This is a genomic window from Pseudomonas sp. (genome assembly GCF_030684895.1).
In the GTDB taxonomy this organism is placed as follows: Bacteria; Pseudomonadota; Gammaproteobacteria; order Pseudomonadales; family Pseudomonadaceae; genus Aquipseudomonas.
In genome coordinates this window covers 168,428-225,056 of the sequence record NZ_JAUXXP010000090.1, presented here as the reverse complement: position 1 = coordinate 225,056, position 56,629 = coordinate 168,428, and the positions used below count along the sequence as shown (strand labels likewise).

Annotated in this window: 48 protein-coding genes (1 of these 48 only partly in view); 27 read left to right on the top strand and 21 right to left on the bottom strand. The window is 57.7% G+C overall.

All coding sequences use genetic code 11. The features are described 5' to 3' along the window. Both Q8M42_RS20600 and Q8M42_RS20595 read right to left on the bottom strand, forming a co-directional pair. Positions 1 to 218 carry the beginning of a LysE/ArgO family amino acid transporter gene (locus Q8M42_RS20600; protein WP_304863217.1) on the bottom strand. It extends 394 nt beyond the left edge of the window, so the window shows 218 of its 612 coding nt (coding positions 1–218); its start codon is at positions 216 to 218; its stop codon lies beyond the left edge, outside the window. Between the two features lie 5 nt (positions 219 to 223). Next, a complete protein-coding gene (locus Q8M42_RS20595) occupies positions 224 to 625 on the bottom strand; it encodes an ACT domain-containing protein (RefSeq protein WP_304863266.1) in 402 nt (133 codons plus the stop codon). Between the two features lie 99 nt (positions 626 to 724). Here Q8M42_RS20595 and Q8M42_RS20590 point away from each other — a divergent pair, with 99 nt between their 5' ends. After that, on the top strand, positions 725 to 1,621 hold the full coding sequence (locus tag Q8M42_RS20590) for a LysR family transcriptional regulator ArgP (protein ID WP_304863215.1): 897 nt from the start codon (positions 725 to 727) through the stop codon (positions 1,619 to 1,621). On the opposite strand, the gene Q8M42_RS20585 is transcribed toward Q8M42_RS20590, so the two are convergent. Next, positions 1,611 to 2,666 (bottom strand): trans-acting enoyl reductase family protein, encoded by a 1,056-nt coding sequence (locus Q8M42_RS20585; RefSeq protein WP_304863212.1) that lies wholly within the window; start codon positions 2,664 to 2,666, stop codon positions 1,611 to 1,613. The genes Q8M42_RS20590 and Q8M42_RS20585 overlap by 11 nt on opposite strands. Before the next feature lie 162 nt (positions 2,667 to 2,828). Here Q8M42_RS20585 and Q8M42_RS20580 point away from each other — a divergent pair, with 162 nt between their 5' ends. Continuing rightward, positions 2,829 to 3,821 carry an NAD(P)-dependent oxidoreductase gene (locus Q8M42_RS20580; protein ID WP_304863209.1) on the top strand — a complete coding sequence of 331 codons (993 nt, stop codon included), beginning with the start codon at positions 2,829 to 2,831 and terminating at the stop codon, positions 3,819 to 3,821. Positions 3,822 to 3,839: 18 nt separating this feature from the next. Here the strand turns inward: Q8M42_RS20580 and Q8M42_RS20575 are convergent, their stop codons facing one another. Further along, positions 3,840 to 4,151 (bottom strand): hypothetical protein, encoded by a 312-nt coding sequence (locus Q8M42_RS20575; RefSeq protein WP_304863206.1) that lies wholly within the window; start codon positions 4,149 to 4,151, stop codon positions 3,840 to 3,842. A 379-nt stretch (positions 4,152 to 4,530) separates the two neighbouring features. Between Q8M42_RS20575 and Q8M42_RS20570 the strand changes: the two genes are divergently transcribed. Further along, on the top strand, positions 4,531 to 5,376 hold the full coding sequence (locus tag Q8M42_RS20570; RefSeq protein WP_304863204.1) for an ATPase: 846 nt from the start codon (positions 4,531 to 4,533) through the stop codon (positions 5,374 to 5,376). A gap of 178 nt (positions 5,377 to 5,554) precedes the next feature. Here the strand turns inward: Q8M42_RS20570 and Q8M42_RS20565 are convergent, their stop codons facing one another. From Q8M42_RS20565 to Q8M42_RS20555, 3 genes are read right to left on the bottom strand one after another with little or no spacing between them, the layout of a single operon-like run. Further along, complete coding sequence (locus Q8M42_RS20565; protein WP_304863201.1) at positions 5,555 to 6,604, bottom strand: alkene reductase; 1,050 nt, start codon at positions 6,602 to 6,604, stop codon at positions 5,555 to 5,557. A gap of 17 nt (positions 6,605 to 6,621) precedes the next feature. Continuing rightward, positions 6,622 to 7,788 carry an MFS transporter gene (locus tag Q8M42_RS20560; RefSeq protein ID WP_304863198.1) on the bottom strand — a complete coding sequence of 389 codons (1,167 nt, stop codon included), beginning with the start codon at positions 7,786 to 7,788 and terminating at the stop codon, positions 6,622 to 6,624. A 38-nt stretch (positions 7,789 to 7,826) separates the two neighbouring features. Continuing rightward, positions 7,827 to 8,129, bottom strand: coding sequence for a helix-turn-helix transcriptional regulator (locus tag Q8M42_RS20555; protein WP_090382593.1), 303 nt, complete (start codon positions 8,127 to 8,129; stop codon positions 7,827 to 7,829). Between the two features lie 127 nt (positions 8,130 to 8,256). Here Q8M42_RS20555 and Q8M42_RS20550 point away from each other — a divergent pair, with 127 nt between their 5' ends. Continuing rightward, the gene (locus tag Q8M42_RS20550; RefSeq protein ID WP_304863188.1) at positions 8,257 to 8,841 is read left to right on the top strand and encodes an ACP phosphodiesterase; all 585 of its coding nucleotides are present in this window, start codon (positions 8,257 to 8,259) and stop codon (positions 8,839 to 8,841) included. Here the strand turns inward: Q8M42_RS20550 and Q8M42_RS20545 are convergent. Both Q8M42_RS20545 and olsB read right to left on the bottom strand, forming a co-directional pair. Beyond that, positions 8,838 to 9,632 (bottom strand): 1-acyl-sn-glycerol-3-phosphate acyltransferase, encoded by a 795-nt coding sequence (locus Q8M42_RS20545; protein WP_304863186.1) that lies wholly within the window; start codon positions 9,630 to 9,632, stop codon positions 8,838 to 8,840. The two genes, Q8M42_RS20550 and Q8M42_RS20545, sit on opposite strands and share 4 nt — an antisense overlap. Before the next feature lie 176 nt (positions 9,633 to 9,808). Next, positions 9,809 to 10,567: an L-ornithine N(alpha)-acyltransferase gene (gene olsB / locus Q8M42_RS20540; protein WP_304863183.1), complete on the bottom strand. Its 759-nt coding sequence runs from the start codon at positions 10,565 to 10,567 to the stop codon at positions 9,809 to 9,811. Between the two features lie 148 nt (positions 10,568 to 10,715). Here olsB and Q8M42_RS20535 point away from each other — a divergent pair, with 148 nt between their 5' ends. The 6 genes from Q8M42_RS20535 to Q8M42_RS20510 all read left to right on the top strand — a co-directional run bounded on the left by Q8M42_RS20535 (position 10,716) and on the right by Q8M42_RS20510 (position 16,265). Beyond that, positions 10,716 to 11,603 carry an acyl-CoA dehydrogenase family protein gene (locus Q8M42_RS20535; protein WP_304863180.1) on the top strand — a complete coding sequence of 296 codons (888 nt, stop codon included), beginning with the start codon at positions 10,716 to 10,718 and terminating at the stop codon, positions 11,601 to 11,603. A 162-nt stretch (positions 11,604 to 11,765) separates the two neighbouring features. After that, positions 11,766 to 12,551 carry an MBL fold metallo-hydrolase gene (locus Q8M42_RS20530; protein ID WP_304863177.1) on the top strand — a complete coding sequence of 262 codons (786 nt, stop codon included), beginning with the start codon at positions 11,766 to 11,768 and terminating at the stop codon, positions 12,549 to 12,551. Positions 12,552 to 12,830: 279 nt separating this feature from the next. Then, a complete protein-coding gene (locus tag Q8M42_RS20525; RefSeq protein ID WP_304863175.1) occupies positions 12,831 to 13,955 on the top strand; it encodes a serine hydrolase in 1,125 nt (374 codons plus the stop codon). Next, the gene (locus Q8M42_RS20520; protein ID WP_304863173.1) at positions 13,952 to 14,290 is read left to right on the top strand and encodes an amidase; all 339 of its coding nucleotides are present in this window, start codon (positions 13,952 to 13,954) and stop codon (positions 14,288 to 14,290) included. Before Q8M42_RS20525 ends, Q8M42_RS20520 begins: the two co-directional genes overlap by 4 nt. Before the next feature lie 115 nt (positions 14,291 to 14,405). Then, the gene (locus Q8M42_RS20515) at positions 14,406 to 15,563 is read left to right on the top strand and encodes a phosphatidylserine/phosphatidylglycerophosphate/cardiolipin synthase family protein (RefSeq protein WP_304863171.1); all 1,158 of its coding nucleotides are present in this window, start codon (positions 14,406 to 14,408) and stop codon (positions 15,561 to 15,563) included. Between the two features lie 90 nt (positions 15,564 to 15,653). Next, positions 15,654 to 16,265, top strand: a complete 612-nt coding sequence (locus Q8M42_RS20510) for a DUF2846 domain-containing protein (RefSeq protein ID WP_304863169.1) — start codon at positions 15,654 to 15,656, stop codon at positions 16,263 to 16,265. A gap of 131 nt (positions 16,266 to 16,396) precedes the next feature. Here the strand turns inward: Q8M42_RS20510 and Q8M42_RS20505 are convergent, their stop codons facing one another. Beyond that, a complete protein-coding gene (locus Q8M42_RS20505) occupies positions 16,397 to 17,572 on the bottom strand; it encodes an acetyl-CoA C-acyltransferase (protein WP_304863167.1) in 1,176 nt (391 codons plus the stop codon). Positions 17,573 to 17,756: 184 nt separating this feature from the next. On the opposite strand from Q8M42_RS20505, the gene Q8M42_RS20500 reads away from it, so the two are divergent. From Q8M42_RS20500 to Q8M42_RS20485, 4 genes are all read left to right on the top strand, one after another. After that, complete coding sequence (locus tag Q8M42_RS20500; RefSeq protein WP_304863166.1) at positions 17,757 to 19,439, top strand: fatty acid--CoA ligase; 1,683 nt, start codon at positions 17,757 to 17,759, stop codon at positions 19,437 to 19,439. Between the two features lie 371 nt (positions 19,440 to 19,810). Beyond that, the gene (locus Q8M42_RS20495; protein WP_304863164.1) at positions 19,811 to 21,727 is read left to right on the top strand and encodes a DUF1302 domain-containing protein; all 1,917 of its coding nucleotides are present in this window, start codon (positions 19,811 to 19,813) and stop codon (positions 21,725 to 21,727) included. Positions 21,728 to 21,758: 31 nt separating this feature from the next. Next, a complete protein-coding gene (locus Q8M42_RS20490; RefSeq protein ID WP_304863162.1) occupies positions 21,759 to 23,126 on the top strand; it encodes a DUF1329 domain-containing protein in 1,368 nt (455 codons plus the stop codon). A 280-nt stretch (positions 23,127 to 23,406) separates the two neighbouring features. Continuing rightward, positions 23,407 to 26,130: a LuxR C-terminal-related transcriptional regulator gene (locus tag Q8M42_RS20485; RefSeq protein WP_304863161.1), complete on the top strand. Its 2,724-nt coding sequence runs from the start codon at positions 23,407 to 23,409 to the stop codon at positions 26,128 to 26,130. On the opposite strand, the gene Q8M42_RS20480 is transcribed toward Q8M42_RS20485, so the two are convergent. Next, entirely contained in the window at positions 26,119 to 26,985 is an 867-nt protein-coding gene (locus Q8M42_RS20480; protein ID WP_304863264.1) for a hypothetical protein, read from the bottom strand. The genes Q8M42_RS20485 and Q8M42_RS20480 overlap by 12 nt on opposite strands. A gap of 99 nt (positions 26,986 to 27,084) precedes the next feature. Between Q8M42_RS20480 and Q8M42_RS20475 the strand changes: the two genes are divergently transcribed. After that, positions 27,085 to 27,765, top strand: a complete 681-nt coding sequence (locus Q8M42_RS20475) for a TetR/AcrR family transcriptional regulator (protein WP_275960844.1) — start codon at positions 27,085 to 27,087, stop codon at positions 27,763 to 27,765. A 79-nt stretch (positions 27,766 to 27,844) separates the two neighbouring features. Beyond that, positions 27,845 to 28,786 carry an alpha/beta fold hydrolase gene (locus Q8M42_RS20470; protein ID WP_304863160.1) on the top strand — a complete coding sequence of 314 codons (942 nt, stop codon included), beginning with the start codon at positions 27,845 to 27,847 and terminating at the stop codon, positions 28,784 to 28,786. Positions 28,787 to 28,978: 192 nt separating this feature from the next. Here Q8M42_RS20470 and Q8M42_RS20465 read toward each other — a convergent pair whose 3' ends face one another. Further along, the gene (locus tag Q8M42_RS20465) at positions 28,979 to 29,818 is read right to left on the bottom strand and encodes a metal-dependent hydrolase (protein WP_304863158.1); all 840 of its coding nucleotides are present in this window, start codon (positions 29,816 to 29,818) and stop codon (positions 28,979 to 28,981) included. 399 nt (positions 29,819 to 30,217) lie between these two features. Here Q8M42_RS20465 and Q8M42_RS20460 point away from each other — a divergent pair, with 399 nt between their 5' ends. Then, complete coding sequence (locus Q8M42_RS20460) at positions 30,218 to 31,243, top strand: AraC family transcriptional regulator (RefSeq protein WP_304863156.1); 1,026 nt, start codon at positions 30,218 to 30,220, stop codon at positions 31,241 to 31,243. A gap of 895 nt (positions 31,244 to 32,138) precedes the next feature. Beyond that, positions 32,139 to 33,038: a replication protein RepA gene (locus Q8M42_RS20455; protein ID WP_304863154.1), complete on the top strand. Its 900-nt coding sequence runs from the start codon at positions 32,139 to 32,141 to the stop codon at positions 33,036 to 33,038. 305 nt (positions 33,039 to 33,343) lie between these two features. Here Q8M42_RS20455 and Q8M42_RS20450 read toward each other — a convergent pair whose 3' ends face one another. Next, positions 33,344 to 33,622 (bottom strand): helix-turn-helix domain-containing protein, encoded by a 279-nt coding sequence (locus Q8M42_RS20450; protein WP_304863152.1) that lies wholly within the window; start codon positions 33,620 to 33,622, stop codon positions 33,344 to 33,346. 124 nt (positions 33,623 to 33,746) lie between these two features. On the opposite strand from Q8M42_RS20450, the gene Q8M42_RS20445 reads away from it, so the two are divergent. The 5 genes from Q8M42_RS20445 (at position 33,747) to Q8M42_RS20425 (ending at position 37,141) form a co-directional block, all read left to right on the top strand. Next, entirely contained in the window at positions 33,747 to 34,169 is a 423-nt protein-coding gene (locus tag Q8M42_RS20445) for a hypothetical protein (protein ID WP_304863151.1), read from the top strand. A 543-nt stretch (positions 34,170 to 34,712) separates the two neighbouring features. Next, on the top strand, positions 34,713 to 35,729 hold the full coding sequence (locus tag Q8M42_RS20440) for a hypothetical protein (protein ID WP_304863148.1): 1,017 nt from the start codon (positions 34,713 to 34,715) through the stop codon (positions 35,727 to 35,729). Positions 35,730 to 35,906: 177 nt separating this feature from the next. Next, on the top strand, positions 35,907 to 36,290 hold the full coding sequence (locus Q8M42_RS20435) for a hypothetical protein (RefSeq protein WP_304863145.1): 384 nt from the start codon (positions 35,907 to 35,909) through the stop codon (positions 36,288 to 36,290). After that, positions 36,287 to 36,535 carry a hypothetical protein gene (locus Q8M42_RS20430; RefSeq protein ID WP_304863143.1) on the top strand — a complete coding sequence of 83 codons (249 nt, stop codon included), beginning with the start codon at positions 36,287 to 36,289 and terminating at the stop codon, positions 36,533 to 36,535. The genes Q8M42_RS20435 and Q8M42_RS20430 overlap by 4 nt, the downstream gene beginning before the upstream one ends. 129 nt (positions 36,536 to 36,664) lie before the next feature. Next, positions 36,665 to 37,141, top strand: coding sequence for a hypothetical protein (locus Q8M42_RS20425; RefSeq protein WP_304863141.1), 477 nt, complete (start codon positions 36,665 to 36,667; stop codon positions 37,139 to 37,141). 390 nt (positions 37,142 to 37,531) lie between these two features. Here Q8M42_RS20425 and Q8M42_RS20420 read toward each other — a convergent pair whose 3' ends face one another. The 5 genes from Q8M42_RS20420 to hsdR form a co-directional block, all read right to left on the bottom strand. Beyond that, a complete protein-coding gene (locus Q8M42_RS20420) occupies positions 37,532 to 38,359 on the bottom strand; it encodes a hypothetical protein (protein ID WP_304863138.1) in 828 nt (275 codons plus the stop codon). Further along, complete coding sequence (locus Q8M42_RS20415) at positions 38,356 to 39,807, bottom strand: AAA family ATPase (RefSeq protein WP_304863137.1); 1,452 nt, start codon at positions 39,805 to 39,807, stop codon at positions 38,356 to 38,358. Before Q8M42_RS20415 ends, Q8M42_RS20420 begins: the two co-directional genes overlap by 4 nt. A gap of 184 nt (positions 39,808 to 39,991) precedes the next feature. After that, a complete protein-coding gene (locus Q8M42_RS20410) occupies positions 39,992 to 41,662 on the bottom strand; it encodes a restriction endonuclease subunit S (protein ID WP_304863135.1) in 1,671 nt (556 codons plus the stop codon). Further along, positions 41,659 to 43,128 (bottom strand): class I SAM-dependent DNA methyltransferase, encoded by a 1,470-nt coding sequence (locus Q8M42_RS20405; protein WP_304863133.1) that lies wholly within the window; start codon positions 43,126 to 43,128, stop codon positions 41,659 to 41,661. Before Q8M42_RS20405 ends, Q8M42_RS20410 begins: the two co-directional genes overlap by 4 nt. Before the next feature lie 95 nt (positions 43,129 to 43,223). Beyond that, positions 43,224 to 45,581: an EcoAI/FtnUII family type I restriction enzme subunit R gene (hsdR, locus tag Q8M42_RS20400; RefSeq protein WP_304863131.1), complete on the bottom strand. Its 2,358-nt coding sequence runs from the start codon at positions 45,579 to 45,581 to the stop codon at positions 43,224 to 43,226. A 369-nt stretch (positions 45,582 to 45,950) separates the two neighbouring features. On the opposite strand from hsdR, the gene Q8M42_RS20395 reads away from it, so the two are divergent. Continuing rightward, positions 45,951 to 46,232, top strand: coding sequence for an HNH endonuclease (locus Q8M42_RS20395; RefSeq protein WP_304863262.1), 282 nt, complete (start codon positions 45,951 to 45,953; stop codon positions 46,230 to 46,232). A gap of 117 nt (positions 46,233 to 46,349) precedes the next feature. Here the strand turns inward: Q8M42_RS20395 and Q8M42_RS20390 are convergent, their stop codons facing one another. From Q8M42_RS20390 to Q8M42_RS20380, 3 genes are all read right to left on the bottom strand, one after another. Continuing rightward, the gene (locus Q8M42_RS20390; protein ID WP_304863129.1) at positions 46,350 to 48,764 is read right to left on the bottom strand and encodes a S8 family peptidase; all 2,415 of its coding nucleotides are present in this window, start codon (positions 48,762 to 48,764) and stop codon (positions 46,350 to 46,352) included. After that, entirely contained in the window at positions 48,754 to 49,956 is a 1,203-nt protein-coding gene (locus Q8M42_RS20385; protein ID WP_304863127.1) for an ATP-binding protein, read from the bottom strand. The genes Q8M42_RS20390 and Q8M42_RS20385 overlap by 11 nt, the downstream gene beginning before the upstream one ends. 147 nt (positions 49,957 to 50,103) lie before the next feature. Continuing rightward, complete coding sequence (locus tag Q8M42_RS20380) at positions 50,104 to 51,216, bottom strand: site-specific integrase (protein ID WP_304863126.1); 1,113 nt, start codon at positions 51,214 to 51,216, stop codon at positions 50,104 to 50,106. A 50-nt stretch (positions 51,217 to 51,266) separates the two neighbouring features. Between Q8M42_RS20380 and Q8M42_RS20375 the strand changes: the two genes are divergently transcribed. The 3 genes from Q8M42_RS20375 (at position 51,267) to Q8M42_RS20365 (ending at position 56,606) form a co-directional block, all read left to right on the top strand. Continuing rightward, on the top strand, positions 51,267 to 51,911 hold the full coding sequence (locus Q8M42_RS20375; protein WP_304863124.1) for an MBL fold metallo-hydrolase: 645 nt from the start codon (positions 51,267 to 51,269) through the stop codon (positions 51,909 to 51,911). A 109-nt stretch (positions 51,912 to 52,020) separates the two neighbouring features. Continuing rightward, on the top strand, positions 52,021 to 52,677 hold the full coding sequence (locus Q8M42_RS20370; RefSeq protein WP_304863123.1) for an OmpA family protein: 657 nt from the start codon (positions 52,021 to 52,023) through the stop codon (positions 52,675 to 52,677). A gap of 170 nt (positions 52,678 to 52,847) precedes the next feature. After that, positions 52,848 to 56,606, top strand: a complete 3,759-nt coding sequence (locus tag Q8M42_RS20365) for a response regulator (protein WP_304863122.1) — start codon at positions 52,848 to 52,850, stop codon at positions 56,604 to 56,606. Positions 56,607 to 56,629 lie beyond the last annotated feature (23 nt).

Below are 56,629 nucleotides of genomic sequence, written 5' to 3'. Positions count from 1 at the left end.
CGCGCTACACCCAACAGAATCGGGTTTTGCGCCAGTACGGCGGCTAAACCGAATACCCCTGCGGTGACCAGCAGGGCATCGCAGACCACACAGAGCAGCGCCACCGGCAGGTGATGCTCGCGGCGCAGGCTTTGCGCCAGGACGAAAGCGTTCTGTGCGCCGAGGGCGATGATCAGCCCGGCGGCGATCAGTAATCCATTGCTATAGCTCTGCCACATCTCGGTTACTCCGCCTGTTCACTGAGCTGTTGCAGCACGGCCAGCGCGCGTGGGCCATCGGCGTGGGCGACAAACAGGTGGTCGTGGTAGAAGCCGGCGATCACATTGCAGCTAATCCCGGCGTGCGCCAGTGCGCTGGCGACGGCAGCCGTCAAACCGACTGCCTCCAAGGCCGAATGCACGTGCAGCGTCAGCCAGGCAGCCACGAAGCTGTAGGGCACGTGCAGGTGTTCGGCCTGCTGGCGCGGCAGGATCACGGTGAGGCCTTCGGCTTCCTGAAAGCTGCCCAGCGGCTGCACGCCCTTCAGTTGCGCGGCATCGCTTAAACAGCAGAACACGTATGCGCCATCGTTCAGCTGCGGGCTCATGCTGCGCAGCAAGGTTGTCAGTGAGGTTTCGCCGGCCATGCGGATTGCCTTGTTCAGGGTGGGGATGCTGGTCAGTCTGTTGTGGCTGGGTATATAAGAGAAACCAATAATCCTGATCACTCATTAGGAAATCTTATTTTGCTGGATTACAAGTTACTCGCTGCCCTGGCGGCGGTTGTGGAGCAGGCCGGCTTCGAGCGTGCCGCGCAGGTGCTGGGTTTGTCGCAATCGGCCGTGTCGCAGCGGATCAAGCTGCTTGAGGCGCGCGTCGGCCAGCCGGTGCTGGTACGCGCGGTGCCGCCGGCGCCGACGGAAATCGGTCGACGTCTGCTTAACCATGTGCAGCAGGTGCGGCTGCTGGAGCGCGATATTCAGGCGCAGGTGCCAGGGCTGGATGAGGGCGGTTTGCCCGAGCGCCTGCGTATCGCGCTGAATGCCGACAGCCTGGCCACCTGGTGGGCTGGCGCGGTAGGCGCGTTTTGTACCGAACAGCGCTTGCTGCTGGACCTGGTGGTGGAAGATCAGGAGGTCGGCCTCAAACGCATGCGCGCTGGTGAAGTGGCCGCCTGCGTATGCGCCAGCGAGCGCCCGGTGGCCGGTGCGCGTGCCGTGCTGCTGGGGGCGATGCGTTATCGCGCCATGGCCAGCCCGGGGTTTATTGCCCGACATTTCCCGACAGGTGTAACGGCGCAGGCGCTGGCCCATGCGCCGGCTATCGTCTTCGGCCCGGATGATTTACTGCAGCACCGCTACCTGTCGGGCCTGGGCGTCGAAGGCGGGTTTGCTCACCATCTGTGCCCGTCATCCGAGGGCTTTATCCGTCTGGCCCAGGCCGGGTTTGGCTGGGGGCTGATCCCTGAGCTGCAAGTGCTGGGGGAGTCAGCCCGTGGCGAGCTGGTCGAATTGATCAGCGACCGACCCATCGACGTGCCGCTGTACTGGCACCATTGGCGCAATGGCGGTGAGCTGCTTAATCAACTGACGCGCCACCTTGCCCAGGCCGCAGGCCATAGCCTGGTGGAGCTCAGGAAATAACCACCTTGCCCGAGCCCGGCAGCTGTTCCACGCAGCGCTCGCCGAGCAGTTTGCTGGGGGTGAAATAGCCGCCAGGCCCGCTGTAATCGAGCAAGTGCCGTACGGCGAGCAAGGCGCCGTGCACGGTTACGTCATAGCCGTTGGCAGTTTCCAGGCGTGCGGTTTTCACCAGGCCTGCGGCATTGCGCGCCTCGCCCCAGAGCCAGGTGCGCTGGCGTGCGCGGCTGGCTTCATCGGGGCCGCTGACACGTTTTTCGATCAGCCGCTTGAGCCAGTTCTGCACCGCATCCAGGCCCAGCAGGGCGCGCAGCGGGTCGATCAGGCGCATCACTATTGCGGCCGCCGTCGGTGTCGGCAGGTACACCTCAATATTGTCGATGCCGGTGGAGTGGTAAGCGGTGGAGACATCGCCCCAGGGGATGGTTACCGCCGGCTTTTCACCGCGGCCAAAGTTGATGGCGCGGCGCTTATAGCCCAGTGGCACGTCGGTGATAACGCCTGCACGGCGCACCTTGCCGCCAAACTTCAGGCCTTCCACCGAGGTTTTTGCGGTACCGGGCGACAGCCCGCTGCCACTGTCGAAACCCAGCGCCAGGTGCGTGGCATCGGGCAGTGCCTGGTGCAGGCAGGCGGCCAGGCAATCGCTGGGGATCACATCGAAGCCCACGCCGGGGCAGACCACCACGGCCAGTTCGCGCGCGTGTTGATCGCGTTGATGGGCCGCCTCGAATACGCTGATTTCACCGGTGATATCGACGTAGTGGGTGGCGCTCGCCAGGCAGGCATCGAGCATTGGCGCACTGGTGGCAGAGAACGGTCCGGCGCAGTGGGCGACCACGGTAATATCGGCCAGAGCCTCCTTGGCTCGGTCCAGTTGGTGGATATCGAATATCCGGCACTCCAGGCCCAGCAGGCTGCCCAGGGCGTGCACCGCCGCCGGGTTGCGCCCTGCCAGAATCGGCGTGAGGCCCTGGCGCTTGGCTTCGGCGGCCAGCAGGTGGCCGGTGTAACCGTTGGCGCCGTAGATCATCCAATGCGTGGCCATCCAGTGCTCCTTTATTGTGTGGTGTGGGGGCAGCTTAGTCGCTATGTGCGGCTCTGTTGCCTATCGCAGGGTGTGTGCGGTCGTTGTTCTGGCTTGCAATGCCACGGCAGCGCCCGGCCTGCGCTGCTAGAGTGGCCTGCAATCACGGCAGAGGGGGCGACAATGAAGATTCTGGTAACCGGGGCCAGTGGCTTTATCGGTGGGCGTTTCGCCCGCTTTGCCTTGGAGCAGGGCTTGAGCGTGCGCGTGAATGGCCGGCGTGCCGAGGGGGTAGAGCACCTGTGTTCGCGCGGCGCGGAGTTTATCCAGGGCGATCTGTCTGACCCAGAGCTGGTGCAGCTGCTATGCCGGGATGTCGACGCGGTGGTGCACTGCGCCGGTGCGGTCGGCGTCTGGGGGCGTTACGAGCACTTCTATCAGGCCAATGTCACGGTCACCGAGAACGTGGTGGATGCCTGCCTGAAACAGAAGGTGCGGCGGTTGGTGCATCTGTCGTCGCCGTCGGTGTATTTCGACGGTCAGGCGCATGTTGGTCTGCGCGAAGAGCAGCTGCCCAAACGCTTCTCCGATCACTACGGCAAGACCAAGTTTCTCGCCGAGCAGCAGGTGTTTGCCGCTCAGGAGTTTGGCCTGGAGGTGCTGGCGTTGCGTCCGCGCTTTGTCACCGGGGCGGGCGATACCAGCATCTTTCCGCGCTTGATCAACATGCAGCGCAAGGGACGGTTGTCGATTATCGGCAACGGCCTGAACAAGGTTGATTTCACCAGCGTGCACAATCTCAACGAGGCGCTGATGAGTTGCCTGCTGGCCACAGGGCCAGCGCTGGGACAGGTTTATAACATCAGCAATGGCGCGCCGGTGCCGCTGTGGGACGTGGTCAATTATGTGCTGCGCAAACTCGACCTGCCGCCGGTGACCCGCCATCTGCCCTATGGCCTGGCGTATGGCGCGGCGGCCCTGAACGAGGGCGTGTGCAAGCTGCTACCCGGTCGCCCGGAGCCGACCCTGTTTCGCCTGGGCGTAGCGGTGATGGCCAAGGATTTCTCCCTGGATATCAGCCGCGCGCAGCAGTATCTGGAGTACGAACCCAAGGCCAGCTTGTGGAGTGCGCTGGATGAGTTCTGCGCTTGGTGGCAGGCGCATCACCCGAGTTGACTGCGGGCAAACAGGTTTTTAGGCGTAGACGCGCTGCCCGCGATACATACGTACCGAACTGCTGGCCGGGCGCTGGGCAAGATCTTCCACCAGCAGCGGATGGCCGGCCTGCATACGTGCTGTGGTCGCGGCTTCACCAAAGGGGCGGTCGCTGTACTGGGCCAGCAGTTGCCCCAGTTGCCGGGTTTCTTCGCTGCTTGAGGTGAGGCAGGCGCTGAGCATGCTGTTGATCGCATCCGGCTGGCTCATGCGAATGTCCACAGTCAGTTCTTCGCGCAGCCTGCGGCGCAGGCTCATCATGCAATCCAATACTTCTCTGTTCAGCTCCATGGACCTTTCCCCCGTTAGTACAAGTGGGCTGGGCGTCATCCATCCGCAATGCCACCCGCCTGGTCTCGCCGCGTTTGCCGCGTGCGGATCGCGCCTGCAGCCCCTTTGCTCCCTGGTGCTGCGATAACGTCGCAAATAGACAAGTGCAAAGCGCATACCAGTTCACACTCTGTGGAACTGCGCGGCCTGCAGCGGGTCGATGGCCTGTGCCGTGCCCTTCGTCGGTGCGTCTTGCACTGGCATGGCGCGACACTGAAGCGCTGCGCGCGAACCGTTATACTGCGCGGCAAATTTGCATGGAGCCTGTCGGGCTTTTCTGCAGCAGAGCAGTGTTAAGTCCGACAGGCTCCTCACCCCGCGCTTTCTTGAAGGTTGACCCATGCGTAACGATGCCCACGACGAACTCGATCACGTGCCCAGCCTGCGGGCTGATCAGCGCGATCACGATGACTACGCCACCGATCACTCCGAGCCAGCTCGCGGTAACACCTATGGTCGTGCAGCGGCCGCTGCACCGGTGAAGGCGGCCAGCACCGGTCCACTCTGGGCCCTGGTTGGCGCCTTGATGATTGCCCTGGGCGGGCTCGGCTGGTGGAGCTTTCAGCAGATCAGCCTGATGGAGCAGCAGCTGGTAGCCACCCAGGAGAGCTTCGCGCGCATCAGCGAGGAAGCCGCCGGTCGTATTCAGGACATTTCCGGCAAGGTGGTGGCCACAGAGTCTTCGGTCACCAGTGGCAGCGAAGCGCTGAAGCTGCAGGTCAAGCAACTGGAAAGCAAACTGGCCGAGCTGAGCAAGCAACAGCAGGGCGCCGTCAGCCAGCAGAGCGAGCAGAGCAAACGCCTTGAGCAACTGGCCTTGCAACTGAAGGGCCAGGAGGGTGGCGGTGAAAAGCTCGAAGCCATTCTTAACAAACTGAGTGCCGAGCAAGCCGTGCTGAAAAATGAGCAAGCCACCCTGAAAAGCACGCTGGCCGGGCAAAGCAAACTTGACGAGAAGCTGGCTGGCTTGAGCGGCGAGATCGATGCGCTGAAGAAACAGGGCAACCCCAACCAAGCCATCGCTCGCGTCGAGCAGGACCTGCTGGTGTTGAAAAGCGATCTGGAAACCCGTTCCGCCGGCAGCAGCACGGCCGAGTTCGACGCCTTCCGCGCGCAGATGACCCGCAATATCAGCACCCTGCAGGCGCAGGTGCAGAATTTGCAGCAGCAGATCGACGCACGCTGAGTGAGCCGCAACGAAAAAGCCCGCCATTGGCGGGCTTCTTTTTTGAGGCGTTTAAACCTCACGTAGATACTGGCGAGCCTCTGTGGGAGGCGCTTTAGCGGCGAACGTTCGACAACGCTATCGCGGCTAAAGCGGAATGCCGCCCAGCCCCTCCTACGACAGAGCGGCAGCCTCAGGCTTACAGCGTTGGGTAGTCGAGGTAGCCGACCGGGCCCTTGCCGTAGAAGGTTTCCGGGTGCGGCGTGTTCAGCTCGGCATCCTGCGCCAAGCGCGCCGGCAGGTCCGGGTTGGCGATAAACGGAATACCGAAGGCCACCGCATCGGCCTTGCCTTCTGCCAGCCAGGCATTGGCCTGGTCCTTGGTGAAGCGTTCGTTGGCGATAAATACGCCGCCGAAGGCTTGTTTCAGGCTTGGCGACAGGCTGTCGTCGGCTTCTTGCTCACGGGCGCAGATAAAGGCGATGCCGCGCTTGCCCAGCTCGCGAGCGACGTAGGTGAAGGTTTCGGCGCGGTTGGCGTCGCCCATGTCGTGGCTGTCGGCGCGTGGCGCGAGGTGCACGCCGACGCGGCCAGCACCCCAGACGTCAATCGCCGCATCGGTCACTTCCAGCAGCAGGCGTGCGCGGTTTTCCAGGTTGCCGCCGTAGCGGTCAGTGCGCTGGTTGGTGCTGCTCTGCAGGAACTGGTCGAGCAGGTAACCGTTGGCCCCGTGGATTTCCACGCCGTCAAAGCCGGCGGCCTTGGCGTTTTCCGCGCCCAGGCGGTAGGCCTCGACGATGTCGGCGATTTCTTCGGTTTCCAGGGCGCGCGGGGTGACGAAGTCCTTCATCGGGCGCACCAGGCTGACGTGACCCGCCGGCTGGATGGCGCTCGGCGCGACCGGCAGTTGACCGTTCAGGTAGATCGGGTCGGAAATGCGCCCAACGTGCCACAGTTGCAGGACGATCTTGCCGCCTGCAGCGTGCACGGCCTTGGTCACATTGCTCCAGCCGCGCACCTGATCAGCCGACCAAATACCGGGGGTGTCTGGGTAGCCGACGCCCATTGGAGTGACGGCAGTGGCTTCACTGATGATCAGGCCGGCGCTGGCGCGTTGTACGTAGTACTCGGCCATCAGCGCGTTGGGTACGCGGCCTTCATCGGCGCGGCAGCGGGTCAGTGGGGCCATGATGATGCGGTTGTTGAGTTGCAGATCGCCAATCTGGATCGGGTCGAAAAGCGTAGTCATGGGACGGTCCTCTCAGGTTATTCGTTGAGTGCAAGTTCAGGTGCAGGAGTGCGGGTACTAAAGGTCAGCAGGGTGGCCAGCAGCGCCAGTACGGCCAGGGCGGCAGCGGCCAGGGGTACGCGGGTGAGGCCGAAGCCTTCGGCAATCACCAGGCCGCCAACCCAAGCGCCGAGGGCGTTGCCGAGGTTGAAGGCGCCAATATTCAGGGTCGACACCAGGTTCGGGGCGCCGCTGCCAAAGGCCACCACATTGACCTGCAAGGCCGGCACCGCCGCGAAGGCGGCGGTGGCCCAGAAGAACAGGGTGATTTCGGCGGGGATCAGCGCCTGGCTGGTCCAGCTGAACAGGGTGGAAATCACCGCCATGGCGACGAACACGCCGACTAAGGTGGCTTTCAGGTTGCGGTCGGCCAGGCGACCGCCGAGCACGTTACCCAGGGTCAGGCCGAGGCCGATCAGCAGCAGGGTCCAGGTCACGCCGGTGGGCGATACGCCGGTGACTTCGCCAAGCAGCGGCGCGATATAGGTGAACAGGGCAAACATCGCGGCGGAGAACAGCACCGTGGTGCTCAGCGCCAACCACAGGCCGGCACCGCGTAGGGCGCGCACTTCGCTGGCGAAGTCGGCCTTGGCTTCATCGGTTTTGCTCGGCAACACGCGCCACAGGCCGATCAGTGCGATCACGCCAATCAGGGTTACGGCCCAGAAGGTCGAGCGCCAGCCGGCGTACTGACCCAGTGCGGTGCCCAGCGGTACGCCCAGCACGTTGGCCAGGGTCAGGCCGGTAAACATCAGCGCCACGGCCGAGGCGCGGCGATTGGCCGGCACCAGGCTGGCGGCGACCACCGAGCCGATACCGAAAAATGCACCATGGCAGAGGGCGGTGATCACCCGGGCGAGCATCAGCATTTGGTAGTCGCTGGCCAGGGCGCAGAACAGGTTGCCGGCGATAAAGATGCTCATCAGCGTCAACAGTGAGGCTTTGCGCGGCCAACTGGCGGTGGCCAGGGCCATAAAGGGCGCACCGATGGCCACGCCCAAGGCGTAACCGGTGACCAGCCAGCCGGCGCCGGGAATCGACACACCAAGGTCGCCGGCGACTTCCGGCAGCAGGCCCATGATGACGAATTCCGTGGTGCCGATGGCAAACGCGGACAAAGCGAGGACGAGAAGCGCTGCAGGCATGCCGTCAGCTCCTGAAAAAAGTGAATGTAAAAGTTGGTTTAGAGCGCTTGGCTGATGTGGTTAAGGAACGCCTGGATGGTCTCTTCATTGCGTTTGAAGAAGTTCCACTGGCCGACCTTCTTGCTGCTAATCAAGCCGGCGCGCTGCAGGGTCGCCAGGTGCGCGGAGACTGTTGATTGCGACAGCCCGGTGCGCTGGTCGATCTTGCCGGCGCATACGCCGATTTCCAGCGGATGATCCTGGTCGGCGAAATACGCCTGCGGGTCTTTCAGCCAGTGCAGAATGTCGCGCCGCACCGGATGGGCCAGGGCCTTGATCACTTCATCGATGTCGAGTTGCATACGGGTTATCCCCTGTGCGCTGTAACGCCATATCGCGATGGAGCGAACTTTATATCGGCTTCTTGCGATATACAGATCGTTCGTGGCGATAGTCATCATCACGCGGGCTGATGTGTAAGCTGAGGCCATGAACTACCTCGCGCATTTACACCTCGGCGGCGACGCGCCGGCACAGCTGCTGGGCAGCCTGTATGGCGATTTCGTCAAAGGGCCGCTGGCCGGGCAGTGGCCGGCGGATATCGAGGCGGCGATCCGCCTGCATCGGCGCATTGATGTATTCACCGACAGTCATCCGCTGCAAGCGCAGGCGCTGGCGCGTTTTGCCATTGAGCGGCGGCGTTATAGCGGCATCTTGCTGGATGTGTTTTTCGATCACTGCCTGGCGCTGAATTGGGCCGACTATGCTGCCGAGCCATTGCCGCGCTTTACCGGGCGGGTTTATCAAGTGCTGGCTGACGAGCCGCGTTTGCCTGAGCGTCTGGCGCGGATTGCGCCGCGTATGGCCGCGCAGGATTGGCTGGGCAGTTACCGCGAATTTGCCGTGTTGGAGCAGGTGGTGGCGGGGATCGACCGGCGCCTGTCGCGGCCAGGCTTGCTGGCCGGCGGCGCGGCCGAGCTGGAGCAGCTGTATCAGCCGCTGCTGGAGGATTTCCGCCAGTTCTATCCGCAGTTACAGGACTTTGTGGCTCGCGAGCGTGGACTCGTCGGTTAGGCGGCCTGGCTTTCTGTTTCCGTCTTTGCTGTTTTAGGGGCATCAGCGGCACCAAACAGCGCCTGACTGATCGCCTGCTGCGCCGCGCGGGCCAGGGCATTGCGATTCAGTTCGCTGCTGGCAATCGGCGTCAGCAGCTGGATCTGCACCTCGCTCAGCTCGCTGCCCAGCAAACGCAGCAGGTGCGAAAGCATGTCGTCATCCCCGATAAACGGCGCCACGCTGCACGGCTTGCCATCGCGCAGGTAACGGATAGCCACCGGCTGCACCGATACGCCGCTGTCGATCGCGCTGCTCAGCAAGCGGCCGTGAAAGGTGCGCAGGCCGAGGCCGTCGGTGGTGGTGCCTTCGGGGAAAATCAGCAAGTTACGTCCATGCTGCAGATGGCGGCCAAGTTGCTGGTTAAGCAGGCTGCTGTCGCCTGAGCCACGGCGGATAAATAGGGTGCCGGCCTTGTGCGCCAGCCAGCCGGCCACCGGCCAGGTACGCACCTCGGCCTTGGACAGAAAGGACAGCGGGGTGAGCATGCCGAGCAGCGGAATATCGGTCCAGGACACGTGATTGCTGACCCACAGCATCGGCTGACGCGGCAGCTCGCCCTGTACCTGCAAGCGGAACGGCAAGGCCGCCGCCAGGCGCGCGAGAAACCAGCGAGTCAGGCGCTGACGGGTCGGCATCAGATCATGCCGGACCAGGCGTTCGAACAAGGTGATAGCCGCCGCCAGCAGGGTGCCGAGGCTGATCACCGCCAGCAGGCGCGCCAGGCGCAGGTACAAACGCACTTTCTTCATCGAACTCTCTCGCTGCAAAAACACAAACGCCGGCACTGTCTACAGCGTGTCGCGGCTGCAGGCAAGTGTGTAGGTTGGGTTGAGAAGCGCAGCGACGAAGCCCAACAAGCGATCAACGGTGCACGTCGATGTCATGACGGACACCGTCCGTTGGGCATCGCTGCGCTCAGCCCAACCTACACGGCCGCCTTGAAGTGGCGGGCGTAGCGCGGGCAAAGCTCGTCGCGCTTGAGCAGGATAAACACGTCGGCGACCTGGAAATCCTGGTCCCAGCACGGCTCGCCGCAGATCTTCGCGCCTAGGCGCATATAGGCCTTGAGCAGCGGCGGCATTTCGGCGATCACGTTGCTCGGCACATCCAGCGCTGGAAGCGGGGTTTTCGGTTCGGCGCGCAGGTACTCGTTGCACAGGTAGCGCTCACGTAGGCGCTGCATGATTGCCTGGGCCTGAATGCCGCCGTCCTGCATGGAGATGCTGGCGCAGCCCATCAGGTAGCGGTAACCGCCTTCGTTGAGCACTTCAGCCAACTCGCCCCAGAGTACGGCGATGGTGGCGCCGTTGCGGTAGGCGGCGTCGACGCAGGTGCGGCCGATTTCCAGCACCGGCCCTTCGAGATGCGGCAGGCCGTGCAGGCTGAATTCCTCTTCGCTGTAGAAGCGCCCCAGGCTGGCAGCCGCCTGATGGTCGAGCAGGCGTGTGGTCGCTACCAGCTCACCGCTATTGAGGTCACGCACGCCGATGTGTTGGCAGTGAATGTCGTAGTCATCCATGTCCAGGCCCAGTTCGGCCCCTTTGAGCTTGGCATCGAATTCAGCGCTGAATACGCGAAAGCGCAGCGCCTGGGCTTCGCGCAAGGCCGCTGCGCCGTGTAAGCGTTCGGCCTGCAGGCGACGAGCTGGGGTAGTGCGGTCGCGGGTGATTGCCATCTGGGTCATGCCGTCATCTCCGTTAGCCGGCTTTTTGCCTTGCAGCCGGTCGATCTTGTTGGGCAAGCTCAGGCTAGGTAGCGGCGGTGTCACCTCCATGAAGATTTGGTGATGCTTGTGTGACAGTGCTTTCAATAACCCCAACAAGGAGCAATGCATGCCCTGGCAACAGCTGTTGAGCCCGCAAACGCGTCTGCCGGTCGTGGGTCTGGAGGCGTGGTACGCCAGCCTGCTGGAACGCATCGGCAACCCAGCCCCGTTGCAGCTGGCTTTGCTCGGCGGGCGTTTGGCAGCTACGCCAGGGCTGGCGTTTCTTGCCGGTTACCAGGGCGCGTTGCGCGCACTCTGGCCGGCCGCGCCCTGGACCCTGGGCGCGCTGTGTGTAACCGAAAACCGCAGCACCCGCCCGGCGGATATGAGTACGCGGATCAACGCGCTGACCCTGGATGGCCGCAAGGATTTCGTCACTGCCGCCGAAGCCGCCGACTGGCTGCTGGTGGCCGCACGCGAGGAAGATGCCGGAGCGCCAGTGCAACTGGCTTTGGGCGTGGTGCGCAATGGCGCGCCGGGTGTGCAGATCGAGACCTTACCCGCATTGCCGCTGATGCCGGATGTCAGCCATGGCCGCCTGCATCTGCAGGGCGCGCAGTGCGAACGTCTGGCCGGCGATGGCTGGGATGACTACGTAAAACCTTTCCGCACATTGGAAGACACTCACGTGCTGGCGGCGCTGACCGCCTGGCTGTTTGGTGTGGGCCAGGAGTCGGCCTGGCCGCAGGCCCTGCAATTGCGCTTGCTCGGCTTGCTGGCCGGCTGCGCGGAAGTGGCGCGGCAATGTCCAAGTGCGGCGGGTAGTCACGTGATGCTGGCTGGGCTGTTTGCCCAGTTCGACAGCCTGCGCAGTGATTTGGACAACGCCTTTGCCGCTGGTGATGCACATTGGGCGCAGCTTTGGCAGCGCGACCAGGGCGTGCTGGCGATTGCCGGTAGCGCGCGTAGCAAACGTTTGCAGAAGGCGCAAACAGCGCTCGGCATGACCTTCTAAGTAGCCCGGATGTAATCCGGGAGCGGTTGTATTGGCAAAGGATTGCCCCGGATTGCATCCGGGCTACGGGTTTAACCGGTGCATGTCGGCGGGCTTGATCCAGATCAGTAAGGCCAGCGCGCTGCGCCAGTAAGCTCGCGGGCTTTCGGGAGAGAGCCTGCCATGCGACGCGAGCCCATAGTGCTGTTCGATAACGGCGAGCATCAATGCATGATGTTCGATGACCTGGTCAGCGGGGAGGGCGTGCAGTCCAACCAGTTTCTGATCACCGACAACGAGCAGTACCTGCTGCTCGATCCGGGCGGCGATTTGACCTACACGCCGTTGTCGCTGGAGCTGTCCAAGCACATTCCGGTGCAGGACCTGACCTACATCTTCGCTTCGCACCAGGACCCGGACATCATCGCCTCGCTGGACAAATGGCTGCTGCACACGCGTGCGCAGGTCATTTGCTCCAAGCTGTGGGCGCGCTTTCTGCCGCATCTGACGGCCAACTACCTGGCGCTTAGCCGTGGCATCAACACCTTCGACCGGATCATCGCGCTGCCGGATCGCGGTCAGTCGTTTGCCCTGGGCAAATGCACGCTCAAGGCCGTACCGGCGCATTTTCTCCACTCGGTGGGTAACTTCCAGCTGTATGACCCGGTGAGCAAGATTCTGTTTTCCGGCGATATGGGCGCCTCCCTGGTCGACGACGCGCACCCGGTGAGCGACTTCGTCAACCATGTGCCGAACATGCACGGCTTTCACCGCCGCTACATGGCCAGCAACAAGATCTGCCGGCTGTGGGCGGCGATGGTCCGTGACATGGATGTGGCGATGATCGTGCCGCAACACGGGCGGCCCTTTGTCGGCGCGGAAATGATCAATGCCTTCCTCTACTGGATCGAAAACCTGGAGTGCGGCATGGATCTGATGGGGCCGGAGGATTACCGCTTGCCGAAATAAGAACCTACATGAAGTCTGCTGCGCGTCGGCCCTGCTGCGTTAAAAACAGGCTCGGAATGCTCATGTACAAAAGTACACTCCGCTTCCTCGCCGTTTTGACCAGCCGAAGGCTGTTACTACGTAGCGCCTTGCAGGACTCTAGCTCGCGAGACTTTAAATAGATTCCTTCCGTACTGACTTTTCGCGCCGAATAAGCAGATAAACCGGCGTGTTCGGCGCTTTTTGTCGGCGTCAAACGCATGCTAGGGTGCCGCCTTCGATCCCCGCAGAGGCAGCGCAATGTCCTTCACTCTCTATCCTGTACGACGGCTGATCCTGGCGTGCGTCTTTGGCTTGGGTTGCGCGACGGCGCACGCCGAGAACTGGCCAGGCGAGGACTGGGACAGCCAGTTGGCTGCGCCCAGCGCCGCTCTCAGCGAGCTGGAAAACTACGCCTTCCCGGCCCGTGATGACGCTACCCGCAAAGGTGTGCGCACCGACGCACTGCTGGTGATTCGCGATGGCCGGGTGATCTACGAGCGCTACGCCGCGCCGACCACCGCCGCCACCCCGCATCTGACCTGGTCGATGGCCAAGAGCCTGCTGGCCACCACCCTCGGTGTGGCCTATGGCCAGGGGCGATTCAAGCTGGACGCGCCGGTGGCCGATTACTACCCGCCGTTTGCCGCGCACCCGCAGGTCAAGGTCGGCCATTTGCTCAACTGGGCTTCGGGCCTGGACTGGCAGGAAGACTATGAATACGCGCCGCTGAAATCCTCGGTGGTGGCGATGCTCTATACCCGTGGCCGCAGTGATATGGCGGCGTTTACCGCCGCGCACAGCGCCGATGCCGAGCCGGGCGAGCGGTTCCGTTATTCCAGCGGCGACAGCAACGTGTTGGCTGCTGCACTGAAGAACATGGTGGGCGAAGCGGCTTACGCGGATTACCCCTGGACCGCGCTGTTCAACCCGCTCGGCATCACCACCGCCGTGTGGGAGCGCGATGCCGCCGGCACCTTTGTCGGTTCCTCTTATGTGTATATGAGCGCCCGCGACCTGGCCCGTGTCGGCCTGCTGATGCAGCACGAGGGTCGCTGGCGCGAGCAGCAGTTACTGCCCAAAGCCTGGGTCGAGTTCAACCGCACGCCGTTTGCCAACTACCAACCGCAGGCCGAAAAGCCCGGTGAAGCGGTGCCTGGCGGGCAATGGTGGTTGAACGCTGCGGTGGCCGGCGCGGGCAAGCCGTGGCCGGATGCGCCGGAGGACACCCTGGTGGCGTCCGGGCACTGGGGGCAGGGGCTGTATGTGATCGCCAGTGAGAACCTGGTGATCGTGCGCTATGCCGATGACCGCGATGGCAGCTTTGATCGCAACCATTTCCTCAAACTGGTTCTCGCCGCGTTGGCCGATGAGGTGCAGCCATGATTCGTCGTCGTCCGTTCAGCAGTCTGTTGCTGCTTATTCTGCTGTTACTCGCCGCCCTGGCCTGGCAGAACCGCGCGCACTTGCAGGCTTTTCCAGGGATCATCGGCGCGTACTCGGCCAAGGAGTATTGCTCGTGCCGCTATGTGGCGAACAATCCGGCCGACTACTGCGAGGCGTATGTGGCGCAGTATGTTTCGCTCTCCGGCTTCTTCGATGATCAAGCCAATAAGCGCGTGACGGCGCGCGGCCTGGGCAGCACCCAGAGTGCACAGTGGCTGGGGCCGCGTCAGGGCTGCCAGCTGTTGCCGGAACCGGCGCAACTGCCTGAGTCATAAAGCACCAACGGTTCGCCTGGCAGGGTGTGCAAGGCCCTGCCGGACGGCTATGGTGGCGTCTTCATTTTCCATGCGTGAGACGCAATGCGCAGAATCAACTGCAACGTGAACTGTCATGCCGCATAACGTCTTTCCCTGGCGACGCGGTAACACGCTGACGCTGCTGATCGACGGGCCGCAGTTCTTTGTGCAGATGCTGGCGCGCATCGACGCCGCCCAGCGGCAGGTCGAACTGGAACTCTATCTGGTGGAAAGCGGCGCCTGCGGCCATGCCTTGTTGGCGTCGTTGTGCGCGGCGGCTCAGCGTGGTGTGGCCGTGCGCTGCCTGCTGGATGCTTTTGGCGCGCAGGGCCTGCAGGTGGCGGATCGGCAGCAACTGCAGGTGGCCGGTGTGCAGGTGCAGTGGTACAACCCGCTGCGCTGGAAGCACGGCGTGCGCAACTTTCACCGTGATCACCGCAAGCTGCTGCTGGTCGATGAGCAATTCGCCTTTGTCGGTGGTACCGGTGCGACCGATGAGTTCTGGCAGCCGGAGCAACCCAGCAGTCGTTGGCATGAAGTCATGGTGGAGATCAGCGGGCCGCTGGTGGCCGACTGGCAGCAGCTGTTCGAGCGCCAGTGGCAGGCGAGTCAGGCCTGGATCGCCTGGCGACCGCGTATGCCGCTGCGCCTGAAAAACCTGCCGGCATTGCCTGCGCGGGGGCAGGGGCTGGGTCGTGTGGCTTTTGCCGACGCCTCGCAGCACCGCGATATCCTGCTTTCGCTGGTGCGTGCCTTGCGCGGCGCCAAGCAGCGTATCTGGCTGGCCACGCCGTATTTCCTGCCGACCTGGCGCGTGCGCCGCACCCTGCGTCAGGCGGCTAGGCGCGGCATTGAGGTGCGCCTGCTGCTGGCTGGGCAGCACACTGATCATCCGCCGGTGCGCTTTGCCGGCCAGCGCTATTACGCCAGTTTGCTCAAGGCTGGGGTGCGGATATTCGAGTACCAGCCGCGCTTTCTGCACCTGAAGATGGTGCTGGTGGATGACTGGGTCAGCGTCGGTTCCTGCAACTTCGACCACTGGAACCTGCGCTTCAATCTGGACGCCAACCTGGAGGCGCTGGACCCGCAGTTTACCGCCAGCGTGGCGGCCAGCTTTCAGGCGGACTTTGTCGAGAGTGATGAAATTACCCTGGCTGACTGGCGTGCGCGGCCCTGGTGGCGGCGGCTGCAGCAGTCCATCTGGGGCGCGCTGGATCAGTTACTGGTCAACCTGCTTGATCGTCGTCGCTGACCCGCACTGTTTCGGCCCGCACTTTTGTCTGGTGTAGGCCGGGCAGGGCGCCGCTATGCTCGGCGCATAACTCGAATAAGGATGCTGTCGATGCGTGGTCTGCCCTGGCTTGCGGTGCTGCTGTTGGTTGCCTTGAGTGGTTGCTCGACCCCTGGCGCGTTTTTTGGTGCAACCCAGGGCGCAGCCTATAGTGAGCACGTGCTTAGCGATGACAACCATGCGCTGGTTTACCTGTACAGGCCGCAAAGCGACTGGGCCGATCAGGAGCTGGAAGCGCCCGCGTTGTTTCTGAATAACGCACGCATCGGCAGCCTGCCGAGCAATGCTTATATGGTGCTGGAGTTCGATATCGCCAGTTACCAGCTGGAAATGCGCCGGCCGCTGTTTGGCACGCACTGGACCTTCTTCGCCGATGGCCCGCTGGACTTCACCCTGATCAGCAGTTTCACCCTGGATGTCGAAGCCGGCGGCATCTATTACCTGCGCTATGACGAACTCAACCCGCCACCAGTCAATGAGCAGGCACTCAGCCAGGGCGATGGTCCACTGCAACTGGTGTCCCGCGAAGTGGCCGCAACAGAAATCGGCGCCACCCGTGAGATCCAGCCCTTCGAGCGGATTGCCGCCAGTGGCGAAACCGAGCGCATGCAGCGCAGCTTCTGGCGCAAGGTCGGCAAGTCGCTGGACAAGATCGGGATTTAGCTGTCGCTGGCCGCAAAAACCAGTAGCCCGGATGTAATCCGGGGGTGTGCTGAAAATCCCCCGGATTGCATCCGGGCTACCGGAGCGGGCTAGGTGGGTGGAAAACCGCGAAGCGTTTTCCACCTTCTGGTTTAGATCAACTCGACTGCCACTGCCGTGGCTTCGCCGCCACCAATGCACAGTGAGGCGATACCGCGCTTGCCGCCGGTGTTTTTCAGCGCGTTGATCAGGGTCAGGATAATCCGCGAGCCGGTCGAGCCGACCGGATGGCCCTGGGCGCAGGCGCCACCGTAAATGTTGACCTTGGCGTGATCCAGGCCGTGCTCACGGATGGCCAGCATGGTGACCATGGCGAAGGCTTCGTTGATCTCGTACAGGTCAACGTCGGCCTTATTCCAGCCGGTTTTCTTCAGCAGGTTACTGATCGAGCCAATCGGCGCGATGGTGAACTCGCTTGGGTCCTGGCTCTGGGTGGCGTGGGCGACGATCTTCGCCAGCGGCTTGAGGCCACGCTTGACGGCTTCTTCAGCAGTCATCAGCAGTAGCGCCGAGGCGCCGTCGGAGATCGAGCTGGCGTTGGCTGCGGTGATGCTACCGTCCTTGCGGAAGGCCGGTTTCAGGCCGGGGATTTTTTCCAGGTTGGCGTTCAGCGGCTGTTCGTCATCCTTGACCACGACATCGCCCTTGCGGCCGCTGACGGTGATCGGGACGATTTCCGCATCCAGCGCACCGCTGGCGATGGCGGCCTGAGCGCGTTTCAGCGATTCGATGGCATAGGCGTCCATCTGCTCACGGGTGATGCCGTACTGGTCGGCGGTTTCCTGGGCGAAGGAGCCCATCAGGCGGCCGGTGCGCGCATCTTCCAGGCCGTCGAGGAACATATGGTCCTTGATCTCGCCGTGGCCCATGCGCAGGCCTGCGCGGGCTTTGCTCATGATGTAGGGCGCGTTGGACATGCTTTCCATGCCGCCGGCGATCATCACGTTATTGCTGCCGGCCTTGAGCGAATCAAACGCCATCATCACCGCTTTCATGCCTGAACCGCAGAGCTTGTTGATCGTGGTGCAACCGGTGGCAGCGGGCAGGCCGGCGTTCAGCGAGGCCTGGCGCGCCGGGCCCTGTTTGAGGCCGGCAGGCAGCACGCAGCCCATGATCACTTCCTGCACGTCGGCAGGCGCAACACCGGCGCGCTCGACCGCAGCGCGAATGGCGGCCGCACCCAGATCAACCGCGGCAATGCTCGACAGGCTGCCTTGAAAACCACCCATCGGCGTACGTGCGCCGCTGACGATGACGATATCGGACATCAGGAAACTCCTCGTTTTTGTAGTAGATCGCAGGCCAAACACATCGAATGCGAGTCGCCGATTCTACTGCGTGACTAAAAATGCCCAAAGAGTCACGCGGAAAATCATTCTTTGGGCTGATTTGAGCAGGCTGCGGGGGCTCTAGATTGGCCGCACTGAAAAAAGCCGACAAATAGGTACCGCCATGCTGCAGACCCGCCTGATTGCTCCCGCCGACAATGCACACCAAGCGCCGCTGTTGATCAAGCGCCTGCTGCTGTCCGGTATCCGCTACGAGAAAACCCGCGAAATCGTCTACCGCGATCAGCTGCGTTACAGCTACGCCACCCTCAACGAGCGCGTGGCGCGCCTGGCCAACGTGCTCAGCGAAGCCGGGGTCAAGGCCGGTGACACTGTGGCCGTGATGGATTGGGACAGCCACCGTTACCTAGAGTGCATGTTCGCCATTCCGATGATCGGCGCGGTGCTGCATACCATCAACATCCGCCTATCGGCGGATCAGATTCTCTACACCATGAACCATGCCGAGGATAAGTTCGTGCTGGTCAACAGCGAGTTCGTGCCGCTGTACAAAGGCATCGAAAGCCAGCTGACCACGGTGGAGAAGACCATTCTGCTCACCGATGCCGCCGAGAAAACCGCCGACCTAGCGGGCTTGGTCGGTGAATACGAAAACCTGCTGGCCGCCGCCAGCCCGCGCTACGACTTCGCGGATTTCGACGAGAACTCGGTTGCCACCACCTTCTACACCACCGGCACCACCGGCAACCCCAAGGGTGTGTACTTCAGCCACCGTCAGCTGGTGCTGCACACCATGGCTGAAGCCAGCGTGCTGGGCAGCCTGGACAGCATCCGCCTGCTGGGCACCAACGATGTGTATATGCCGATCACCCCGATGTTCCACGTGCATGCCTGGGGCATTCCATATGTGGCCACCATGCTGGGGATCAAGCAGGTCTATCCCGGCCGCTATGAGCCGGAGATGCTTTGCCGTCTGATCAAGGAAGAGAAGGTGACCTTCTCCCACTGCGTGCCGACCATTCTGCAGATGGTACTGGCCGCCCCAGGGGCTCAAGGCCACGACTTTGGTGGCCTGAAGATGATCATCGGCGGTAGCGCACTCAACCGCTCGTTGTATGAGGTCGCCAAGGCGCGCGGCATCCAGCTGACCGCAGCCTACGGCATGTCGGAAACCTGCCCGCTGATCTCCTGTGCACATATCAATGATGAGCTGATGGCCGGCAGCGAGGATGAACGCACCACTTACCGGATCAAGGCGGGCGTGCCAGTGCCGTTGGTGGAAGCCGCCATCATGGCCGCCGATGGCACCCTGTTACCGGCCGATGGCGAAAGCCAGGGCGAGCTGGTGCTGCGTGCGCCGTGGCTGACTCAGGGTTATTTTCGCGAACCGGAGAAGGGCGCTGAACTGTGGGAGCACGGCTGGCTGCACACCGGTGATGTTGCGACCATCGACGACTTTGGCTTTATCGACATTCGCGACCGCATCAAGGATGTGATCAAGACCGGCGGCGAGTGGATTTCCTCCCTGGAGCTGGAAGACCTGATCAGCCGCCACCCTGCCGTGCGTGAAGTTGCGGTGGTGGGCGTGGTCGATCCGCAGTGGGGCGAGCGGCCGTTTGCCCTGTTGGTATTGCGCGATGGCCAGAGCCTGGATGCCAAGGGCCTTAAGGAACACCTCAAGCCTTTTGTCGATCAGGGCAGCATCAACAAGTGGGCGATACCGTCGCAAATCGCCCTTGTTACCGAAGTTCCCAAGACCAGCGTCGGCAAGCTGGATAAGAAACGCATTCGCCTGGATATCGTCCAGTGGCAGGCTGCCGGCAGCCCATTTCTGTCGACCGTCTAAGGCTGTGAGGTACGGGCGAGGTGCAGACTTCGCTCGTTGATGGGATTACCGGGCAATACCGTTAAGGCCTTATGGCATAAGGCTTTAACGCGATTTAACGGGGGTTTCTTGGAGTGGTTTGCGCAACCTTGCGGGATGTTCAATTTGCGCCAAGCCAGGTCGTTTTTGGTGACTGATCAGTCAAACAAGCGTTTGGCTTGCTAATTGCTCATTCCAAGCCATTCTTGGCTCTGCCGGCCGTGCCAAACACGCCGAAACCTGCGAGCCAGAGTGCCTGGGGGCTGCAAATCACACTTTAGAGGGATCAAGCAGAAGTACCCGCTGGCTATAGTCCGCACCATCCATAACAAAAAACACATGGAGTAGCGTCGATGACAAAAACAAAACAAACCTGGCGCCTGGCAAAACTGCCACTGGCCGTCAGCCTCGCATCCACCCTCGCCGCACCTGCATTCGGCGTTACTTTCAATATCGGTGAAATCGAAGGTCAGTTCGACTCGTCCCTGTCGGTTGGCGCGAGCTGGTCGGTACGTGGCGCTGATCCAGATCTAGTGGGCGGGCATAACGGTGGTAAAGGCCTTTCGCAGACCACTGACGATGGTCGTTTGAATTTCAAGAAAGGTGAGACCTTTTCGAAAATATTTAAAGGTATTCACGATCTGGAGTTGAAGTACGGTGATACTGGTGTTTTTGTGCGCGGTAAATACTGGTATGACTTCGAGACAAAAGACGAAAGCCGTTTGTTCAAAGACATTAGTGACAGCAATCGCAAACAGGGTGCTCAAGCATCCGGTGCCGAAATCCTCGATGCCTTCGTTTACCATAATTACGCTATTGGCGATCAACCGGGTTCTGTGCGTCTCGGTAAGCAGGTTGTTAGCTGGGGTGAAAGTACCTTTATCCGTAATAGCATCAACGAGATTAACCCTGTTGATGTGGCCGCCTTTCGCCGACCAGGCGCAGAGATTAAAGAGGGTCTGATTCCTGTCAATATGTTCTTTGTGCAACAAAGTCTGACTGAGAACCTCTCCATGGAGGCGTTCTACCAAATTGAGTGGGATCAGACAGTAGTTGATAACTGTGGAACATTCTTTGCTCAGAACGATGCTGTTGCAGATGGCTGTGATAGAAACCTCACTGTTTTGACCCCGGCGGTTGCTCCGTTTGGTCGTGCGTTTGGTTATCAGGCAACATCTGAAGGTGTAATCGTTCCTCGCAGCGGTGACAGCGATGCGCGGGATAGCGGTCAGTGGGGCTTGGCCTTCCGTTACACATTTGAGCCGCTTGACACCGAGTTCGGTGCTTATGCGATGAACTACCATAGTCGCACCCCGTTTTTTAGTGCCAATGCTGCTCGGCTAGGCACTTATGTTACTTCTGCACAGATATTGGGTGGTGCTCCATTTCCTCAATTAGGTGGTGCTGCTGTTCCTGCTCAAGCGCGCCAAGGGGTAGCAATCGCGAATGTTGCTGGTTCTAGTAACTATTTTCTGGAATATCCGGAGGATATTCGTCTTTATGGTATTAGCTTCGCTACCACGCTACCTACAGGAACTTCATGGGCCGGTGAGGTTAGTTATCGTCCCAATGCACCAGTGCAGTTGAACTCAACAGATGTTCTCTATGCTGGCGTACGTGGTATCGCTGCAATGAACCCTGCATTTGCTGCATTTAATAACTACTCACTTCTTGGTGGCAGTGCAGCTTCGATCCCGGGTAGTACATTGCACGGTTATAACCGTAAAGAAATTACACAGTTTCAGACTACCTTCACCCATTTTGTTGATCAGGTTATGGGAGCTAGCCGTTTAACTCTTATCGGCGAGGTAGGTGTTGTTCATGTAGGTGGTTTGGAGGATACGTCAAAGGCTCGTTATGGTCGTGATGCTGTATTCGGTCCAGGGATTCTCCCGAGCAACTTCTGTTCGACGATCAATAACGGAACATTTGCTGGTACTCCAGCAACAGTTAATGCAAATAAATACTGTGAAGATGATGGTTTTGTAACCTCTACTGCCTGGGGTTATCGCGCCCGTGCTATCTGGGACTATCCGGATGTTTTCTCTGGTGTGAACCTGAAACCAAGTGTGTCCTGGTCGCATGACGTTGATGGCTATGGCCCGAACGGTCTGTTCACTGAAGGTGCTAAGGCTGTAAGCCTGGGCCTGGATGCTGAATACCAGAATACTTACACTGCCAGCTTGTCTTACACCGATTTCTTCGGTGGCAAATACAACACTAGTGTTGACCGCGACTTCGTTGCGCTCAGCTTCGGCGTGAACTTCTAAGCGGACGAGATTTTTGAGGACGACTATGACTATGAAAACAACAAAAAGTCTGCTGCAAACCGGCGCCCTGACACTCTCGCTGCTGGCCAGCGGTGTGATGGCGGCGGTCTCGCCGGATGAAGCTGCCAAACTGGGTACTACGCTGACGCCAGTCGGCGCGGAAATGGCCGGTAATGCCGATGGTTCTATCCCAGCCTGGACGGGTGGCCTGCCAGCCAATGCCGGTACTGCCGATGCTGCTGGTTTCCTTTCGGACCCGTTCCCGAGTGAGCAACCGCTGTTCACCATCACCGCGCAAAACGTGGATCAGTACAAAGACAAGCTGACCCCTGGCCAGCTGGCGATGTTCAAGCGTTATCCGGAAAGCTACAAAATGCCGGTGTTCGCCACCCATCGTACGGCCACCATGCCGGACTTTATCCTGGCCGCGGCGAAGAACAACGCAGTCAACACCAAGATGGTCGAGGGCGGCAACGGTCTGGAGAACTTCGAGCAGGCTAACCCCTTCCCGATTCCCAAGGACGGTCTGGAAGCGATCTGGAACCACATCACCCGCTACCGTGGCGGCAGCGTGAAGCGTCTGGTTACCCAGGCGACTCCGCAGCCGAATGGCTCCTACAGCCTGGTGTACTTCCAGGATGAGTTCACCTTCCGTGGTGCGCTGAAGGATGCCGACACCAGCAAGCCAAGCAACGTGCTGTTCTACTTCAAGCAGCGGGTAACTGCTCCTTCGCGTCTGGCCGGTAACGTGCTGCTGGTACACGAAACCCTCAACCAGGTGAAAGAGCCGCGTCTGGCGTGGCTGTACAACGCCGGCCAGCGTCGCGTGCGTCGTGCACCGCAGGTGTCCTATGACGGTCCAGGTACCGCCGCGGATGGTCTGCGTACGTCCGACAACTTTGACATGTACAACGGTGCACCTGACCGTTACGAGTGGAAGCTCAACGGTAAGAAGGAAATCTATATTCCTTACAACAGCTACCGTCTGGACTCGCCGAAGCTGAAGTATGACCAGATCATCAAGGCTGGCCATATCAACCAAGACCTGACCCGTTACGAGCTGCACCGCGTATGGAATGTGACTGCAACCCTGAAATCGGGCGAGCGTCATATTTATGCCAAGCGTGACTTCTACCTCGACGAAGATACCTGGCAAGCTGCTGCCATCGACCACTACGACGGTCGCGGTACTCTGTGGCGTGTGGCTGAAGCCCATGCTCAGTACTACTACGATAAGAAAGTGCCGTGGTACAGCGTAGAGACCCTGTATGACCTGCTGTCCGGTCGTTACCTGGCTCTGGGTATGAAGAACGAAGAGAAAAGTGCTTACGAGTTCGACTACCCAGCGAAAGAAAGCGATTACACCCCAGCGGCCCTGCGCCAGGCTGGCGTACGCTAAACCTGAGTAACGCTGCATAAAGAACCGGCCCGCAAGGGCCGGTTTTTTTATGGCCGGTATTCATGGTTGTTCCCCTTCGGGCCGTCGCTACGCGAGGTTAAAAGTGGCTCCGGCTATTTTTTTATGCCTGTGATAAAACCCGGAAAATACTCAATAGAGGATAAACAATCATTGCCGTTTGCTACCTGACTGGCCACAAGGGCTTCAAATGCGCCCATCAAGAGGCTAGTCTGCGGGGCATTGGTAGTGCCTCTGCCTGACTACTACAAGAAACTGGCTGATGACTGATCTGTCCCGCATTCCTGGCTTGGTTGCCGCGCCCAACGTACTGGGCGGGCATTTCTATCGACCACCGTTACCGGCCAGTTATGTGCCACGCCCGGGGTTATGCGAGCGCCTGCTGGGTGGCTTGGCGGGGCGCCTGCTGCTGGTGAGCGCGCCGGCGGGCTTCGGTAAAAGCTCATTGGCCATCGAGTTCTGCGAGCATCTACCCGAGCAGTGGCAAAGCCTATGGCTGGGCTTGAGTTCGCGGGACAGTGATCCCGGGCGCTTTCTTGAGCGCTTGCTTAGCGGTCTGCAGCAGTTTTTTCCCGGCGTTGGGCAGGAAGCGTTGGGGCTGCTGCGTCTGCGCCAACGGCATCAACCCTTCGCTTTTGAGGAGTGGCTCGACGGTCTGCTCGATGAGCTGACGCTGCGTCTTGATCCGCAGCAGCCGTTGCTGCTGGTGCTGGATGACTACCACCTGGCCCAGGGCGCGGTGCTCGACCGCTGTTTGCAGTTCTTTCTAAGCCACCTGCCGCCCGGCCTGGTGATGCTGGTCACCAGCCGGCAGCGCCCCGATTGGCACCTGGCGCGCCTGCGCCTGTCGCGTCAGTTGCTGGAATTGCACGAGCAGGATCTGCGCCTGACCGATGCAGAAAGCACCGAGTTGCTTGCGCTGCAGGGCAGCGTGCTGTCGGCTGAAGCGCTGGCTGTCTTGTTGCAGCGCAGCGAAGGCTGGGTAGCGGGTTTGCGTTTGTGGTCGCTGGCTGCCAGTGAAGCGCAGGAATCAACGGCACTGCCGGCGCTGGCTAAGGGCAGTGACGGCCTGATCCATGACTATCTGCTGGAAGAGGTGATCGAGCGCCAGCCGGCCGAGTTGCAGGCGTTTCTCTACGAGACCGCTTGCCAGGATCGCTTCTGCGCCGAGCTGTGCGACGCCTTGCGTGATGCCCATGACAGCGCCGCGATTCTCCGTCACCTGCAGGCGCACCAGGTATTTCTGGTGCCACTGGACGAACAGGGGAAATGGTTTCGCTATCACCACCTGTTTTCCGATCTGCTGCGCAGCCGTCCGCAGCCAACTTCAGGCCTGCACTTGCGCGCATGCCGCTGGTTCAGTGCCGAGGGAATGCTGGATGAAGCCATCGAGCAAGCGTTGCGCGCCGGTCAACCGGACGTGGCAGCCAACCTGGTACAGAACCTCTCCGAGGAACAACTGCTGGCCGAGCAGAACGTCGCGACCTTGCTGCGCTGGAAGATGGACTTGCCAGACAGCCTGCTGACCAGCACGCCGCGCCTGATTCTGCTGTATGGCTGGGCGCTGGCGCTGGCCTGCCAGCTGGATGCCGCCGAAGAGCTGTTGGCTGAGCTGGGGCGCTTTCTCCCTGCGCGCGATCGCAGTGAGCAGGAAGGCCTGCTTGCCCAGTGGCTGGCCCTGAGTGGGGTGATTGCCCGGGGCCGTGGTGACAGTGCCAAGGCCCAGGCCTATTGCAGTGAGGCACTGAGTTGTCTGCCGCTGGATCGCTACGGGCAGCGTCTGATGTGTCTCTCTAGCCTGGCCAACTTGGCCATCGTCCATGGTGATCTTTGGCGTGCTCGCGGACTGAATCGGGAAGCTCTGGAACTGGCGCAGCGGGTCGGCAATCCGCTGTTCGAGGCCCTAGCTCATTACGATCGTGCGCGCGTGCTGCAGGCCCGTGGTGAAGTGCTGCGCGCGCTGGACGAAGTGCATCAGGGCCAGCAGCGTCTGGCCAATCTGCCGGCCCAGCGGCAGTACGCTGCACGCGGACGGCTGACACTCTACGAAGGTTATCTGCTGAGTCTGCGCTTGCAGCCGCAACAGGCCCGCCAGCGCCTGTTGGCCGGGATTGCCGAGGCGCGTGGTTGCCGTGATATCAGCGTGCTGATCGGTTACTGCGTACTGGCCAGCCTGGAAGGGCGCAGCGGCAACCTGCCAGAAGCCTTTGCCCAGTTGGCCGAAGCCGAGCGGCTGATGCATATCTGGGACATTCCAGCGATCTATTACCTGGCGATGATCACCCTGACCAAATGTGAGCTGTGGCTGCGTCAGGGGCAGACCGAGCTGGCGGGCGTCTGGCTGAGCCGGCTGCTGGATGCCTATGGCGGCGAGCAGGCGGCTGCGGCCCCGGAGTTCCATCCGCAATTGCCGCTGCATATCCAATTGCACCTGGCCACTTACGAGCGTTTGCAGGGCGAGGATGAGCAAGCTGAGCGGCGTTTGCGCGGGCTGAGTCAGCTGGCGCAGAACGCTGGCGGCCAGTTGCTGGGGGCGATTGCGCAGATGCAGCTGACCGCCTTGCTGCGTGATAGCGGACGTGAGCGTGAGGCGCAGCAACAGTTGCGCAGCGCCTTGCAGGCCGCCGCTGGTGGTGGGTTGTTGCCGTTCCATGGGCTGCTGAGTCAGCAACCCGAGTGGCTGCGCGAGCAGTTGCTGGGGCAGGACGCGAGCCCTTTGATTGAAGCCTTGCGGCAGCACCTGCCGCAGTCAGCGCAGGCAGTTGGCCAGGACGACTATGCCGGCGTGGTTGATGCCCTCAGTTCGCGCGAGCTGTCGGTGCTGCAACTGATCGCCCAGGGCTGCTCGAATCAGGAGATCAGCGACAGCCTGTTTATCTCCCTGCACACGGTGAAAACCCACGCCCGTCATATCAACAGCAAGCTTGGTGTGGAGCGGCGTACCCAGGCGGTGGCGCGAGCCAAGAGCCTCGGTCTACTGCGCTGATTCAGCCGGAACCGACAGATCAAGGCTGCGCGTAGGCGTCTTGCGCGGTTGCGCCGCAGCTTCAGCAAGTTTTGCCTGCACATCCTGTTGGATGCTCAGCAGCACTGGCTGCAGCTCGCGCATGTTCTGCTGCACTTCTGCATAGGCATGCTGCTGCGCCAGCTGTTCGACGCGTTGCAGCAGCGTTTCGCGCACCTCCCCACTCAAATGAATAAACAGCTCTGGCAGTTGCTTGCTCAGCTCGGCGCTGTAGAGCACCAGCTCTTCACGGCCAAACTGTTTGGTCAGGCCCAGGTAATCCAGTGCGCTGGAGGTGAGCATGGCCGCTGCCGCCTTGGTCTCATGCAGGCCTTGCAGTCGCACCGGGTTGCTCTGCTCGGTTGCCGAGAGGGTCATCCAGAATTCGGTGGTTAAGGTAAACAGCACGGCCTGCTGGCGCAGTGAATAACTCATCAGCCCCAGCGCCTCGGCGGCATAGGGTTGTTGCACGGCCCGGAAGTCGAAATACAAACGCATCAGCTCCTTGAGGCGGAACAGCGCTTCGCGGGCTTCGTTCTGCCGCAGCTCCAGTGGCGCGTAGATATTCAGTTGCGGCCGAAAATTCTCCTCGCTGACCATGCGTTGGTAGATCGGCCCGGTGAATTCGCCGCTGCGCCGAGGCAGGGCGTTGAGCTGGGTGCTGTCGACCTTGTTCAGCGCCTCCAGCAGTTGCTGGTAGTCGGCACTGTTCCAGGGCTTGTGGATATCAGGAATCTTCTGCCCGAGATAGAACAGCTCGGCGGCCTGCACAGGCGACAGCAGAACCAGCAAAAGGATGGCCAGCGGTAGGTAACGGCGGCGTGTTAGCGTGTTCAGCACAACAATAATCCTGCGGCGATGGCGTTCTGAGTAATCAACTGCAGAGTAACCAGCTTGCTCTGCTGCGTCACCCGCGCCTTGGTTGGGACGTGTGCGATGCAACAGGCTTTGGCAGAACTGGGTGCCGTTCGCGCGGTATTTGAAGACCTCGGCGGTTACGGTGCCGTGGCCCAGCAGCAGGAACAGGACGGTGACGGACCGCTGATTGGCCATTTACAGCGCACCAATATCCAGCTGGCGGCGATTCCGGTATTCGCCCGCAAGGGATTGGCCGACACCACGGTGAACGACCTGCTGGCGGCGGCCAATGTGTCGCGGCGCACTTTCTACAAGTACTTCGAGAACAAGATGCAGGTGCTCGAAGGCATCTACCAGACGGCGGTGTCCCTGCTGCTGTCGCGCTTCAGTGAAATGCAGAGCATCGCCGGCAGTCCACAGGCCTGGTTACAGGGCATGGTCGGGCGCTACTTCGACTATCACCTGGCCGTCGGGCCGATTATCCGCCTGATGCAGGAAGAGGCTCTGCGCGCCGATTCTCCGCTGGCCGCACACCGGCAGCGGGCGCATACCGAGATGGCGCGGTTGCTGGCCGAACGTCTGCATGGCGCGACCCAGGCCGCCGAGCCGCTGACCTATCGTGCGCTGATCTGGGCCATGGAAGCGGCCTCGCTGGAACTGCTTGGCCGCGCCGCCAGCCGTGCGGAAATCGAACAGGCCAAGCGCGTGCTCAGTGAGCTGCTGATCGCCTCGCTGTGTCCTGCGCCCAGCTCAACCTAGGTTAGGCGTCAGGTTTAAGTGGACATGCTCTGATAGACCGGATGCGTCTTTCCCATAACAACAATCTAGAGGTGCCTGCATGTCTGCTTCCAGTCTCCCGCTGACGCCGCCGCTGGCGGCCGGTTTTGCCCGTCTGGGCTTCGGTGCCCTGCCGCTGGAGCGTCTTAAAGCGCGCTATGGCAATGCCGCCAATGGCTCGCGCTATATCGAACTCGACGGTTTCAACCTGCATTACCGCGATGAGGGAAGCCGCGACAAACCGGTGCTGGTATTGATCCACGGCGTGGTGGCCTCGCTGCACACCTGGGATGACTGGTTGCCAGCCTTTTCCGCCGATTACCGGGTGATTCGTTTTGATGTGCCGGGTTTCGGTCTCACCGGCCCGGCCCGCGATGGCGTGTATTCCGCTGAGCGGATGATCAAGGTGTTCGGTCTGTTGCTCGACTACCTCGGCGTAAACAAGGCCTCGATTGTCGGCAACTCGCTGGGCGGCTATATCGCCTGGAACTTCGCCCTGGCGCAGCCGCAGCGGGTGGAAAAACTGGTGCTGATCGACCCGGCTGGCTATCACATGCACAAGGTGCCGTGGATGATTGCCGCTGCAGCCTTGCCGGGCGCCACCGTGGCCATGCCGCTATGGATGCCGCGCGCGTTGATCGCCCAGGGCATCAAAGAAGTCTATGGCGAACCAGCACGGATCAAGCCTGGCGTGGTGGACCGTTACAACGACCTGACGCGGCGGCCGGGCAATCGCCGGGCGATGATGGATATCTTCCGCGTGCTGCTCAAGGTCAATAAGGAAGAGCTGCACGGCACTTCGGCGCGGGTCGCACAGATTCAGGCGCCGACGCTGCTGCTGTGGGGCGAGCGTGATCGCTGGATTTCACCCAAGCATGTGCCGCTGTGGCAGCATGACTTGCCGGGGATTCAGGTAAAAACCTACCCGGGCGTTGGGCATATTCCGATGGAAGAAATCCCGCAGCAAAGCGCGGCCGATACCCTGCGTTTTCTCCAGGGGTGATTTTTGGATATGCGGGCTGCGGTTGCGCCGTGGCCCGCAGCTTCAGGAGGAGCGGGGCGTAGCCCGGATGCAATCCAGGAGCGGATTGATTGACGGGAAATTTCCCCGGATTACATCCGGGCTACAGAAATGCTGACGCACACTAAAAAGGGAGCCATCTGGCTCCCTTGTTGTTTGGCTGCAGCGTCCGGCTTAGGCCGCCTGGCTTTGTGCAGGCAGATCGAACTCACTGCGGGTCTGGTAGAGCAACTCCAGGTTGTTATGCTCCCAAGGGTGGAAGTTGGGCTTGAAGAAGTCGCGGTAGGTGCTGATCAGCGGGCGGAATACGCCTTCTTTGCCCCACATCCATCGGATGCCGTCGCGCCATACGCGCCAGTTCCACAGCAGGCCGTCCTGTTTGAGCATGTGTGCCAGGCCACGGGTGGTGTCGAGGACGAAGAAGAAGGTGCCCATGATCATCGCCCGGCGCAGCAGTTTGCGGCTGCCGCACACCTGGTTGTACACGTCGAAGGCCACCGCCTTGTGCTCGGTTTCCTCCAGCGCGTGCCAGCGCCACAGGCGCACCATAGTCGGGTGGGCGCCTGCCAGGTGTTTCGGGTCTTTGAGCAGGCCGTCGGCCATGATCGCGGTGATATGTTCCAGTGCCGCAGTGGCTGCTAACTGGCGCTGCGGCGAGAACTTCTTCTGGGTGTAGCGAATCCGCGCCTGGGCGCGTTTCTCGATACGGGTGATGTTGTAACCCAGGTCGCGCAGGCGATTGCTGTATTCCAGATGCTCGCGGCTGTGGTGGCCTTCCTGGCCGATAAAGCCACGGATCTGCTCTTTCAGCACCGGGTCGTCGATCTGGTCGCGGAAGTGCCGCACCGAATCGATAAAGAAGCGTTCGCCGTCGGGGAACAGCACCGACATGGCATCGAACAAATGGCTTTTGAAGGCATCGCCGCTGTGCCAGTGACGCGGCAGGGGATTAGGGAAATCGAAATCCATATGCCGTGGACGAATCTGCAAACCTTCCGGGGTAGTGCTGACCATGCTGACTCCCTGAGTCTGTGACTAAAGCGTGGTTTCACTATGGATTCGCCAAGCGCTTCGGCAAAGGTTCACAACAGCCAATGTTTCGGTCATTTGTGGCCAATGTTGTACGCTTGTGCCAACCTCTGGAACCTATTAGCGCTGTGGTGCTTGTTGCGAGTGCCCGTACTAGAGCGTTTTCAGCGTGACGAAGAGTATTTGCTGCAGCAATAGCATGCATGCGCCCAACCTTCGGTTGTGGTGAGCGACCGATCAAGTCCTGAGTATGGGTAAGCCTTTGCGCGAACTCGGTTGGTTTGCCGGCCATGGCCCATGCTGCAGTGATGCCCTTGTCGGGTTTTGTCGAACAAGGTTATCGTCGCTGCCAGTGGTCATATCTGGCCAGATAATAAGAAGCCCATGAAGCCATCATTGAATTTCTCCGCCGAACTGGTTCCCGTTGCCTACGCTGCCGCCTTGCTCGATTTGGTCGAGGAACTGGGTGTGCCTCGTGCGCAGCTGTTTGCCGAGGCGCGGGTACGCCCCGAAGTGCTGGGCAATCCGCAGGGGCGGTTGTCCTTTATCGACTTTACCCAACTCACCAGCAACGCCTTGCGTTTGTGTGATGAGCCGGCGTTGGGCCTGCTGCTCGGGCAGCGGCTGAATGTCTCGACCCACGGCATCCTCGGCTATGCGGTGCTGTCCAGCGCCAACCTCGGCAAGGCCATGCAGTTTGCCCTCAAGTACTACCGGGTGCTGGGCCTGACCTATGAGCTGGAAATGGTCGAGCTGGGCACCCGGATCGAACTGCGCGCCAGTGAAACCATGCCGCTGGGCCCGCTCAGCCGCTTTGCCGCAGAAGGTTTGCTGACCAGTCTCTACACCATCGCGCGGTTTCTGGTGGGGGAGCGCTTGCAGGCGGTGGAGGTGGGCTTTGCCCATGCTGCGCCGCATTACGCCGAGCGCTACGAGCGGCTGTTTGGCGTAGCGGTGGCGTTTGATCAGCCCTATCACCGCCTGAGTATGCCGATCACCTATCTGGACCGGCCGATGGCGCTGGCCAACCCGGCCACGGTGCAAATGTGCGAGCAGCAATGCGAAGCCCTGCTGGCCAGCCTGGATGTGCAAGACGGCCTGCTGACCCGCGTGCGCCGCCTGCTATTGGCGCGCCCCGGCGACTTTCCCGACCTGGCCAGCGCCGCTGCCGCCCTGCACACCAGCGGCCGCAGCCTGCGCCGGCATCTGTCGAACATGGGTACCAGTTATCAGCAGGTGCTTGATGAAGTGCGCAAGAGCCTGGCCCTGCAATACCTCACCACCACCCACCTGCCGCTGTATGAAATCGCCTACCTGCTGGGCTTCAGCGACCCGTCGAATTTTCGCCGTGCGTTCAAGAAATGGACGGGTAAACTGCCCAGCGATTACCGCGCTGAGGAATATCCATGAGTTCTACCGCAACCCCGACCCTGATCCGCGAAACCTTCCCCGTCGGGCCTTTGCAGTGCAACTGCAAAATTTAGCGTCCTCATGATGCCTGAAAACACAGCCTGTTAGGCCTTTAGCCCTTTGTTTATCTGGGTTTAGCAGGCCTTGGCGATAACCGGCGGTCACGCTGAATCATCATGATTCACCGGCTCAGTGTGACAAAAGTGTGCCAAGTGGTTGAGGTAATTACCGCCGATGATTAAGCTAGAGGCAATCGAACTGGCGGGGTCCGAAAATGGCCCTGGTCTCTAGATGCTCGGTAGTTGGCCTGCGGGGTATTGATGATGAGTCGCAGGGTGCCTCGGTCCAGTGCCACCCACGCAAAAAGCGGATGTAGTGCGGGTGGAAGAAAGGATACCTCTTATGAGGTGGTCGCCTGACGACGCGATGCTGCCAGCTTTGATGGGGCTGGATTCCAATCAGTGGAGCGCGGAGGAGAGCGAGAAGCAGATGAGGGCACAACCCCGCATCCGAATGGATCCCGTCTGATGTGCTGAGCCAGAAGCCACAGACGGTCAATCATCGGTGCTGCCGCGAACCCATCCAATCCTGACCTTACGGTTGGGGGAGGATGTTGTTGTGTCTCTCGAAAAACTACTTACTGTTGATGATCTCGCTCTGATCCTTGACCGTGCCCCAGGCACTATCAAAAACCAGCATTCCAAGCACCCCTACAAACTACCTCCTGTCTGCCGCATCCCAGGGGCGGGCCGACTGCTGTGGCGTCGAGAAGATGTTGACCGGTGGCTTCAGCAGCATGTTGTCCGGCTTGACGTTATTGCTCCTACTGGCCCTGCTATTAAACGGAAACCTGGTCGACCCCGGAAATCTGAGCAAATTGCTCAGCGAGGTGCCTATGCTCAGTAAGCGCCAACGGAGTCTTATCGATGAAGCAATTGCTCTGGAGTTTGAAGATGCTAAGGGTTCTGGAGCAACAGGATATCTACCTCATTTCTTGGCACAGGCTACTTTGCCGCACAAAGATCCAAAGTGTACGTATTTTGAGCGAGGAACTTCAAAACTCACGCTGTCGATAATGGCGCATCCAAAATTTGGGATGCCTTACGGGATGATGCCAAGATTACTGCTGGCGTGGATGTGCACAGAAGCATGCCGCACACACTCGCCAGAGTTAAATTTGGGGCGGAATCAGAATGAGTTTCTTAAAAAGCTTCAGCTGCCTAGTGATGGAAAATATATTAAAACCCTGCATGCGCAAACGTTGGCTCTTATAAGGTCGCAGCTAAGTATCGAGGTTTCTAATGCTGGGGCTTTGGCTTTTGAAAACATTAAAATAGCAAAAAGCGGCTTTGTATTTTGGAGTCCAAGGCAGCCTGATGAAGAATGCCTGTGGAATAGTACATTGACGCTTGGTTCTGATTTCTATAATGCAATTACAAAGGCGCCCGTACCACTTAAGTTGGAAGCTCTCCAGGCGCTACGTAAGTCGCCTATGGCTATGGATATATATACGTGGCTCGTTTACCGAATGTTTACGCTAAACGTGGCTGCGAGATCAGGAAGGCATAAGGAAGCAAAGATTCCTTGGGTTGGTTTGAAGTGTCAGCTTGGGGGTGGCTATGAAGATACGCCGCAGGGTATTCGAAGCTTCAAAGCAAATTTTCTCAAACAGTTAAGAGGAGTCCTGCTCTATTACCCTGATGCGAGGAATTACATTGACGAAAGCCCGGATTATCTCGTGCTTAAAGCCGGGGCTCGCCCGGTAGTGCAGCAACGAGCCATTGGTTGTCTCTAAATACACTGTGGAAAAGCAGGCGGGGGGTGGGGTTATCCACGTGACATCGCTCACGCCCCCCGAGGCCCCGGGTTTTCTGGTGCGCAGCTTTATCCACGTGACATCACTCACGCATCCACGTGACACCGCTCACGCATCCACGTGACATCACTCACGGAAAAACAGCGTGATATCGCTCACAGGCCGCGGCTGGCTTATGTTTCAGAGGGGCAGGGTCGTCTGCTAGTAGCTTTGCTTTTAGTTTTTCCGAGTATGTAAAAAGCTTTTCTTGTAATTGGCAGGCTGCTGCTGTGGAAAAGGTATGACTAATTATCCTCTAGGTCTAAGAGTTCGTTTTTTAACAAGGTTAGGAGCTCTTCGGTGGTTTCAGGGGCACCAGCCAATATGTAGCCCTTGGCGAGAATGATGAGGGGGTGGACGCCGATGTTGGTGGCTAGCTCGTTGAATTTCTCGAGCGTGGGGCTTTTGAGCCCACGCTCCACATCGCTGATGTAGCTCTGGCTGGCCCCTGCAACCTCTTGAGGCAGACCTCTGCTGACCCTCAACTCCTTGAATGCTTGGCCTATGGCTTGTTTCAGTTCCATTTCGCACGCTCGCAAAAGGAACGATGAAGCCCTTTGGGGCTTTAATGTTCTATACTCAAAAGAGTATATTTTCTTCGTCGGTACGGATTTCTTGCCGTGCTGGGGCGCTGATGAGGAGAGCGTGATGCAAAAAGTCATGATCGTCGCAGTTTTGGTATGCGGTGCTTTGTTGTTTGGGTGTGGAAAGACGTCCTATGAAAAGTGGCCTGAAAAGTGGGGCGAGGAGGCTACGTCATACTTTAATGAGCATGTGCCGCCACTAAATAATCTGCCAGGGAAGGTCTATCACTACCAAGTGACAAAATACAAAAGCGGCAACGCAGAATTTTTTGCAAATTCGCTCTACATTGATGGTAAGTTGATTTTTAATGACTTGCCCAATGCTGCGCATAAAGTTGGTGGTGTTTCTGCTGGGCAGTTGGAGGGGATGCATATCTTCTACAGTCGTGAGGAGGGTTATAGAGTTTTCTCGAAGTACGAGCTGCCTGAGTCGTTGCATAAAATGCTGATGAGAAACCAACCAGTATTTTTCCGGGATTATCTATAGTGGGTATAAACACGATGGGTGGGTGTATAAAGCGATCGTCAGATGCATAGCTGTATCTAGTTATGAGAAATTTCTACTGATCTGGCCGCGGAATGTATTTCTATGCATTTCTATGCGAAAAAATGCCCCGATATGCAATTGAACGCGATTTAACGCTTATGAATGCTTCCTGCTGCCGTTTTATGACAGATGAGGTTTCGCAGACTGGGTTGCTCATTCTTGCCGTCGGCCCGGGTCAAGGGGAGTGGTGCGGCCCGCAGCTTGCGAGGACACGGCCCCTTGATGCGGGGCGTCGGGAAATACCCTTGAAGCACTCCCGGGGCCAATTCATTGGCCCCGGGAGATGCCCAGCGGCGAGCGGGATACTGTTGTGAAACTCGATTATTTGAGGCTGGTGTAACTGCTATTTTCGAACGCAAATTGCGGTCGAAAATAAGGCCGTTTCGAGGTTTATCGGCGTAGCCGACGCGAGTGGAGTGGACGAAGGACACGTAGCGAGCGCCTCGACACGGCATGGGTGGGGGATACCTCTGGAGGGGCTTTATGCGTAAACCGGGAACATCGGATAAAGGCGATCTGAGGAGGTTGGCTCGGGCTATCGTGGATCGGCCCCTGAAAGAGTCGACCATTGCTGAATACTCCAGGGTAGCCGCACGAATGGGGGAAATGCATTGGCATGAATATTCGATGAGCCAGCAGCTTGGTCGACGGACCGCAGTAGTCGCGCGTTATGCATGGCGAAGAGGTATGGCGCACCGCTTACTGGGTGTGTTGAGCGAAATCGACCGTGAGCTTGATCGCGATAAACGACGGGTATTGCGTCAGACGATGGCTCTCTATTCCCAGCAGCTCGAAGCACCGCAACCTATTTATCAGCCGGCAAGCTTGAATCATGGGAAGAGGCAGTCAAAACGAGCGAGCTTGTGTGGGTTGCCAACTGATTGGCGAGTCTTGCTTTTGGCCAGACTTAAGTCGGCAGATCGGCTGGCAGCAGCTGTTTTGATTCTAACTGGATGTCGGCCTGCTGAGCTTCGAAAGGGCGTTCATGTGCGGAGGGTTGGGGCATCAGTTGAATTTACTATCCAGGGCGCCAAGGTTTCCGATTTAACGGGTGCAGGGCAGCCAGAGCGGATATTGCTCATAAATGCGAAGGCAATTCTGGGAGAAGAAATTAACGAGTTACTCCTGAAGAAAATTTCTTCGGAGGGTGACGAAATGGTTATCCAGGACGCTGGCCAGAACCGGGCATTTGAAAAGCGGCTGAGTCGTGCGGCGAAACGAGCAGGATTGTCCGGTATTAGCGCTTACAGTCTTCGACACCAATTCAGCGCGGATCTAAAAGGTGAGGCAGAACCAGATCAGGTCAGCCTTGCACTCGGGCAGGTGTCGAGGAGGAGTCGGAAGCGCTACGGGCATGCGAAACAGCGTAGGTCTGGAGCTGGAGGGTTACTGGTTTCTGTTCAGGCTACCCGAGAGCTTAGGGGGATTGGGAGCAGCTATGGGTTTGGAGCTGGCGCATCGGTATCCAAATACGATGAGCACGATTGGGGCTTTGAATAGCGGGCTCTGCCCGAACCCGCCCTGCCGGGGGCTCGCCGAGGGCCATCCTGTCCCTCAGCGCCAATAGAGCAAGCTGGTGCACGGAATCAACAAGAGAAAATCCACTGCCGGTAGCCGCTCAGCAGCCTGCCGCGCAGAGGGAATCGGCGAGATGAGAGAGCTGGGGAGGTCAATGTGATGACCCATTTGTATATCAGTGCCGGAGATTTACCGGCAGCCAAACTGGCTGCCGATGCCCGTCTATATGCCGGAGGAGGCTGGCTGTCTCTCGTCCGCGAGGCCATGGATATTATCGGGAACAGCGAGATCGCGGCGATCCGTGAGGACGCTGGCAGTTTAAGAGTTGAGCTAGTACTTAGCACGTCCGATCAGCGCTCCGCGCTGCGTGAGATCGAGCAGCGTTCATTGCAGGTCTGTGAGATCTGCGGTGATCTCGGCGAGCTGCGTTACGAGGGGATGAGAAATGGCCGGTCGGCCGGCTGGCACCGCACTCGCTGCGAACTTCACATGAATACTAGAACCAGCCGCGAAAAGATTATCAAGGAGAGTGTTGCGCTATGACTCGGAAAATCACCCTTAATCTCGACCTGAATGAAAACGATCTCGACGCGCTGCAGGCAGTGCTATCCAGCCCTGCCGCAGTCGCAAAGGTTATTTCTCCGAGCGATCCCCGCGAGCAGATCCGAATTGTCGACGTGCTGGCTGAAATGGCCGGTGGAGTTTCCAAGGCACTCGGCCATGCGATGGCCGATGTAGTCGACAAGCAGATTGCCACCCCGGCTCAGGACCATGGTCGGTCGATGTGACAAATCTAACGCTGACGCCTATTGCATTTGCAATTTTTGCCATGAGTCTTACGAGGTAATAGGGAGTCGCATTGTTGATCGTCCCCGACCATGACTGACTGGATCCTGGGACGCGACGAGGAAATCTAAATGCGCCGCGTCTATCTCGATGCCGAATTCACCAGCTTGAACCGCTATACCTGCAAGCTAATCAGCCTCGCTCTAGTCGTACCTGGTGGCCCGGAGTTTTATGTCGAGCTGATCGATTGCTGGGAAGAGGGCGGCTGCTCTGATTTCGTTCGGGAGATTGTGCTGCCACAGTTGGATCCGGTGGCCTATGGGCGCACGATAAAGCAGGCACGAATAGAGCTGCTTGGTTTCCTCCTTCGGCTCGTTCCGGTGGAGATCATCAGTGATGCGCCTGATTGGGATTGGCCTTTGCTTTTGTGGCTGGTAGGCCAGGGCGGGTTACCAGAAGGAGTAGAGGCGGGGAGAGTCAGCAGTAACATCGAGGTCACCGCCGAGTGTGAGGAGCCACCTCACCACGCGCTCTTGGACGCCCGGATACTGGCTAAATTGGTGGAGCGATCCAGCCTCGAACGACCAACCCAGATCGTTGATGGCTGAAGAGCTTGAGGCGCTAAAAAGGGACATGCACGATGCATCCATGTGGATGTGCACTGAGTTGCGGCGTAGAGCTGAATGTCGGCGTGGTGCGAGTAAGGTTGGCCAGCTTTTGACGCCAGACGGCGGTTGACGCAATGGCGCAGTTGCCTGCAATTGGTAGCAACACGGCCCCTGTCGGTTGATATGCTTCGGCGTTGAGTTTGCTTAGGGGTATTTTATTGCCTGCGATTTGATCCCTATTGGCCTACTGTCCTTGTCCCTAGTCGCCTTATATAAATTGACAGCATGACAGGTACAGAAATAGGGTCTAGCCAGCCCCAAAAAATCTTTACTCAGAGGATTATCTTATTTTTCGTTCAGGGGGAATTGGCGGGTTTGCATTAAGGCTCTCTATATCCCTGTAAATATGTTTTCAACCCAGTCCCGATCTCTGAAGCATCTTATATAGCACTCTGCCGCTTTGCTATATTCAGCATCAGCACTCATTAGCAAGCACAAGTCATGTATTACGTCATGCAGTGCGTTTGAACCTTCAAGGTTGTATCTGTCGCCGCGATCAATAAGCTCAACTACCCGGTTATAGATTCGTTCTCGATCAACATTGAATGTTGGGTAGTCAAGATTAAGCAGTAAATTACTCTTCTCAACTCGAAGTGAGGCGATAGCATCCCCTGCGAATAAAGGGGATACCACAGGTCTTCCATCAGGAGAGAAGGCGAGCAAGAGCGTGTCGCCCTGATTACATGGATCAAGAATTACTGGCTTTTCATTAACGAGTCCCCCAATGTCAGTTGCATGATTGGAGTTTGCTAGTAACGGAAACTGATCACCTTTTCCTCCAGCCTTTCCTGCGTGTAACGAATTTATATTAGGTCGGTTTGGAATGGTGCAGCTTAATCGATAGTTTGACGGCTTGAATGCTAAAAACCAATACCAATGGATTAGTGAACCATTTTTGTCCTCCACTCTGCCTTTGGGCCTGTAGTGTTCTACATCATTTAGGCAGCCGGGATTTTTTGATTCGGTATACCAGCATTTTCTATTGCTGGCCTCCTCTAAATGAGCTTTTATTTTTGACCACTTGCTATTGCCATTTTTTGATCGAGTGATTTTCTTTTCGTCTGATAACGACTGGATTGAGGTGTCGGCACGTTTTAATAGGGCCAGAATTTCTTTGGGGGCTCCGGCGATAACGGCGGCTATGTCAATATGCCTCATTCTAGGTTCCGTTTTTTGTAAATGGACTCTTCAAATTCTTTATAGTTGCTATCTCGAAATGAGATTGTAAGTCCAAGTACGTCAAGGTATGAGTTGATTTCTTTCAGTCGGGAGACTTCGTCTATCGTAAGCTTGTCTTTCTTGTACGCTAGAACTAATCGCTCATCAATTATGTTCTGAGTGTACTCGTCAAGACTAGATGGTAAGCCGAAAAACTCGCTTGTTAATACGTTTGCAACTCCCTGTCCTCGTGGGTCGCGGTGAGGGTGCTCGTATGATAATCGGTCGTTGATGTTGTGTGCTATTAATACTTGGTTTCTAGTCAGGCCTGAAATTAAAATTGGATTATGCGTTGCAATGATTACTGTGGATGATTTTGATTTTTCATGACCTAGGGCATTTCTTAAAAGGGTGCTATATCGCCATGTCCATGCCGGGTTTAAGTGGGTGTCGGGCTCGTCTAGCAAGACCAAACACTCATCTTTATCGGTGATATGTAGCCCGCCGATAACGGAGATTAGTTGCTTTTCTCCTTCGCTCAGCTCTTCAAAGTTGAAAGTTGAGATTCCATCTATGTGCGTTAGCGTGTAGTCAATATCAACGAGCATTGATTTTGATTTTAGTGCTTCCAGCATGCTGGCTATATTAGCGCCTCGCGTGCTAGTCGATGAATTGCCAAACCTCTCAAGTCCGCTCTGGTTTATTACGTACTTGCGTTTGTATTCAAGGTTTGAGGTTTCTTCCTCAGAGTCTAGTCGTGAACTAATACTATCAATTGCCCAGTTATCTAAGTCTGCGAGGAATTTTAGAATCGTACCCTGGGTGCCCCAGAATTTTGGTTCGTCATGGTTGGGGTCGTAACTATTGCTTGGTCGTATTGTAATTGATAATCGATCAAGTGAGGAGATGGAAAGGTCGTTAAGTAATGAATTCTTCCTGTCGGCAAGCACTGCAAGAAGAATAAATTTTGCCTGATCAATGTCGGAAAAATTAAAGAACTTATCTAAGTCGTCAGACTGGTTTTTAATTTTTGCAGCGTAGGTTCGTCTATAACGTTGGAACTGTTTTCTGAGCCTTTCGCAGGTGCCAGAGTAGTACCCGAAAATCATTGCGGGGAATGGTGGCATTAAGTTCGATTTATGAATTCTCTTTCTGAATGCGGTCCGAGTCCACGCAGTGTTGTCTACAGTGACAGTAAACGATCCGTTTTTAATAAGATTCGCTATGGTGACTTTTTTTCCATGCGCCTCGTACGCTATTCTAAAATTAAATTCTGGCTCTTCCTCATAATATATGCTGAGAAATATGCTTAATAGTGCTTCTATTAAGTTGGATTTTCCTGTCCCGTTATTTCCTATTATTGCCGTTGGTATTTCGCTATCTAAAAACTCAATGTGTGAGTTCCTAAGATTTTTATAGCCATCAATCCATAAGGAATTTATTTTCATGGTTATTGCTGCTCATAAACCCCGAGCGTTAATGGGGTGTTTTCAATGGTTTTTAAGTGGGCGGATTTTATTCTAGCGGAGCCTTTAAGTTTTGATATAGGTGGCTGTTTCTTGATTGTTGCTGAGACTATGGGTTGCAGAGTGTTTGGGCTGTGCTGATTAACTATTTCTAAAAGCATAGAGGTTAATTTGTAGCCTGCTGGACTAGGGTGCTGGCAATTATTTGGTTGAGATGGCGAGCCTGGGTTAGTCGGGTTTTCAGTTGGTCGCAGATGGCCATTAGCTGATCGATTTTGGCGACGATGCGGTGTTGTTCTGCTGTTGGGGGTAGAGGTAATGAAAATGCTTTAACTTTCTTCGCATTGAGTGCTGGCTGTGCGCCGCCATGTCCGTCTGCACGGTGAAGCGAGTACATAGCCTGCGCCCACAGCCAGACATATCGAGAAGCGACAAGTTCAGTATTGAAAATTAAGGCTGCAACATTCTGGTTAGTGCACGCCTCGATTTCTAGAAGAGCAGACTGCCCCCGCGTTTTTCCTTGGCCAATCATCGCTATCAATACGCTACCGGGAGGAATCATGACTGTGCTTGAGTTTTTGTGGCCCGCTAGAGTAATTCTTTCTCGCGTACTTTCTATGATAGTGCCCGCGACCTCTCCGGAGCTAACCCAAGGTATGTCCCCCCCCCAGTAGCTTGATTCTGCTCTTGAGGGTGTACTCCCAAGCTTGACTTCAGCAATATTACTTACTTTACAAACACACCATCCTTTAGGGGCAGAAATACCAAACCACCTTTCAGCATCATCGCCTCCAGCCTCTGACGGTAGTGTCCGCTCTAGCTTAACGTTGATTTCCCAAGCTCTACTAAGCAGTTCACTGGCAGACTCATCGCTGGGGTCTTGCGGCACCAGTTTGCCCATCACTGCCAGTTGCAGCAGGGTTTGTTTGAGAGCGTCGATGCTGGATTCGGTAGTGAATAGAGTGTGGAAATGCTCGGCCAGGCGTTGCCAGTTTGCTGCGAAGTCGGTGGCGTCGCTGGCTTGGGGCAGGCTGTCGAGCAGCGCCTGCACCAGTTGGGTGTGGGCGCTTTCGGCGTCTGACTGGTGGGCTTCCAGGCGGTCGCACAGGGCCATCAGCTCATCGACTTTGGCGACGATGCGGTGTTGTTCGGCGAGTGGGGGCAAGACGAGAGTAAGTGCCTCTAGCTTGCCTTTCGTGACATGCTGAAGTCCCACTCCACCATGAGCTTTAGCAATCAGTTCTTCTAAGCGAGTATTAATTGCCAGTTTTAGAAACTTGTCGAAAAATGCGTCGCCTACTTGAAAGCAAGAAAAGATATGCTGGTTTAAAGCCGCTTTTCCTCGTTCCCAAATGAACGCCCCAAATGAAGTCCCGGGTGTGCCTGACCAGCTGATGAGTATTGTTCCTGTGTCGATGACATGGCGATCATCGACAGCATCTGGATTGCAATAGTTAAACGGCGCATCTGGTTTATTCAGGTTTTGGATCCTGACAATAGGAAGGCCCGCCGCTATCCATTCTGTGGGCTTGAATGCGCGCCCATTGATCATCTCAAGACAACTTCCAAGGCGCACCCAGCTCCAGGTAACAGGCACAGAAAATGGTTGCTCCTGCTTACTTATTTCAGCCTGATGCTTTAACTTTTTACCCGCGGTCAATAACCGCGACTTCTCTTCTGCAATCCGCTTAAGCAATTCACTGGCCGGCTCATCGCTGGGATCTTGCGGCACCAACTTGCCGCGCACCGCCAATTCCAGAATTAACTCACGCAGTTTTTTGATGCCATTGGGTGCACCGGCCAGCAGTGGCAGATTGTCGGTCAGTAACGCCGTCATATCTGACGCTCCAGGGCTTCGGCCAGCACGGCTTTGAGCTGACTGCGCAGGTCGTTGATCTCGCCTTGCAAGGTGGCGTAGTTGCGCAGCAGTTCGTCCGGGTCATGGCTGATCTGCTCGCCGATATGCGGGTTTTTGCAATCGAGGTTCCAGTTGCGCGCTTGCAACTCCTCAACGCTGACCTTCCAGGCAAACTCGCCTTCCACCCGTGCGGCAAAGCCATTGGCTTCGTTGCCCCACCAGGCTTCTTCTGCGGCGAATTCTTCGATACGCATGGGGCGAGTTTTTGAGTAGTTCTTTACTCCGGCCGGGTACTGGTGTTCGTAGAACCACACCTGTTGGGTTGGCATGCCTTTCGTGAAGAACAGCAAGTTGGTCTTGATGCCGGTGTAGGGGTTGAACACGCCGTTGGGCAGACGAACGATGGTATGCAGATTGCACTCGGTGAGCAGCTTTTCCTTGATGCGGCTTTTGATGCCTTCGCCAAACAGAAAGCCATCAGGCAGCACCACGGCGGCGCGGCCACCGTCATTGAGCAGCTGCATGATCAGCACCAGAAATAGGTCTGCTGTCTCGCGGGTGCGGAAGGCTGCGGGAAAGTTGGTTTCGATGCCGTCTTCTTCCATGCCGCCGAATGGTGGGTTGGCAACGATGCAGTGCATGCGCTCGCTCGGCCCCCAGCTGATCAGCGGTTTGCTCAGGGTGTTGTCGCGGCGGATCTGGCTGGGCACTTCGATGCCGTGCAGGATCATATTGGTGGTGGCCAACAGGTGCGGCAGCGGCTTTTTTTCTACGCCGAAGATGCTGGCCTGCAGGGTGCGTTCATCCTCAGCGGTTTTTACATAGCGGCTGCGCTTGTGTTCGATGGCGCAGGTGAGAAAGCCGCCAGTGCCGCAGGCCGGATCCATGACCTTTTCGCCCAGCTTGGGATCGACCATGCGCACCATAAACTCGGTGACCGGGCGCGGGGTATAGAACTCACCGGCGTTGCCGGCGTTCTGCAGGTCGCGCAGCAGTTGCTCGTAAAGGTTGCCGAACTCGTGGCGCTCCTGGGCTTTGTTGAAGTCCACGCCTTCCTGAATCTTGTTGATCACTTGGCGCAGCAGCTGGCCGGACTTCATATAGTTGTAGGCATCTTCAAACACGCTGCGTACCACGAAGGCCGATGGCGTGTTGCTGTACTCATGCAGGTTTTGTAGCTGGGGGAACAGGTTGTTGTCGATAAAGTCCTTCAGGGCATCTCCGGTCATGCCTTCCGGGTTGGCGGCCCAGGTGCGCCAGCGGCAGCTGTCGGGAATGGGCGAGCGGTAGCTGTCGTCCATCAACTCCCATTCCTGCTCGCGGTCATCGAAGATCTTTAGGAAGAGCAGCCAGACCAACTGGCCGATGCGCTGGGCGTCGCCATCGACACCAACGTCTTTGCGCATGATGTCCTGGATGGATTTGATGGTTGAGCTGATGGACATAACGAATTCTCGGCAGGTGTGGCAACGCGGGGGATTGAAATGGGGTTGGCTGTTGGTGGGTTACGCCGCTACGCGGCTAACCTACAAGAGCTCGGCTAACTGATGTAAAGCTCGTCTTCCAGCTCATGGATGGCCTTGATGTAACCGGCCTTGCCGCCAAATGCTTTAACCAGTTCGATGGGCGCACCGATCTGGCTGAAGGGGGCGAGCTGGAGGATTTTGATGTCCTCGATATGCTCGATGCCGGTATCGGCGTATTTATCCAGCAGGGCTTCGAGTACCTGGCGTGCTGCGCCAGAATACTTGGCGAAATAGTTGCGTTTTTTCACCTGCTCTGCTCGTTCGCGGCGGCTTAGGACGGGTTGGTCGAAAGCGACGTGACAGATCAGGTCGAACGGGTCGAGGGTCTTGCCCTGCTTCTTTTCTACTTCGTCGGCCAGGGCTTCCCACATCACGCCCTGGGCGGCCATTTCGTCGATGATGGCTTTCTTCTGCTCGGCTTCACTCCAGCGGCGTAGGAAGTCATCCAGCGAGGCGAACTGTTTTTGCACGCAGGCGCGGGTGTAGTCGTGCAGCGATTCGGTGATCAGCCGTCCATCCGGGCCGTAGTACTGTACACGCTCGGCGATAACGTACATGGGGATGCCGTCGATGATGTACTTGATGCGTTTCTTGCACTCTTCCTCGCCGGTAAACTCCAGGTCATCATCGGGGCCTGTAGTGATGCCGTCTTCATCGGCCAGGGGGCTGTCCGGCGGTACGGGGGAGTCGTCACCTTCAGGGGCGTAAACCACCACCGGGTCACCGTCGAAGGCCGGGTCGGCAAACAGCTCGGTGGCCTTTTTGAAGTCCATGATGGTAAACCAGTACTTGCCGTAATCCTCGTTGATGCGGGTGCCACGGCCGATGATCTGCTTGAACTCGGTCATGGATTTAATATGCTGGTCGAGCACAATCAGCTTGCAGGTTTGTGCATCGACGCCGGTGGTCATCAGCTTGCTGGTGGTGGCGATAACCGGATAGCGCGCCTCCGGGTTGATGAAGTTATCCAGTTCGGCCTTACCTTCCTGGTCATCGCCGGTGATGCGCATCACGTATTTGCGGTTCTCGGCCACGCGCTCGGGGTTGAGGTTGACCAGGGCCTGGCGCATGCGCTCGGCGTGGTTGATGTCGTCGCAGAAAACGATGGTTTTCTGTAATGGATCGGTGGCCTTGAGGAACTCAGTGACCTTCTGCGCGACCAGTTGGGTGCGCGCTTCGATGACCAGGGTGCGATCCATGTCCCTGAGGTTGTAGATGCGGTCTTCGATCAGTTCGCGATTTTTGTCGAGCATGCCCTTGGGCGGCCGCCAGCCTTGCAGGTCTTTATCGAAGTCGATGCGCACGACTTTGTAGGGCGCGAGAAAGCCGTCTTCGATGCCTTGCTTCAAAGTGTAGCTGTACACTGGCTCACCGAAGTAGGTGATGCTGGACACCTCCTTGGTTTCCTTCGGTGTGGCGGTGAGGCCAACGTGGGTAGCGTTGGAGAAATAGTCGAGAACCTCGCGCCAAGTGGAATCCTCAGCGGCGCTGCCCCGGTGGCATTCGTCGATCACGATCAGGTCGAAGAAGTCGCGAGAGAACTGTTTGTAGATGTTCATCTCTTCTTCAGTGCCGGTGACGGCCTGATAGAGCGACAGGTAGATCTCGTAGGAGGTGTCAATCTGGCGTTTGGCGATCTTGGTCATCGCCTGGCCGAAGGGCTTGAAGTCGTTGTTCTTAGTCTGGTCGACCAGGATGTTGCGGTCTGCTAGGAAGAGGATGCGTTTCTTCTGCTTGGATTTCCACAGCCGCCAGATGATCTGAAAGGCGGTGTAGGTTTTGCCGGTGCCGGTAGCCATGACCAGAAGCACGCGATCCTGCCCGCGTGCCACGGCTTCGACCGTACGGTTGATGGCGTTCATCTGGTAGTAGCGTGGCATGCGCCCGGAGCCATCATCGTAGTAGGGCGCTTCGATCTTGTGCTGAGCCTGGTCGTCCAGGCCTTTCCATTGGCAGTAGCGCTGCCACAGTCCATCCGGGCCGGGGAACTGGTCGAGGCTCAGTTCGGTTTCTACCTTGCTACCAGTGCCGCTACGGTCATGGAACAGAAAACCATCGCCATTGCTGGAGAACACGAACGGCACATCCAACGCCTCGGCATAGCCCAGAGCCTGCTGCATACCAGAGCCTACGGAGTGTTTGTTGTCCTTCACCTCAATCACTGCGATGGGCAGGTTGGCCTGGTGGTAGAGGATGAAGTCGGCCCGGCGGGATTCGCCACGGCTGTGCAGCTTGCCCCGCACGATGATGCGGCCCTTGGTAAAGCTGACTTCCTCGCGCACCTGTTTGTGCATGTCCCAGCCAGCCTGCAGGACGGCAGGGACGATGTACTTGCTGCAGATGTCCCGCTCGGAAAGCGACTTTTTATCCATAACCCCAATTCCCTTCAAGCCGGTCTGGTCGCTCCATTCCGGCACTGCTGATCGTGCTCGATGGGCGTAAATGTACCTTGTTTGGTGTTGATTGGGGGCTGGTGAGACGGTCAGATTTTAGCGGCTAAAGTTCGAGGGCTTGCCTATCAGGAGCTGGCGGGAGTAGATTTCGCCTGTCGAGACCCAGAAGGGCCGATGTTGGGCCAGTACGAGTGACTCGACTGGCACCGTGTGTAGCTCAGAAGAGCACAGCGGACTTCCTTAATTTATTAGGAGGCCGCCGTGCCTACTCAATCGAAAACCCTCATCAAATCCCGCTCTACAGCCTTCGAGCGCCAAGGTGGTCGTTGCTATTACTGCGACTTTCCAATGTGGCGAGGCTCCATCGAGCAGTTCGCTCGCCTTCACGGCATCACACTTGGCCAGGCCAGGCAGTTCCAATGCACTGCTGAGCATCTGCTTGCCCGGCAAGATGGGGGAGGGGATGGGCGGAGTAACATTGTTGCGGCTTGTCTTGTTTGCAACCAGCGTCGTCACAAGCGTAAGGCTCCCCTGAGCCCAGAAGATTATAGGGAGTTGATTCAACACCGTTTGAGTCAAGTGCGGTGGCACATAGTTCATGCACATAATAACGGTATGGGCCGCAAATGATGGGGTTAGGCGATAGAAAATTAATCTATCAACTTGTTCGTCTAAATGCGTTGGCCTATAAGATGATTATGGTGGTGCCCGCCATTGAGGGCTCCACCATATATACAGCCATATATATTAGTTTCGAGAAGTCGGGCGTAAACGCGAGCTAAGAGCGCTGCGAATGTCGGATATTTCGACTCCGGAAGCCTGAAGCTGTTGCCTTGTTTCGTTAAACACGTTCCCTTTTCCAGAGGGGTCGCTAATCGTGATTACCGTAGAAAAGTGTATCCCTTCTTCTGGCAGCGCATATCCGCTACGCGCTAGCGACTCCAATACCAGTCTCCACTGGGAGGACTCTCCGACACCACGACTGAATGTAGTGTCAGAACTCTTTACAGGCCACCATTTAGCGCCATGAGCGATTCGTTCTTTCTCAATGCTTTTGTCTGTATCGCCCTTCAGACGGTTTTTAAACGAAATTTCGCCAGTGTCTTTGTCGATTATTTCTTGCCGCAGCCATGTATCGACATTGGCTAAGATAAATTCCGCGCCAAAATTTCTGTCTATCGGTGGGCGATAAACTGTTGTTACTTTGACTTTTCCGCTGCACTTCCCATCATTAACCAGGCATGCAGGCCAAGCGAAATCGAAAATTAGCTCATGGCCAGGTAGTAAAACTCCGTTGAAAACTAATGTTATTTGGTGATCATCAATGGCGAGAGCAGGCGACGCTGCTTTGGGGATGCCTGTGCCTACAAAATCTTTTGCAATTCTCGAAAGTTTCTTGCTGTTTAAGAATTTCGGCACAGTAGAATTATGGAGAAGCAAAGCAGTTAATGCTTCACGTTGAATATACCCTTCAATTGAATGGTCTAGAGTTGCGAGCGTTTTTGCCACTAAGGGAGACGCAAAGCTTGTGCCGCAGTTGGATGATACGCCTCCTCTTGGAGTAAGAGAGTATAGGCCGTGATCATCGTCAAGCTTGCCCCCTATGTGTGCCACATCAGGTTTTGAACCGAGAGAGGGGCCCGGGCCGCGTCTAGTGTAACGTGAAGGTTTAAGTTGCCCTTTCGGACATGCTGGGTCTAGCGCGCCAACTGTTATTGAGCGGACACTGTCGGCGGGCTGAAAAATGCGATCTTTCCCTTGGTGTCTATATTCGGCTAGGAACTTAAGGCAGTTCTCATCGCCTTCAGGCCATTCGTCTCTTGAGGTAAGGCCGTCAAGGTTTCCAGAGGGTAATACAAAAATAACATCATGCTTGTCAGCCATCTGGTCAAGAATGTTTGCAAATAGACTATAGCTGCCATCTTCGACTGGTAGCGTAACAGACAGGCTCATGTTGAATATCCTGACACCTGCTTTTATAGCTTCCTCTAGTTCTGTATCTAGCTGCTCAAGAAAGTCAAAAAAACCTCGAGGGTAGTAACTTTCGTAGTCGTAGGTCGGGTGGATTCCTATGTCGTAAAATTTACACTCGGATTCTTCGAACTCGATTCCGGTGTTTAAGTGTTTGCTGCCAGCAATCAGGCCAGCAATAAACGTTCCGTGGGACGTGTCTTGAAGTGACTGGTCTATAAAATCTACTCCACCAGCTCGCCACGGTGACAAAACTCCGATTTCGGCTACGCCAGTATCAATAATCCCAACCAAAGGGTACGAACTATTGTCGTCAGCGGAAGGAAAACTGATGGCTTCCTTCTCATCACTATTCATCTGTGCTGATTGTAGAATGGGGGGCAGCAAGACTGCGCGGACTGCGGGGTGCGAGTCTATGTAGCTGATTAATTTGTTATGGATGTCAATATTCTGCTTTTCTGCTTCAGGAAGCTGTATGACAAAAAGTACGTTTTTAGCCCACTCTGTTTTTATAGTGCTGACAATTATAGGTAATTGTAACGAGTTAAGGCCTTGTTTAAATTGGAGTATTAGTTTTTCTGCAAGTGCGGATCGTGCTGGATTTTGCGAGTCTTCAGATTCATGCGCTAAAACAAAGCTTTCAACATAGTAAGCGCCTCCGGTTCGAGGGTCGGCCAGCCATTTTACTGCCTGCTCAATGCTGAATTTTCGCCTGTCATGGTTCGAATAAATTCGAATTTCTTTTATTGCACCAACTTCGCTCCGAAGTCTGCTCGGCTTGGGTGTAGGCTTTCCACTTTTCTCGTCTATTACCCATTTTGTCTGATCTTCGGCGGATAATATTTTATCCTGAATATCTTTCAGGTCTTTTGGTGTTAATTCGACTATCAGCGTCCCCAGCTGGTTGCCACTTGTTGATCTGATTTTTTTTCTAGGGAAAACCTGTAGGGTGGGGCGGTGACTTTTGGCCCATGCTCGCTCCTGAAGTTCTACGTGCGCATATACCAATGGTGAGTCGTGCAGTGCTCCAGGAAGCATGGTTCCGATAGAATTGGCCAGTTGTGTTTTGTGCTCAATGAAATCACCATCACGACCGGCAAAGAAATCGGTATTTTTTCCGCCAGGTTGGGTTTCGACGCGCTGAACATAATTTTGCGAGTTCAGCACAATTTGTACTGGGTTATTTGCCATTTCTACCGCCTCCCTGTGACTTTTCTTTCTTCAGCCAACGACTGATGGTTGATTGAGTCTTTCCAAATAGCTCGGCTAATTTTTCCTGTGGCATGGCAAGCTCTTCATCAGCATTTAAAGCTAGAGCTAAATCCTCTTGGCGGCCGATAGCCATTTCTCTGTTTATGCTTTCTGTGTCATGTGCGCTTAGCTGTATATGTATTTTTATAGATTCAAGGAAGTCGAATTTACTACCTTGAATCGCCTGTCTGCGAATTATGAAATCAGATAATTTTTCTATATCTGAACCGCTATAGCCATTTGATATCCATGTTAGAAAGCCAAGCTGGACATCTGAGAGCGGTGTGTGTCCTAAGAAATTATTTTCTAATATCTTTGCTCGGGCATTCCAGTGAGGCTTAGGTACTTCGATTCTAGCGTCGAACCTGCGCCAAACAGCCGGATCTAGTAAAGACTCATGATTGGTTATAGCGATAGTGAAACCGATTTCACTTCGGCTGTCTAAGCATTGAAGTAATGTGTTTACAACCCTTTTAAGCTCGCCAAGTTCATTTGGGTCATCTCTGAGTTTTGCAATTGCGTCAAACTCATCAAGGAGCAGTATGCATTTATATCTATTTGCAAAAGAAAACAGATTTGAAATGTTACGTGCTGTAGTGCCTAGAAATGATGATACAAGCCCGTCTAGACGAGCTACTACAAGTGGATAGCCTAGTAACTTAGCAATGTGGTGAGCTAGCAGCGTTTTGCCTGTTCCCGGAGCGCCGAATGTCATCAGGGAAAGTGCAGGCTTGATTCCAGCCTTTTTCAGCTTGTCCACATTCCGCCATTCTTCTAGAAGGCTCTCGACGCTGTTAGATAGCTCATTAGTAAATATTGGAGTGGCTGTACGTGCACTGTCGGGGAATATGATTTCCGCTAATGGTGCGCTGGTCTCGCGATCAACAGGGGCCTTTACGCTTGGGGTTAATAGCTCTCCACCCATGGCAGCAAAAGAAAGGACGACGCGGCTTGGTTGGATTTCAACACTTTTTCCTGTGGTGCGAAGCAGTTTTTCCAGCGCCTCTGCTTGGTCGGTCTGGCCATTTTTTTCTAGGGCCTTTACCAGTCTTCGCAAATGGTTCTCGATTGCGCTGTTTGGGTTCTGTAAAGCGGCTCGCGAGAGGGCTAGGACGATTGAAAAGTGATCCATTTTGGATTCCATCCGTAAAGTGCTTTGGATTATGCATAAAAAACAATATTAATGCACATATGCGGATTTTAAATCCAAGCTGTGTGTATGTACAGTGGTTTGCTGGGTGTGAGCTTGTTGATTTTTAGCAGGGATGCGGCTTTTCAATCATTGGAGCTTTTTGGCGAGGTCTTCTGTCCTTGGGTGGTAGTAGCGCATCAGCATCCGCGTGTCTTGGTGCCCGGTGATTTTGGTCAGTTCATGCAGTGGGAAGATTTCGGCCAGGCGTGAGGTGGCTTCGTGGCGCAGGTCATGAAAGCGCAAGTCCATCAGAAACGGATCGTCGCTGATGTGTTTGTCGATCTTCTCCTGGGAAAGCTTTTTCTGTTTGAGGTGAATGCTTAGCCCTTCCGTGTAGGTTTTGCGAGCATCGGTGATGGCGTCCGCGAATGCCTTGGTGATTGAGTCTGGTCGGCTCTTAAAGCAGCGGCCATCGTCGCGCTCGGCAAGACTTTCCAGTATTTCCGCAGCTTTGCTGGAAAGAGGGACGCCACGAGCAGAGCCGTTCTTGGTCACGGGTAGCAGAGCGACCCGTTTGTCCCGGTTTACGTTGGCGCGAAGCAGGCCGGTTATCTCACTGCGGCGCATTGCTGTTTCTACGGCGAAGGCGACGATTTTCGGCAGCTCGGCCGAGCGTGAATGACGGTAGATCATTTCCAGCTCGTCCAGGTGCTCGCATACCAGCTTCCCGTCTTTGCGTGTCCATACATCGGCACTGAGGATGCGTCGCTCGCGGGCGTCATCAACGCTCGGTTGGCGGATCAGCTCGACTGGGTTACTCAGTGACTCCATGCGCCACTCTTTGCGGGCGATAGTGAACACGTGCGAAATCAGGGCCAGCTCGCGGCGCACGGTGGAGGGGGCCATGCCTTCTTCGAGGCGCGTGTCCCGGTAAGTCGCCATGTCGGAGCCGCGAATGCTGGCGAGCGAGCGAAGGGCGAGAGGGTGGCGTTGCATGGCCTGGATGCGCGATAGCTCGGAGGCGCTGCTGCGCTTCTTACTGGTCACTTCGCTAGCATATGTCCCTAGTGCCTTCGAGAATGATGTGGACTCGGCCTCGTTTCGACTGACGAAAATTCCGGCGTCCATCTCGCGTTCGATCATGGTCGCCCAGGTCTTGGCTTCTGCTTGGGTATTGAACGTCTTGGTTTGCAGGGGCCATCCTTTACGTCTGACTTGCACTTGCCATTGGGATGGGCCGCGCTTGCGAAAGGTCGCCATTTCTAATCTCAGTGTGACAAAATTGTGCCAAATATCATAAAGGAAGACCCATGGAAGCCGCAAAGTCCCAGTTAATACGCGAAACTTTCCCCGTCGGGCCTTTGCAGTGCAACTGCACGATTATCGGTGACCCGCTGACCAAGAAGGCCATCGTCGTCGATCCGGGTGGTAATCCGGAGCTGATCATGGCGCGCCTGGAGGCCCATGGGCTGAAGGTTGTTAGCATCATCCATACCCACGCCCACCTGGATCACTTTCTTGCTTCGGGGCAGATGAAGGAGAAGACTGGCGCGACGCTGCACCTGCATAAGGAGGATCAGTTCCTCTGGGATAATCTGGAGATGCAGTGCCGCATGTTCGGCGTGCCCTACACCCCGGTGCCTGCACCGGATCAGTGGTTGAGTGATGACGAGGAGCTGGCCTGCGGTTGCGGCGTGGCTTTGCATACGCCGGGGCATACCCCTGGCTCGATGAGTTTCTGGTTCCCCCAGGACAAACTGCTGATCGCTGGCGATACCCTGTTCAAGCGCGGTATCGGCCGCACCGATCTGTGGGGCGGCGATTACTCGACCATCGAGCGCTCGATCAAGCAGCGCCTGTATACCCTGGACGAAGACGCCACTGTGGTGACCGGCCATGGCGCCGATACGCGTCTCGGTGATGAGATGCGTGATAATCCGTTTGTTCGGGCGTAGCCCGTATCGCTGACCTGCTCAATCACCCCTGGAAATGAACTTTAACCACGTATCGGGCTCGAAAACTCAGGTGAAAGCCCGTCCCAATATGAATTGAAAGGAAGTACGCATGAAGCTGTGGCGAAATCTTGCAGTTGTTACCCTCGGTCTTGGCGTACTCGCCGGCTGTACCACTAACCCCTATACCGGTGAGCGTGAGGCAGGCAAAGCGGGCGTCTACGGTGGTGTCGGCGCTGTGACCGGTGCGGTGATTGGTGCAGCCACGTCAAGCAAGAAGGATCGCGGCAAAGGCGCCTTGATCGGCGCAGCAGTCGGTGGGGCGGCAGGTGGTGGTTACGGCTACTACGTCGACACCCAGGAAGCCAAGCTACGCCAGACCCTGCAGGGCACCGGCGTGCAGGTGCAGCGCAATGGCGATGACCTGAAGCTGATCATGCCGGGCAATATCACCTTCGCCAGCAACTCGGCGGATATCTCCAGCGGGTTTTACCCAACCCTCAACTCCCTGGTGCTGGTATTCAAGGAGTTCAACAAGAACGGCATCGATATCGTCGGCCATACCGATAGCACCGGCTCGTTCGAGTTGAACCAGAACCTCTCCAACCGCCGTGCGCAAAGTGTCGCTTCTTACCTGAGCGCCAATGGCGTTCCGGCTTCGCGGCTGTCGTCTTATGGCGCGGGCCCCAGCCAGCCGATTGCCAGCAATGCCAATGAAGCAGGCCGCGCACAGAACCGTCGGGTAGAAATCAACCTGCGTCCGCTGTAACCGCAGGCTGCAGAAAAGCCGCGCATTCGCCCGAATGCGCGGCTTTTTTATGTGTGCAATTTTCAGCCGCCCAGCTGTTCAATTCGTGACTAGACTGCTGGCAGTGGTGCCTATAGCCCTGCCGCAGCTGTGCGCAATCTGCGCCTACATGGATGAACACTGGAGAGATCATGGACGACCGGCCTGCTTCCACATCGCGTAAACCCTGGCTGCCGTTGTGGGTCACCCTGGCCTTGTTGCTTGGCCTGGGGGCATTGATTGTCTGGCAGTGGCAGGTCTTCGAGCAGCGTGAGCGTGCGCAGAACCAGCAGCGCTTCGAGCTGGAGGCCCAGGATATTGGTCAGCGCGTGAAAAGCCGTATGCAAGCCTATGAAATGGTCTTGCGCGGTGTGTCCGGGCTGATGACCGGCAGTGAACACGTCTCTCTGATCGAGTGGGATCGTGCCCTCGATCAACTGCAACTGCAGGAGCGCTATCCGGGCATCCTGGCCCTGGCCTGGTCACGTTATCTGTCAGCCGAACAGCTTGCTACTTACTTGGCCGCGCAGCAGAGCCAGGGACGGGCTGACTACCGGATGTCACCTGCAGGGGAGCGCGAGCATTACCTGTTGATCGACTACATCAGCCCGCTGGATTGGCGTAATCGGCGCGTGTTGGGTTACGACATGCTCAGCGAAGCCGTGCGCCGCGCCGCTGTTGAACAGGCCATCAACACGGGCATGGCCGTTCTCAGTGCGCCGGTAACCCTGCGCCAGGAAACCGAGGCCAATGTGCAGGGTGGGGTGCTGCTGTTTCTGCCGGTGTACCTGCCCGGCATGCCGCAGAGCACGGCCGAAGAGCGCCGGGCGGCCTTGCTTGGTGTGGTGCATGGGGCGTTTCGCAGCCATGAGCTGATGGAGGGCATTCTCGGTGCGCAAAGTCAGCGCTACGACGTAGCGATCAAGGATCAGCAGGCTCCGCAAAACCTGCTGTTGAGTGCCGAGACGCAGGGTACTGGTCCGTCGCCGCGCTTTCAGCATGAGCTGGAGTTGCCGCTATATGGGCGCACTTGGGTGCTGCACGTAACCAGTACGGCGGCTTATGAAACGGCCCTGTCCAGTCGCGGTGGCATCAGCCTGTGGATTGGCCTGGTGGCTGCGGCTCTGCTGGCCTTGCTGGTCGGCGGTTACCTGTATCTGCGTGAGCGCGAACTGCACGCCAACCACCTGGCCACCGACAAGTTGCGTGAGCGCGAAGAACGTTTTCGCCTGCTGGTCGAGCGGCTGCCGGTGGCGACCTTGCTGTGCAACGCCCAAGGGCGGATCGAGATGGCCAACCGCAGCGCCGCCGATTTGCTCGACTCAACGCCCGAGGGCTTGGTCGGCGAGCGGGTCAAGCGCTTTCTACCGAGCGTTGAGCAACTCAGCGCACTGGCCATTGATCACGACACCTCTGAGCTGTCCAACGAATACCTGGCGCGGCGTGATCTTGGCGAAGAAGTGCCGGTGGCGCTGAGCCTGAGCGTGCTGGGTGATTCCGGCGGGGTTAATTACTTGATCAACCTGATTGATCTGCGCGCGCGCAAAGGCGCCGAAGAGCGTTTTCGCCTGGTGGTCGAGGCGTCGCCCAATGCCATTGTGCTGGTCGACAACAAAGGTTGTATCGCCATGGTCAACCGCCAGACCGAGCAACTGTTTGGTTATGGCCGTGAGGCTTTACTCTTCCAGCCGGTAGAAATTCTGCTGCCCACGGCGCTGCGTGGCAGCCATGTGCCGATGCGCCAGGGCTATCAGAAGAGCCCGGAACCACGGCGCATGGGCAATAACCGCGAGCTGTTCGGCCAGCACCGCGATGGTCGGCAGATTCCGCTGGAAGTGGGGTTGTCGCCGATCAGCGGTGGCGAGGGCGCGCTGGTGCAGGCGGTGATCATCGACATCAGTGAGCGCAAGGCCGCCGAGCAACGTCTGCGCGACCAGGCCGAGCAACTGATCCTGGCCAACCGCTACAAGTCGGAATTTCTCGCCAATATGTCCCATGAGCTGCGCACGCCGCTCAACAGCATCCTGATCCTCAGCGACCAGTTGCGCCTGAACAGCGCCGGTAACCTGACCGAGAAGCAGGCCAAGCATGCCGATATCGTGCACCGCGCCGGCAGCGACTTGCTGCAGTTGATCAACGATGTGCTGGACTTGGCCAAGGTCGAATCCGGGCGCATGCAGCTCAAACTCGAACCGCTGAACATGCAGGATATCCTCGTCGAGCTGGACGCCAGCCTGCGGCCGATGGCCGAGATCAAGGGCCTACGTTTGCATACCCAGCTGGAGGCTGGGGTGCCGCGGGTAATTCACACGGATCGCATCCGCCTGCAGCAGATCCTGCGCAACCTGCTGTCCAACGCGCTGAAGTTTACCGAGCACGGTGAGGTCAGCCTGAGCGTGTCCTGCGCCAGTGGTGAGCCGGAGGAGGGCCATGAGCTGCTCAACTTCAGCGTGCGCGACAGCGGTATTGGTATCCCTGCCGAGCAGCATGAGCAGATCTTCCAAGCCTTCCAGCAGATCGACGGTTCCACCAGCCGGCGCTTTGGTGGCACCGGGCTGGGGCTGGCGATTACCCGCCAACTGGTGTTGGCGATGGACGGTGAGATCAGCCTGCAAAGCGCCCTAGGTGAAGGCTCCTGCTTTACCGTGCAGCTGCCGGTACGGGTGGTGGCGCAGGCCCAGACGGAGCCTGCAGCAGACGCGCCGCAGCGTAGCGGTGAAGGCCCGGCGGTGCTGATTGTTGAAGACGATGTGAATTTTGCTGCGGTACTCGCCGAGGAGGCGCACGCCCATGGCTTTGCCAGCGTGCATTGCCGCTCTGGGGTGCAGGCGCTCAACCTGCTGCAAAGTGAACGCTTCAGCGCGGTGATTTTGGATATTCTGCTGCCGGATATCAGCGGTTGGCAGCTATTTCGCCGCCTGCGTGGCCAGGCCAGTCATCGCAACACGCCGGTGCATATCATCTCCTGCGTGCCGCAACCGGTGGACTGGAACGATGACGGCACGCGCTACCTGGTCAAGCCGATCCAGCGCGCGGACCTGGAACAGGTGTTTGTCGACCTGCAGCAGCTTGATCAGTCACCGGCGCAGCGCCTGTTGCTGGTCGAGGATGTCGAGGTTGAGCGTGAACATTACCGTGAGCATCTGCAGCAGCTGGGCTTTGATGTGCAGGCCTGCGCGCGTGCCGATGAGGCGCAGCAGGCCTACGCCAGCGGGATGTTCAACGCCTTGGTGATCGACCTTGATCTGCCTGATCAGGACGGCTTTGAACTGCTGGAAACCCTCAACCGCCAGCGCCCGCTCAATGGCACGCGGGTGGTGATTAATACGGGTGTCGATGTCACCCGCCAGGCCCTGCAGCGCCTGCGCCGTTACAGCGCGGTGGTGGTGCACAAACACGGCGAGGACATGCAGGAACTGAGCGAGGCGGTGCAGGGCTTCCTCGGCAGCGTGCGTGACCCCGCGCGGCTGGGACGCCCGAGAGTCGAGAACCCGCTGGAAGGCCGGCGCGTGCTGCTGGTGGATGATGACGTGCGCAATGTCTACGCCCTGACCGCGTTGCTTGATGAGGTGGGGCTGATCATCAGTTCGGCCAAGGATGGTCAGGATGCCATCAACTGTTACGAGCGCGAGCCGTTCGACCTGATCCTGATGGACATGGCCATGCCGACCATGGACGGCTACACCGCTACCCGGCTGCTCAAGACCGAGCATGGCTGCAGCATCCCGATCATCGCCCTGACCGCGCATGCGATGAAGGGGGATCGGGAGAAGTGCATCACCGCGGGCGCCGATGACTACCTGGCCAAGCCGGTCAGCCGCGAGGCCTTGCTCGAATTGCTGGTGCGCTGGCTGGCCACTGTCGACCCGTACTCGGGCTCATTCGGGGCATCCGCTGCAGCGCCGCAGTAGTTTTGCTGCGGCCTGCTAACCTC

Excerpts from the sequence above, each read along its gene's own strand:
- Q8M42_RS20595 (WP_304863266.1), bottom strand. The coding sequence starts at position 625 with ATGGCCGGCGAAACCTCACTGACAACCTTGCTGCGCAGCATGAGCCCG.
- Q8M42_RS20585 (WP_304863212.1), bottom strand. The coding sequence starts at position 2,666 with ATGGCCACGCATTGGATGATCTACGGCGCCAACGGTTACACCGGCCAC.
- Q8M42_RS20580 (WP_304863209.1), top strand. The coding sequence starts at position 2,829 with ATGAAGATTCTGGTAACCGGGGCCAGTGGCTTTATCGGTGGGCGTTTC.
- Q8M42_RS20575 (WP_304863206.1), bottom strand. The coding sequence starts at position 4,151 with ATGGAGCTGAACAGAGAAGTATTGGATTGCATGATGAGCCTGCGCCGC.
- Q8M42_RS20570 (WP_304863204.1), top strand. The coding sequence starts at position 4,531 with ATGCGTAACGATGCCCACGACGAACTCGATCACGTGCCCAGCCTGCGG.
- Q8M42_RS20565 (WP_304863201.1), bottom strand. The coding sequence starts at position 6,604 with ATGACTACGCTTTTCGACCCGATCCAGATTGGCGATCTGCAACTCAAC.
- Q8M42_RS20560 (WP_304863198.1), bottom strand. The coding sequence starts at position 7,788 with ATGCCTGCAGCGCTTCTCGTCCTCGCTTTGTCCGCGTTTGCCATCGGC.
- Q8M42_RS20555 (WP_090382593.1), bottom strand. The coding sequence starts at position 8,129 with ATGCAACTCGACATCGATGAAGTGATCAAGGCCCTGGCCCATCCGGTG.
- Q8M42_RS20550 (WP_304863188.1), top strand. The coding sequence starts at position 8,257 with ATGAACTACCTCGCGCATTTACACCTCGGCGGCGACGCGCCGGCACAG.
- Q8M42_RS20545 (WP_304863186.1), bottom strand. The coding sequence starts at position 9,632 with ATGAAGAAAGTGCGTTTGTACCTGCGCCTGGCGCGCCTGCTGGCGGTG.
- olsB (WP_304863183.1), bottom strand. The coding sequence starts at position 10,567 with ATGACCCAGATGGCAATCACCCGCGACCGCACTACCCCAGCTCGTCGC.
- Q8M42_RS20535 (WP_304863180.1), top strand. The coding sequence starts at position 10,716 with ATGCCCTGGCAACAGCTGTTGAGCCCGCAAACGCGTCTGCCGGTCGTG.
- Q8M42_RS20530 (WP_304863177.1), top strand. The coding sequence starts at position 11,766 with ATGCGACGCGAGCCCATAGTGCTGTTCGATAACGGCGAGCATCAATGC.
- Q8M42_RS20525 (WP_304863175.1), top strand. The coding sequence starts at position 12,831 with ATGTCCTTCACTCTCTATCCTGTACGACGGCTGATCCTGGCGTGCGTC.
- Q8M42_RS20520 (WP_304863173.1), top strand. The coding sequence starts at position 13,952 with ATGATTCGTCGTCGTCCGTTCAGCAGTCTGTTGCTGCTTATTCTGCTG.
- Q8M42_RS20515 (WP_304863171.1), top strand. The coding sequence starts at position 14,406 with ATGCCGCATAACGTCTTTCCCTGGCGACGCGGTAACACGCTGACGCTG.
- Q8M42_RS20510 (WP_304863169.1), top strand. The coding sequence starts at position 15,654 with ATGCGTGGTCTGCCCTGGCTTGCGGTGCTGCTGTTGGTTGCCTTGAGT.
- Q8M42_RS20505 (WP_304863167.1), bottom strand. The coding sequence starts at position 17,572 with ATGTCCGATATCGTCATCGTCAGCGGCGCACGTACGCCGATGGGTGGT.
- Q8M42_RS20500 (WP_304863166.1), top strand. The coding sequence starts at position 17,757 with ATGCTGCAGACCCGCCTGATTGCTCCCGCCGACAATGCACACCAAGCG.
- Q8M42_RS20495 (WP_304863164.1), top strand. The coding sequence starts at position 19,811 with ATGACAAAAACAAAACAAACCTGGCGCCTGGCAAAACTGCCACTGGCC.
- Q8M42_RS20490 (WP_304863162.1), top strand. The coding sequence starts at position 21,759 with ATGAAAACAACAAAAAGTCTGCTGCAAACCGGCGCCCTGACACTCTCG.
- Q8M42_RS20485 (WP_304863161.1), top strand. The coding sequence starts at position 23,407 with ATGACTGATCTGTCCCGCATTCCTGGCTTGGTTGCCGCGCCCAACGTA.
- Q8M42_RS20475 (WP_275960844.1), top strand. The coding sequence starts at position 27,085 with ATGCAACAGGCTTTGGCAGAACTGGGTGCCGTTCGCGCGGTATTTGAA.
- Q8M42_RS20470 (WP_304863160.1), top strand. The coding sequence starts at position 27,845 with ATGTCTGCTTCCAGTCTCCCGCTGACGCCGCCGCTGGCGGCCGGTTTT.
- Q8M42_RS20465 (WP_304863158.1), bottom strand. The coding sequence starts at position 29,818 with ATGGTCAGCACTACCCCGGAAGGTTTGCAGATTCGTCCACGGCATATG.
- Q8M42_RS20460 (WP_304863156.1), top strand. The coding sequence starts at position 30,218 with ATGAAGCCATCATTGAATTTCTCCGCCGAACTGGTTCCCGTTGCCTAC.
- Q8M42_RS20455 (WP_304863154.1), top strand. The coding sequence starts at position 32,139 with ATGCTCAGTAAGCGCCAACGGAGTCTTATCGATGAAGCAATTGCTCTG.
- Q8M42_RS20450 (WP_304863152.1), bottom strand. The coding sequence starts at position 33,622 with ATGGAACTGAAACAAGCCATAGGCCAAGCATTCAAGGAGTTGAGGGTC.
- Q8M42_RS20445 (WP_304863151.1), top strand. The coding sequence starts at position 33,747 with ATGCAAAAAGTCATGATCGTCGCAGTTTTGGTATGCGGTGCTTTGTTG.
- Q8M42_RS20440 (WP_304863148.1), top strand. The coding sequence starts at position 34,713 with ATGCGTAAACCGGGAACATCGGATAAAGGCGATCTGAGGAGGTTGGCT.
- Q8M42_RS20435 (WP_304863145.1), top strand. The coding sequence starts at position 35,907 with ATGACCCATTTGTATATCAGTGCCGGAGATTTACCGGCAGCCAAACTG.
- Q8M42_RS20430 (WP_304863143.1), top strand. The coding sequence starts at position 36,287 with ATGACTCGGAAAATCACCCTTAATCTCGACCTGAATGAAAACGATCTC.
- Q8M42_RS20425 (WP_304863141.1), top strand. The coding sequence starts at position 36,665 with ATGCGCCGCGTCTATCTCGATGCCGAATTCACCAGCTTGAACCGCTAT.
- Q8M42_RS20420 (WP_304863138.1), bottom strand. The coding sequence starts at position 38,359 with ATGAGGCATATTGACATAGCCGCCGTTATCGCCGGAGCCCCCAAAGAA.
- Q8M42_RS20415 (WP_304863137.1), bottom strand. The coding sequence starts at position 39,807 with ATGAAAATAAATTCCTTATGGATTGATGGCTATAAAAATCTTAGGAAC.
- Q8M42_RS20410 (WP_304863135.1), bottom strand. The coding sequence starts at position 41,662 with ATGACGGCGTTACTGACCGACAATCTGCCACTGCTGGCCGGTGCACCC.
- Q8M42_RS20405 (WP_304863133.1), bottom strand. The coding sequence starts at position 43,128 with ATGTCCATCAGCTCAACCATCAAATCCATCCAGGACATCATGCGCAAA.
- hsdR (WP_304863131.1), bottom strand. The coding sequence starts at position 45,581 with ATGGATAAAAAGTCGCTTTCCGAGCGGGACATCTGCAGCAAGTACATC.
- Q8M42_RS20395 (WP_304863262.1), top strand. The coding sequence starts at position 45,951 with ATGTGGCGAGGCTCCATCGAGCAGTTCGCTCGCCTTCACGGCATCACA.
- Q8M42_RS20390 (WP_304863129.1), bottom strand. The coding sequence starts at position 48,764 with ATGGCAAATAACCCAGTACAAATTGTGCTGAACTCGCAAAATTATGTT.
- Q8M42_RS20385 (WP_304863127.1), bottom strand. The coding sequence starts at position 49,956 with ATGGATCACTTTTCAATCGTCCTAGCCCTCTCGCGAGCCGCTTTACAG.
- Q8M42_RS20380 (WP_304863126.1), bottom strand. The coding sequence starts at position 51,216 with ATGGCGACCTTTCGCAAGCGCGGCCCATCCCAATGGCAAGTGCAAGTC.
- Q8M42_RS20375 (WP_304863124.1), top strand. The coding sequence starts at position 51,267 with ATGGAAGCCGCAAAGTCCCAGTTAATACGCGAAACTTTCCCCGTCGGG.
- Q8M42_RS20370 (WP_304863123.1), top strand. The coding sequence starts at position 52,021 with ATGAAGCTGTGGCGAAATCTTGCAGTTGTTACCCTCGGTCTTGGCGTA.
- Q8M42_RS20365 (WP_304863122.1), top strand. The coding sequence starts at position 52,848 with ATGGACGACCGGCCTGCTTCCACATCGCGTAAACCCTGGCTGCCGTTG.